This is a genomic window from Aeribacillus sp. FSL K6-1305, from assembly GCF_038050115.1.
Classification (GTDB): Bacteria; Bacillota; Bacilli; order Bacillales; family Aeribacillaceae; genus Aeribacillus; species Aeribacillus composti.
The window spans coordinates 1,456,200-1,513,870 of record NZ_JBBOQV010000002.1; the positions used below are offsets into that span (position 1 = coordinate 1,456,200).

A 57,671-nucleotide genomic window follows, 5' to 3' on the forward strand; every position below is an offset into this window, starting at 1 on the left:
ACCGCAGCCATGATGAGCTGAAATGGGAAGCCGCGGATTTATTATTTCATTTGCTTGTTCTGCTGCGCGAGCAAAAGCTTCCGCTCGATGAAGTATTGAAAGTTTTAAAAGAAAGACATGAAAAATAATCGCGAGTAAAAATAGGTTTTTCCTATTTATAAGATATGGTATACTATCCCTCGGCAAATAAAGTGAAATGGAGGGTTTGAGTGGGAAACCGTAAAGTAAAAAAAGACGAAGATTCAAAAATTGTTTCGTTTTTCCAAGACAGTGCAACGTTTTATCGCTGGGGATTAAAGGCTTATCAAAAAGGCGATTTGCAGTCGGCTTCAAAATTCGTCAAGCGGGCAGTAGATCTGGATCCGTATAACGAAGAAATGATTTGCAGGCTGGCCAGCATTTATACCGAATTAGGAAAGTTTCAAAAATCAAACGAACTATTAACATATATTATTGAACATATTCACCCTCATTCGGTAGAATGCTATTATTTTCTTGCAAATAATTATGCTCATCTCGGCTTGTTTCACGAAGCTTATAAACATGCAATGATATATAAGGAAAAGGCGCCGCAAGGCATATTTTCCGTAGAAAACAGCGATCTTCTTGAAATGATCGAAATGGAAGAAGAGGCTGAGCATTCGGATGATCTAATCGTGAAGCAAGAAAAAGCGCGCTCTTTGCTTGAGAATGGACAGTTTCAAGAATCTATTTCCATTTTAAAAGAGATTATAGCTGATTACCCAGAGTTTTGGTCCGCTTATAATAATTTGGCGCTTGCCTATTTTTACCTTGGGGAAGTGGAAAAAGCGAAGGACATGATTTCCCTCGTGCTCCGGAAAAATCCAGGGAATTTGCATGCTTTATGCAATTTGCTTGTATTTTTTTATTATGAAGGTGATGAAGCGAGCATAAGCATGCTAGTTGAAAAACTAAAAAGAGTTTATCCGCTTGTTTCAGAGCACCAATATAAACTGGGGGCGACGTTTGCACTCATCGGCTTTTATCCTCATGCATTCAAGAGGCTCCATGCCTTGTATCGAAAAGGATTTGAGGGGGATGACACGTTTTATTATTGGCTCGCATACTCTTCTTATTTTATAGGACACTATGACTTTGCTAAAAAAATATGGAAGAAGGTTCTGTATTTAAATCCGCGGAAGGAAGGCTCTGAACCGTGGAATATGAAAGGGCTAAACGAAATGGAAAATCAAGTCCCGGAGCGGCTGCTCTCTATCTATTTCGCAATGAAAATGGATGAACGAGCATATTTAGTAAATGAACAGGAGTTTGAAACTCGTCTTGAAAGAGAAGCTGTTCAATATGCTTTAAGCGTTTTAAATGGCAAAAGGCCGACAGGTTTTCATGCTGTTCATTTCGCTTTCCATGTGGCCGATAGTTTAATGGACAAAACGTTAGAAGGAAAAGAATTGGTTTTATTTTGGTTTCGGCTTTTCAAAAATGCCTTTAAGTTCGACATAAAATTTCGCAATGTCAACGCATGGTCAGCAGCTGTCTATTATTTATGGATGAAACAGATAGGAAAAAACATCACACAAGATGGTGCGGCAAATCATTTTAACATCAGCAAAGCTACGCTGTCTAAATACGTGCGCATCGCAAAAAAATTGAAAATGTGAGCAAATAAATAGCACGAGACATTTATTTTATATAGGATATGTTGTAGGGAATAATAATTTTGTATTATTTATTGGATCATATGATGAGGAGTGAGTCTCGTGTCTGAAGAAAAAATTTATGATTGTATCATTGCCGGAGCAGGACCTGCAGGATTGACAGCTGCTGTTTACACATCCCGCGCCAACCTTTCTACTTTAATGATAGAAAGAGGCGTGCCTGGAGGACAAATGGCCAATACGGAAGATGTTGAAAACTATCCTGGATTTGATCATATTTTAGGTCCAGAGCTATCAAATAAAATGTTTGAACATGCTAAAAAATTTGGTGCTGAATACGAATATGGAGATGTGAAGGAAATTGTCGATGAAGGCGAATATAAAATCGTCAAAACAGGCAACAAAGAATATAAAGCAAGAGCAGTGATTATCGCTACAGGGGCCGAATATAAAAAGCTCGGCGTGCCTGGAGAGAAAGAACTGGGCGGACGAGGCGTCTCTTATTGTGCTGTATGCGACGGAGCATTCTTTAAAGGAAAAGATTTGATTGTTGTCGGCGGCGGAGACTCTGCTGTCGAGGAAGGAGTTTATTTAACCCGCTTTGCGAACAGTGTGACAATCGTTCATCGCCGCGACCAATTGCGCGCCCAAAAAATATTGCAGCAGCGCGCCTTTGATAATGAAAAGATTGATTTTATTTGGAATCATACAGTAAAAGAAATTCATGAAGTCGACGGGAAGGTTGGCAAAGTCACGCTCGTAAATACGATAACAAATGAAGAAACAGAAAAAGAGATAGACGGTGTATTTGTATACATTGGCATGGTGCCGCTGTCCAAACCTTTTGAAAATCTCGGAATTACGAATGAAGCAGGATATATTGAAACAAATGAAAACATGGAAACGAAAATTCCCGGCATCTTTGCGGCAGGAGATATTCGGGAAAAATCTTTGCGGCAAATTGTAACTGCAACTGGTGACGGAAGCATTGCTGCCCAAAGTGCTCAACATTATATTGAAGAATTAAAAGAGAAATTAAAAAATGCCTAAAATTGTTAACAAAATCGTAACTATGATTTAATTGTGCTGTAACATCAATGAAATAAAATTCAGTTACTATAAAAGTAGTAATTGACCCCCTTTTATAATATATACTTTTGAGCATGGGCAACCCTTCCCATGCTCCTTTTTTTGTTGCACCTTTTCTTTTGAAACCTTTAAAAGAGAAAAAACGTATGATAAAGTAGGAAAGCATGCGCATTGAGACACTATAGCATTTAATTGTATAATAAAAGGAATAAATATTTTTTATGTACCGCAACCTAGGGGTGAACTTGCTTTGCAAAGGGTTACAAATTGTGTTCTTGTTCATGAAGGTCAGCTGCTCTTGCTTCAAAAACCGCGCCGGAATTGGTGGGTAGCCCCTGGAGGGAAAATGGAGCAAGGGGAATCGATAAAAGAATCTGTTGTAAGAGAATTTAGAGAAGAAACTGGAATTTATTTAATAAATCCAAAAATTAAAGGGATTTTCACGATCATTGTCAAAGATGGAGATAAGGTTGTTCAAGAATGGATGATGTTTACATTTTTCGCAACACAATTTAACGGGGAAAATGTTTTGGAAACTGAGGAAGGAAAGCTGAAATGGCACTCGATTGATGAAATTAAACAGTTGCCGATGGCTGCGGGCGACTACCACATTATTGAATATATGATTAAAGGGTCAGGAATCATGTATGGAACATTCATCTATACACCTGATTATGAGCTTTTGTCTTATCGGCTCGATCCACAATAAAGAAAACTTCAGCTGCAAGAAAATCGAAGCCAAGGTTCAGAGAAGAGGATATACATGCCAGTTTCAAAATTTCCGCTAAATAAATTTATGATTTGACTCTTCTCATCCTTGATCAAAAAGCTATCAGATCAAAAAATAAATCCCGATATTTCCTATTCAACATCTGTTACTGAATATTTTTCTTTTGAAAAAACGGGGGGCTTTGAATGATGAGTGAAACTTCAAATATTAAGATGGTTATTATTACGGGGATGTCCGGGGCAGGTAAGACGGTTGCGATTCAAAGCTTTGAAGATCTTGGATATTTTTGCGTCGATAATCTTCCACCTACTCTTTTGTCCAAGTTTTTAGAGCTTATGAAAGAATCGAGAACGAAAATGAACAAAGTAGCTGTAGTTATGGATTTGAGGGGAAGGGAATTTTTTGAATCTTTCCATCAGGCAATTGAAGAAATCAATGATATCCCGTGGATCGCACCGCAAATTTTGTTTCTTGATGCACATGATCAAGTATTAGTTAACCGGTATAAAGAGACGAGAAGAACCCATCCATTAGCTCCAAAAGGTCTTCCGCTTGAGGGGATCCGCCTTGAACGGGAAATGCTGGAGGAATTAAAGGGACGTGCGCAAATTGTATATGATACATCCAACTTAAAGCCAAGAGAATTAAGAGAAAAAATTTTAAAACAGTTCGCAGAAAATGGCGATCAAACCTTTACGTTGAACGTTTTATCATTTGGATTTAAATATGGTTTGCCGATCGACGCGGACTTAGTGTTTGACGTGAGATTTTTGCCCAACCCGTATTATATTGATCATATGCGCCCTAAGACGGGGCTTGACGAAGAAGTTTCATCATATGTTTTAAAATGGACAGAGACATCTAAATTTTTAGAGAAGCTGACAGATTTACTCTCATTTATGATCCCTCATTTTCAAAGAGAAGGAAAAAGTCAAGTGGTCATTGCAATCGGTTGCACTGGCGGACAGCATCGCTCGGTGACTCTGGCTGAATATTTAGGGGATTTTTTCCGCAAAAACTACAAAGTGCATGTATCCCATCGTGATATTGAAAGGAGAAACTATCGATAACTATGGATAAAAAGAAAATCGTCATTATTGGAGGAGGAACCGGATTATCTGTTCTGCTTCGAGGCTTAAAGCTGCTCCCTTTTGATATCACGGCCATTGTAACAGTTGCAGATGATGGCGGCAGCTCCGGTAGACTTCGTGATGAACTGAACATTCCCCCGCCGGGCGACATTCGCAACGTGTTAGCTGCTCTTTCCGATGTGGAACCGCTAATCGAGGAACTTTTCCAGCATCGTTTTAAAAAAGGGAACGATTTGATTGGCCATTCTCTCGGCAATTTAATACTTGCAGCGATGACCAATATCACCGGTGACTTTATGCACGCCATTCGGGAAATGAGTAAAGTATTAAATGTTCGCGGTACTGTTTTGCCTGCAGCGAACCAGAGCGTTGTATTAAATGCGGAGATGGAAGATGGATCTGTTGTGAAAGGGGAATCGAAAATCCCTTTTTCAGGAAAAAAAATTAAAAAGGTGTTTTTAACCCCGAAAAATGTAAAACCTCTTCAAGAAACGATCGATGTCATCAGACAGGCACATATGATCATTTTAGGGCCTGGAAGTCTTTATACAAGCATTTTACCGAATTTGCTCGTTCCGAAAATTGGCGAGGAGGTTTGCAAGTCCTCGGCCAAAAAAATATATATATGCAATGTCATGACTCAGCCAGGGGAGACGCTAAACTATACAGCGAGCGATCATGTGAAGGCTCTTTACGATCATTTAAACTGTCCGTTTATTGATGTGATCCTCGTGAACAACGGATCTATTCCCGAATACATACAAAAACGCTACGCGAAAGAATCAGCTTTTCCTGTCCAAGTCGATGCAGAGGCGCTAAAAGATATGGGACTTCGAGTAGTGCAGGACAACATGGTCTCCTTCGATCAACATGTTATTCGACATGATACGAATAAAGTGGCAAACATCTTAAAAAATTTGCTTCTGGAAGAAACGTAATCGGAAAGGGCGGTAATGGAAACATGTCGTTTGCTTCAGAGACGAAAAAAGAATTGACAACACTGGAAGTAAAACAATGTTGTTTAAAAGCAGAGTTGTCCGCGCTCATCCGAATGAACGGAACTGTGTCATTTTCCAACCGGGAATTGCTTTTGGATGTGCAGACTGAAAACGCAGCGATTGCAAGACGCATTTACATGCTGATCAAAAAAAAATATGACGTTCCGATCAAGCTGCTTGTACGAAAAAAGATGCGATTAAAAAAGAATAACGTCTATATTGTTAGAATGAATGAACAAGTAAAAGAGATTTTGGAGGATTTGCGAATTTTAGGCAAGGATTTTATGTATAACCATCAAATCTCTTTAGACCTTGTGAAAAAAAAGTGCTGTAAGCGGTCGTATATGCGCGGTGCGTTTTTAGCGGGCGGATCTGTCAACAACCCGGAAACTTCTTCATACCATTTGGAAATCTCGTCGTTATATAAGGAACATAACGATTCGCTATGCAGTTTGATGAATACGTTTTATTTAAATGCAAAAACACTGGAACGGAAAAAAGGATATATTACATACTTAAAGGAAGCTGAAAAAATTGGGGAATTTTTGACATTGATCGGTGCCCATCAAGCTCTACTGCGTTTTGAAGATGTCCGAATCGTTCGTGATATGAGAAATTCAGTGAACCGCCTTGTCAATTGCGAAACAGCAAATTTAAATAAAACCATTGGAGCTGCTTTACGGCAGGTAGAAAATATAAAATTCATTGATGAAAAGATCGGATTAAGCGCCTTACCTGAAAAGCTGAGGGAAATTGCAGAATTACGGGTTATGTATCAAGATGTGACATTGAAGGAACTAGGTGAAATGGTGTCCAGCGGGAAAATCAGCAAATCGGGAATCAACCACCGATTAAGAAAAATCGATGAAATCGCTGAAAAATTGCGGGCTGGCAAAACGATTTCATTTAAATAAATTTTTAAGAAGAGAGGGATAAATATGGTTGAGAAAAAAGTGGAAGTTCGGTTAAAAACCGGTTTGCAGGCACGACCGGCTGCATTGTTTGTTCAGGAAGCCAACAGGTTTTCTTCTGACATTTTTATCGAAAAAGACGGAAAGAAAGTAAACGCCAAAAGCATCATGGGGTTGATGAGCTTAGCTATTAACAGCGGCTCTGAGATCACATTGATCGCAGAAGGAAACGATGAGGAAGAAGCATTAGAAGCGCTTATCAACTACATTCAAAACGAAAATTAATGTGAACACACAAAAAAATTGCCGCAAAATTCATCAATGGATGGATATTGCCTCTCTTGTGGGAGAAAGCAGGAAACAACCGCTGTCAGCCACAAGAGGGCTTTATTTTTGCTAAAACTGATATGAAGACGAAATGGCTTCGGGTGCGTTAATAGAAAAGTTGTGATAAATCTTATGTTGGGAGAGAGCTTCGTGAAGGTTCTTAACTGGAACTTTTGGATTCAAAGCATTGCGAAAGAGCGGGGCGAATCCGAGCAATATATTTGGTGTAAATACTATTTTTTCATAAATCTGCGATCAACATTCAAGAAAAAGCAAACGTGCTTTGATATGGTTCGAATGACTTACAGCTGAATGGATAAAGAGAGATTCTAGCCCTTTATAACATAAAAAAATCGATTATAACACTTGTTTTGCCAGCAGGTGTCCAGAAAAAACTTCAGCAAAATACGGTTTACACAGGCTCTCCGAAAGCATATTTAATCCTTCATCCGGCTCGATCCGCATTTTGGGCTTAGATTAAAGCAATATCGGCAGTTAACGGCCTTTCGAAAACGTAAAGCTGACGATTCCGGCCAAAAAGTTGAATGAGGAGCTGCTGTCAAGATCATTCTTGACATTTGCTCCTCATTCAAATGTGTGAAGGTATGAAGCAGCGGTTTATTTTTATACTGTCTGCTTGATATGTTTAAATTTTTATTGTCTTCCTATTTGAGGCAGCTTTTATTTTGTTAAAACTTTGTCAATCAACCCATATTCTTTTGCACGTTCAGCTGACATGAAATTGTCGCGGTCCGTATCACGTTCAATTACTTCAAGAGGCTGACCAGTGTTTTCAGATAAAATTCTGTTCAATTTATCTCTTAAAGAGAGAATTCGTCTAGCTGCAATATCAATGTCAGTTGCCTGACCTTGCGCGCCTCCTAACGGTTGATGGATCATTACTTCACTATTCGGAAGGGCAAAACGTTTTCCTTTTGCACCTGCCGCCAATAAGAATGCTCCCATGGAAGCAGCCATTCCTATACACATCGTGGATACATCAGGTTTAATAAATTGCATCGTATCATAAATCGCCATGCCAGCAGTAATTGATCCGCCCGGGCTGTTAATGTAAAGGGAAATATCTTTTTCAGGATCCTCCGCTGCCAAGAAAAGAAGCTGAGCAACGATGGAGTTTGCAACATGATCATCAATTGGCGTACCAAGGATAATAATGCGGTCTTTTAACAATCTTGAATAAATATCGTAAGCACGTTCACCACGGTTTGTCTGTTCAATAACAGTCGGTATTAAATTCATTATGTTTCCTCCCTCGCATCAAAGTTAAAGTCATTTCTATTCCATCATACATAAAAGGTCAATAAAGGTCAAACAAAAAACTTTTATATATAATTATTTATAAGATCAATACATGTACCATCATACCCTCATTTTTCATTTTTCAAACAACGATGAAAAATGAATTTTTCAAAACAATTTTGACACGATGGATAACTTAAGCAAAATTTATTCTTGCATATACTGTTCGGTTCGATTATAATATAATTCGTGACATTTGAAAAATGCGCTCGTAGCTCAGTTGGATAGAGCGGTGGTTTCCGGTACCACGTCCGTCGGGGGTTCGAGTCCCTCCGAGCGCGTAAGCCTAGAGCAACAAGGGTTTGAGCGATTTAGAAGTCGTTCAACGGACGGGAACTACCGAAAAACGGACAACGTATTTTCGCAAGGTTTCCGTCCCACTGAATCAAAGAGACCGCGTGCCTCCAAAATGAAAAATTTTGGAGGTTTTTATTATGCGAAAAAGGCTAGAAAGGTAGTTTCAAGACATCTGATTGTAGATGTAATCTCGATTATATGACGGTTGCAGAAGGATTAAAATACGCTAAGATCATTTACAAAACGGAAGCTATCCAGGACGAACGAGTACCGATTATTGAAGTTCTTGAAAAAATTTTATAGATGTTGTCGGTTTTAGAGATCTTACTACTGACCAAATTAGACGTTACATTAATACGTCATCTGTAACCGTGGATATTCTTTTCGGTGCTATTAAATCGATTTTTAGAAAGCTACATAAATACGGTATTATTTTGAAGAAAGTCTCGTCAAAAAAATGCCAAAACTAATAAGGATAAACAACGAATCTTTGTGCTTACAGACACGCAAGTAAAGAGGCTATGAAACGTCAAAGATATAGGTATTTACGGGATTTCGTGACTATGGTGCTATTAAACTAATGGTAGAGTGAGAACAAAGGGCAAACTAAGTTGAATAGTCAGAAATTTCTGGTATTTTAGATGACGGTATTATTATGTTACTGGGGCCAAAAACAATAGCCGTAAAAGCCGGATTGTTCCAATGACTAAAGAAGTATGTAAACTACTTGATAGAAGAAATTCGAGGATACTTCGGTAACATTTCATATGTATTCGTTAATCAATATGGTGAAAAGTTAAAAAGAAGGAAACATCAGAAAAATATTCAAACTAAAAGACGAATATTGCGTAAGTCTTACACTGTTTAAGACATACATTTATCATAAACTATTTGAAAAAGGTGACGATATTAGTCGCACTCGATAAGAACTATGCCAAAAAGGGTGAAAAAAGATGTAAAATAATAATATCTTGAAGATTTATAGATCACGAAGGGTGTTGAAGAATGGAACGTATTTCAGTAGTTTCCATTTTAGACGTTATTGGTGAATTGTTTTCTGATGAAGTTTCGATTGCTGTTTCCAATACTAAGGAATATATCTATTACCGGCCGAGCAAACGGATTGATTTGAAAATCAGACCGGGAGACTTGGTGAGAAAAGGAACGATTGCGTATAAAGCTTTGCACACCAAACAAAAGGTTTCTGAGTTTATTAACCGCGATGTGTTTGGCGTTCCTTATCACGGGATGGCTGTACCGTTTTTTTGGGAAGGAAAGCTTGAGGGATGCGTCACTGCGATTTTTCCTGCTTTGACGGATGGAAAATCTGTTGTGACCGTCAAAACTGATGATGGATGGGTTCCTATTCCTTTTTCGAAAGTTGCGTATTTAGAAGCAAAAGATAAAAAGACCTATGTGTACACTGAAGGGTGCTCAGGAACACATAAATACTCTCTCCAGGAATTTGAATACTTGCTGCCAAAGGACTATTTTATTCGCTGTCATCGGGCTTTTATTGTGAATGTCAACCATATTAAGGAAATCTACCCTGATGCGCATTCAACTTTTTTGCTGTTGATGAATAACGGTGATAAAATTCCTGTCAGTCAGTCCTACTCTAGTTATTTTCGAAAATTGCTTGGATTTTAAAAAATCGTTCTGTTTTAGTATGGAAATTGAGTTGTTTATCTGAATTTTCGGTCACTTATCCCCAAAACCTTGCCCCGTTAACTTTTATCGGTAAAATAAATTTTAAATTCATTAAAGGGGAGATGATGGGGAAATGGACAATAAATTGGAAAGGATTGAAGATTTGCGTTTGCGCGATCGAATAGTCACAGCTGATGAAGCCGCATCATGGATCAAAGACGGGATGACTTTAGGGCTAAGCGGATTTACACGCGCGGGTGATGCGAAAGCGGTTCCATATGCGTTGGTAAAACGTGCAGAGCGAGAATCGTTTAAAGTAAATGTGTATACAGGAGCCTCTTTAGGTTCTGATATCGATAAAATGTTCACTGAAGCTGGCATTTTAGGCAAGAGGCTTCCTTTTCAGGCAGATCCTACGATGAGAAAAGGAATCAATCGGGGAGAATTTTTATTTGTCGATCAGCATTTGTCCCATACTGCTGAATTAGTGCGCTCAAATGTTATGGATCCAATCGATTTTGCAATTTTGGAAGCGGTTTCTATTACAAGAGATGGAATGGTTATTCCGACAACCTCCATTGGAAACTCGTTGACATTTGCCCAGCACGCAAAATCGATCATTATAGAGATTAATATGGCACAGCCTGTAGATTTAGTAGGAGTGCATGATTTGTATGAACCGGAGAAACAAGGGGAAAGAAAACCGATTCCGCTGACAAAATCGAATGATCGAATCGGTACGATCGGAATACCGATTGATATCGAGAAGGTAAAAGGAATTGTATTTACCAATCAGCTGGATTCACCGTCGACAATTGTGCCTCCGGATGAAGAAACAGTCATTATGGCGCAGCATTTGATAGAGTTTTTGCGTAAAGAAATTAAAGCCGGCCGGTTAACGGAACGTTTAGCCCCGCTGCAGTCAGGCATCGGTTCCGTCGCCAATGCGGTTCTTCATGGCTTGCTGGATTCAGAATTTGAGGATTTAGAGGTGTATTCTGAAGTATTGCAGGATGCAGTCTTTGATTTGATAGATGCGGGCAAAGTCCGTTTTGCCTCTTGTTGTTCGATTACCCTTTCAGAGCCGAAAATGAAGGAGGTTTTCTCGAATTTTAAGAAATACCGCGACCGTTTAGTGCTGAGACCGCAGGAAATTTCCAACCATCCTGAAATTATTCGCCGGCTCGGTTTGATTTCCATTAACACAGCATTGGAAGTGGACATCTACGGCAATGTCAATTCAACCCACGTACTTGGAACGAAAATGATGAACGGCATTGGCGGATCAGGTGATTTTGCAAGAAATGCCCGCCTGGCGATTTTTGTGACAAAATCAATAGCGAAAGACGGAAACATATCAAGCATTGTTCCTTTTGTCTCCCATGTTGACCATACGGAGCATGACGTCGATGTCATCGTCACCGAGCAAGGGTATGCGGATCTCCGGGGCTTGGCGCCAAGAGAGCGTGTGGAACTGATTATCGAACGCTGCGCCCATCCGATGTATCGCGACCAGCTTCGTGAATATTATCAGGAAGCTCTTGCAAGAGGAGGGCATACACCACATGTTTTAGAAAAAGCTCTTTCATGGCATATAAATTTTGCTAAAAACGGAACGATGCGTGAAGAGATTGCACATAGCGTTTAATCGGATGACAATTTATTCGTGCATTTTCTAGACATGCGAAGAGATCGGCACAGCTTGATCAAAGAAGGAATTTATCAACTAGAAATCAATTTTGTGGATATCACACAACAAATGTTTTCACCCCCCTTAGCGTTAAAAGCACTAAACGAATGGACTTATTAATTGATACTGTACTGAAAAATTTAATAAAACATAAATTCGAGTTGAAGGCAGAAAACGATTGTTTTTGCGAAAATCATCATACAGAACGGATAGTGAGCGCTTTGATCAACTGTTTTCTGAGAATAAGGACGGATTTGCAAGGGTTATTGATTACAGCGTCAACTGGTATCTAATGTTAATTGATCATTTTTCTGACGTAAATTGCTGTATCAGCCGATAAACTTGATACTGAAGTCGATATTCCGGAAGTCGTCAATCTCGTGTTTTTTCAAGAAAGGACGTTCGACATCAAAGTTTTGGCAAATAATTGGGTTCAGAACACGCTTATATAAAGACTTACTAGATTGGAGAAGTTAATACGCATTCACCTTTTTGGCAATTTTGGTAATTTTAAGTTTTTCCGCGAAAATCCAAAAGGAATGGAAGGAAATAGTTTAACGGAACGGTTGTTTAACATCGAAGTCGAAATCATTAAAGAACTTTAGCATTTGCAGTACCAAGAAGAAAAGTATATGGGTTAAAAACGGAGTTATGGAATAAAAGTTGAAAGAACCGTTTAAAAGTGCAGGAAGCATTATAGACTTGTTTAAAGACAACATGGATGATCGTGAGGAAAATGATCAGTATTCGATAAATTTAACAAAAAATTGTGAAGATATTGTCGGTGTTTAATGGAATACATCAATTATTTCTTTTACCTTCATTACAAAAGAGGCATCTTAGATGTTCAACAAGATCTTAGATGCCTCTCTAACGTGGAATTTTGGAGATTTGCCGGTCAATCTTCTAGATAAAATTGAGATGGAATAAGGGGAAAGTTATTTTTGCAGTATTCAACATAAACATCTGAAAAAAATTTCCCCATCTGGATTATAAAAGCGAAAACCTGGATCCGATTATATCTTCAAAGAGTGAATAAGATGCATCACTTGCTTCGTCTGGTTGTACAATAGCTGTTTTGCCTGATCCATACATTCCTCAATCGTAAATGGTTTAGTAATAATCGAAAAGCATCCGTGAAATTTGCTGCGGAGCACATCCAAATTGCCTGCAAGCGAGCCGGATATTAATATCGTTGGAACTCCGTATATTTGAGCGAGATCAGCGATATAGCCGGGCGCTTTTCCGTATAATGTTTGTTCATCGCTTTGTCCTTCTCCTGTAATGACAAGATCCGCCTGCTCTATTGCTTCCTTCAAGTTCGAAGCTTCTGCTACAAGCTCAGCACCGGATATAAGCTTTGCGCCTAGTACAAGGAATGCAAATCCCAAGCCTCCTGCTGCCCCTGCACCTTTCACGTTATTGAAGACTTTTCCTTGCTGCTTCTCAATAAGAGCAGCAAATCGGGCCAATGCTTCGTCGTAAATCGGTATTTGTTTGCTGCTGGCACCTTTTTGCGGTCCGTAAACTGCGCTGGCACCTTTTTCACCACATAACGGATTGTCCACATCACAAGCAACCTTTATTGTAATATGTTCCAATCTCGGATCCAAACGGTCGAAACTTACTTGATTGACCTCCAATAAATCTTTTCCGAAAATCCCCGCTTCTTTTCCTTCTTTATCCCAAGCTTTCATGCCAAGCGCCTGTAAAAAGCCAAGGCCCCCATCATTTGTAGCACTGCCGCCAAGCCCGATAATAAACGATTTACAGCCTTTATCCAATGCATCTTTCATCACTTCGCCAAGTCCGAAAGTAGTGGTCACATCCGGGTTTCGTTGTGAAGGAGGCACTTGGACAAGCCCAGCGATATTGGCAACTTCAATAGCAGCTGTATTGTTTTCGAGGATGGCATAATATGTTTTTATTTTTTTGCCCAAGGGGCCTGTACAGGTTACCTCAATGCGATCCCCGGCTGAAGAGGCTAACAATGCATCGACTGTTCCTTCTCCGCCGTCAGCCATTGGCTTTGTTCTTACTGTATCACCATAATGAAGGTCAAGTATTGCTTGTTTCATAATATTTGCTGCTTGAGAAGAGGTCAGACTCCCTTTAAAAGAATCAGGTGCTACGACAATATTCATTTTAGCTGCCTCCTTTGTTTGCCTGATATCCTTCCGAATTTTTAAAAACGATGGAATAAACGAGATAAATGGAATTAATTACACTCAGCATATTGATTTCTTCCAAAATAGGTGATTTAAAGGATTCTAGTTTGCAGCTGCTCACTTTGATGATTTGTTTCGCATTCTGTGCTAAATAGCCTTTTTCATTGCCTGTAATCGCAACGATAGGAATGCCTCTCTTCTTTAATACCTTTACTAGCTGAACGATAAATCTTGTTTCTCCAGAAAAAGAAATGACAACGGCTAAATCTCTGGGCGTAAGTGATTCTGCTTCGGAAATTTGATTTTCATGGTTGCTGTACGCAGTAGCATATTTGCCCAGACGAATAAATTTGAATTGTGCATTTCTTGCAATGAGATGCGAAAATGTTACCCCAAAAAAAGCAACTTTTTTTGAGTGATGAATTTCGTGAACAACTTGAATGATTTCCTTTGAGCGGAGAAATTGCTCTGTTTGCTTCAGAGAAGCAAGTAATTCGTCATAATATTCGTTTATTTGTTTTATATTAAATTTCGTTTTAAGGTTTTGATAGTCTACTTCAGTATCATTAAATTCAATAAATGATCTGGCATATTCTTTAAGCTCTTTAAACGTAATATTTTCAAAGCGCTGGCAAAATCGGGTGATCGTTGCAGGTGATGTATGGCACGCTTCAGCTAATTCATAAATGGACATTTTCGGGATTTTTTCCACATTCCTCAAAATATATTCGGCAATAATGATTTCTGATTTTGTTTGGTCTGTTGAAGATTCAATGAAGTTTAATAATTTAGCCATAAAGTTGTACATCGAATCACTCCGGATTTCATATTTATTGTACGTTCTATTATAAATGACCATGAAAAAAGTTTCATAAAATGAAATTTTTTCTGTCTTTGTTTTTTCGTTCGTTAAGATATCGGTAGAATCAGTTACATGAAAAATTACTACCAGGAGCTGAAACACAATGAAAAAATTCAATGTACTTATTGTTGGCGGGGGTAGTACTTGGACGCCAGGTCTTTTAAAAGCAATTTGCTCGCGTCAAGATACTTTCCCGATCAACCGATTGGTCATGTATGATATCAATTACGAACGCCAAAAAATAATTGGCGAATTTGCGAAAGTGCTCTTTAAAGAAGAGTACCCTGACATTCATTTTAGCTATACAACAGATAAAGAGGAAGCATTCACGGAAGATATCGATTTTGTTTTTGTGCAAATGCGTACTGGCGGCTATGAAATGCGTGAAAAAGACGAAAAGATCCCGTTGAAACTAGGGGTTATCGGTCAGGAAACATGCGGGCCGGGCGGTTTTGCTTACGGTATGAGATCGATCCGCGATATGATTCAATTGGTCAAGGATGTCAGAAGCAAAACGAAAGACGCATGGATTTTAAACTACACAAATCCTGCTGCTATTGTTGCGATTGCGTTACAGCAAATGTTTCCTGATGATAAAAGAATCCTCAATATTTGCGACCAGCCTGAAAACTTGCTTCGTTCGTACGGCCGTTTATTAAATATGAATGAACGTGATTTTGATCCTGTATACTTCGGATTAAATCACTTTGGCTGGTTTACTCATTTATATGATCCGCAAGGCAATGACAAATTGCCTGAGTTAAGGGAAATGATTTTGAAAAACGGCTTCCGTCCGGCTGACTACGAGCAAAGGGATAAATCATGGCTCGAAACGTATGCCATGGTACAGCAAATGGTGCGAGATTTTCCGGACTATTTGCCGAATACGTATTTACAGTATTATTTATATCCAGATAAAGTGCTGAAAAAATTGAATCCGGATTTTACGCGTGCAAATGAAGTACAAGCCGGAAGAGAGAAACGCGTATTTGAAGATTGTGTGCGCGTTGCTGAAACAGGAACCGCAAAAGATTCCAACGTAGTAGCAAATGATGCGCATGGCGAGTTTATCTTAATTGTTGCAGAATCCATTGCATACAACAAAGGCGACAATTTTATTGTCATTTTGAAAAATGATGGAATCATCAGCAATTTGCCGGATGATGCGATGGTTGAAGTGGCTGCAAGTATAACCTCAAACGGGCCTAGACCATACGCAGTTGGAGAAATTCCAACATTCTATAAAGGATTGATTGAAGGGCAATATGCGTATGAAAAACTTACAGTGGAAGCATATATGGAAGGCTCATACGCCAAAGCGCTGCAAGCTTTAACTTTAAATCGTACAGTTGTATCTGCAGCAAAAGCAAGAGAGGTATTGGATGCCTTAATCGAAGCCAATAAAGAATACTGGCCGGAATTGCGATAATAACTTGTCCGTGCAGGGAGCCATTATGACTCCCTGCTTGAAAAATAGCTGGAATGTATCCGTTTTCTATATCTTATCTAGAAGGGGAGCTATGAAATGAAGAAGGTATTTAACTTTGATTTCTTTCAGAGAATTGGCAAAACTTTTATGGTTATAATTTCTTTGCTTCCTGCAGCCGGTTTATTGTTGGGAATCGGTACAACGTTACAATCTCCATATTTAATCGAATATTTGCCTTTTTTAGATTCAGGATTTTGGAAAACGATTTCTGATTTAATGAAGGGTGCAGGAAAAGCGATATTTGGGAACTTAGGTGTTTTGTTCGCTATCGGTATAGCGGGGAGCTGGACCGGTGGAAAAGCGGCAGCCTCCTTATCAGCACTTGTTGGTTATTTAGTTATGCATACCGTTATCGGGATTGTCCTTGGAATCACGCCGGAAAACGTATCGGAACCAGGGCGTGTACTTGAGTTAGGGATCCCGACACTTTAAATCGGTGTTTTTGGCGGTATCATCATCGGGTTTGTAGCAGCAGTTCTTTATGAAAAATATCATGATTTCAAAATGCCGGAAATGCTGTCCTTTTTCGGCGGTTCACGATTTGTTCCTATTATAACAGCAGGTTATTCAATCATTATTGCACTGATTTTGGCCTTTGTTTGGCCACATGTACAAGACGGCATTTATGCACTTGGAGCTGCCTTATCTGGAGAAAATACGCCGCCGCTTTACATGTTCATTTATGGACTAGTAGAACGTGCCCTTATTCCGTTTGGATTGCATCATATTTTCTATATCCCAATTCGTTTTTCGGAAGTTGGCGGAACGTATACAACACTTGCTGGATCTGTCGTTTCCGGGGATACGGCAATGTATATGGCTCAGCTTGCGGATAAACAAGTAAATGATGCCGTTGAAATAACAGCAGGAAGATTTATGGCAGGGAAATTCCCGTTCGTCCTGTTTGGTCTGCCAGCGGTAGCGTTAGCAATGTATCACATGGCAAAACCGAAAAACAAAAAAGCTGTAGCAGGCTTATTATTGACTGCTGCGGGAACAGCATTTTTTACAGGAATTACAGAGCCGCTTGAATTCACGTTCTTGTTCGTAGCGCCATTATTATACGTTTTCCACACATTAATGGCAGGGCTGTCATTTATGCTGATGTATGTTTTAGATGTGAATGTTGGATATGCCGGCGGATCCGGAATCATTGATTTTATCTTATTTGGTATATTACCTGGTGTTGGAGAGCCATGGTGGTATGTCATTATCGTTGGTCTGGCAATGGCTGTTGTTTACTACGTTGTATTCAGATGGGCTATTAAAAAGTGGGATCTTCTTACACCAGGACGCGGAGATGAAGATTCGAACAGACTTTATACTAGAAAAGATTACGAAGAAAAAACAAATAGAAAAAGTGATGAATCTGTTGTCAATCAAAAAGCGTATGAAGTCTTAGCAGCACTTGGCGGAAAAGAAAATATCAATAGTCTTGATGCATGTATTACACGGTTAAGAGTAGGTGTAAAAAACAAAGGCGCTGTTAATAAAGAAAAACTGAAAGCTCTTGGTGCTTCAGGCGTATTGGAGGTAGGAAATGGAGTTCAAGCAATATTTGGCCCTACTTCAGACACGTTAAAAAATCAAATTTTAGATATCATGAATCAGGAAACAAACGAATATAAAGAAGAATCAACTATTAGTTTTGTAGCGCCATTATCAGGAAAGGTTGTTGCATTGGAAGAAGTGCCTGATGAAGTTTTCTCTCAAAAAATGATGGGCGACGGCATTGCTGTTCAACCAACAAGCGGAGATGTCTATTCTCCGGTTGACGGTGAAATCGTCGATGTATTCCCAACCAAGCATGCCATTACACTTCGTTCAGATGAAGGAGCAGAGCTGTTGATTCATTTGGGACTAGAAACAGTGAACTTAAAAGGAGAAGGCTTTGAAATAAAAGTTTCACCTAAAGACAAAATCAAAAAAGGAGATCTTATCGCACAATTCGCCATCGACCAAATTGGCGAAAAAGGGTACAACACCATTACTCCTATTATTTTACTGAACGGAGATCAGTTTAAAATCGACCATAGTAGTTATCCATCCAACGTAGTTGGAGGAAAAGACGTATTAATCAAGGTTCAGAAAGGATAAGATCGATCATCCATGGGATAACAGTACGATACTGTACAGAATTGCTTCCGAGTTCCATAAAGGATAGTATCGATTATCCATGAATTCGCAAGGAACCCAAGTCCATAAAGCTTAGATCAATCATTTTCAAAAGGCTATCGAGTGCATTCGATAGCCTTTTTTGCATAGTGATTGAAAAATGTGAAAAGGCACAGTACATCTGCTGCTGTGGCGTCATAGGCTTCGGAAATTGCAGCTGCAAAGAGCCGACAGCTAAATTGTAGTACGCCGCTTTGACGGGCAAGAATTTCAGAAAGAATCATTAAAGAGAGAAAAAAAGATTTTAAATTGGACGAGTAACAAAGCGGAAGGGTACAGGACCATCAGGTTGCGGTACTTTCTCTTTTTTAGCATAGGCAATTGGGAACTATTAATGAATGCCGATTCGGCTTCTACTGTATTCATTTGAAGTTTAAACCGATCATATGTAGATAAAAAATTTGGGGCAGCGTTCTTGGAGTTTTCATTTACATTTCAATACCATTTTAGATACTTACGAAACTCTCCAGTTTATGAATAGCATTTACTCGCAACAATCCCCATAAAGTCCCATTCAACTGTATTTCACTTCTTTTTTGTAAAGAAAACCACTTTTCAAAAGGAAATTGGATTAATTTGTGGAAGTAAGCTGTTGGCAATTAAATTGTTAGAAGAGGCCGTTTCGTGGAATTTGTAATAGGAGGGCTTACTTATGGATCATATAAAAAGCATTTTACAGGAAAATAGAATCCCATTTGACATCCTTTATCACGAAAATCCAATTCGCAAAGCGCAGGAAGGCGCGGACTTTTTTGGAATCGAAATAGGTCAGACTGCTCCAACATTGATACTTAAGTCTGACAAAGGCTATTTTGCAATAATCGTTTCAGGAGGACGCGGTCGTGTGAATCTGGAAAAAGTGTCAGAAATCTTGGGATGCAATCAATTAAAAATGGCACCCCCAAAAGAAGTTCAAAAGATCACGGGATACACTGTCGGCAGCGTTCCTTTAGTTGGTCTTTCTTTGCCTTGTATAATCGATAAAGAACTTTTTCGCTATCCGTTCATTTACGGAGGAACGGGAGAACCAACCTCAACACTGAAAATACCTCCTCATGCTTTGGAACAACTGAATCAAGTTGTTGCTTTCTTGAATTAAAGTGATGATGTTGTATGGACATGTTCCCATTACATTATGATCATGTTCGATAGTCTCTGCAAAATGGAGATGCTAAATTGATTTTAAGACAAACAAACCTGTCTATTTCTTTTGTGATAGGGAAGATGGCCAATTAGTGATTGGAGAAGTGAAAAAATCATCGCGATATATGAAAAGTGCCAAAATGCAACTTCTGTACTATTTAGACACACTTCGTCAAATGGGGATTGAAGCAAAAGGGGAGCTACTGTTTCCGGAAGAAAGGAAAAAAGAATCAGTAGAGTGGACGGAGGAAGCAAAACAGAAGCTTGAGCGGGCAATGGAAGATATTCGCCATATTGCACGCATGCCTGTACCACCTGCACCGGAGAAAATTCATTTTTGTGGGAAATGTGCATACCGTGAATATTGTTGGGCGGAGGAGGTAATATGAAAAAAACATTATACATCTTTCAAAGCGGTGAACTACGTCGGAAAAGATAATAGTTTATATTTTGAAACAGAGGAGAAAAAACGTTATATCCCAGTTTAGAATACAAATGATATTTATATTTTTGGAGAAGTTGATGTATCAAAAAAAATTTTTAGAGTTTGCTGCACAAAAAGAGATTATAGTCCATTATTTTAATCATCATGGTTACTTTGTTGGATCATTTTATCCCGCGAGCACTTAAATGCTGGGCACGTTGTTTTAAAACAAGCGGAGCACTATCTTGATGACGGTAAGCGGCTTGATTTGGCGCAGCGATTTATTGCAGGCTCTATCCAACAGATGAGCCGCGTATTAAAATATTATCGTTCTCGCTTAGAAGAAAAAGCTGTTTTTGATGAAGTGCTAGAAGATTTTCAAAAAGAGCTGCAAAAATTGCCAACTGCTCAGTCAGTTGAACAATTAATGGCATCAGAAGGACATACACGAGAAAAGTATTACAGTACTTTTGATACGATTATTCAACATCCCGATTTTATTTTTGAAAAACGAACAAAACGACCACCGCACAACCGATTAAATGCGTTAATCAGCTTCGGGAACTCTATAGTGTATACGATGTGTTTAAGCGAGATTTATAAAACGTATCTTGACCCCCGCATTGGGTATTTACATAGTACGAATTTTCGACGCTTTTCTTTAAATCTTGATATTGCCGAAATTTTTAAACCTATTATCGTTGATCGGTTGATTTTTTCCCTTGTAAATAAAAAAATGCTGACAAAAAAGCATTTTGAAAAACTGACCGATGGTATTTTGTTATCGGAGGAAGGACGGAAGGTTTTTATCAGTGAACTTGATAAAAAAATGCAAACAACCGTCCAACATCGCCATCTAGGAAAATCTGTGTCATACCGACGCTTGATTCGTTTGGAATTGTATAAATTGCAGAAGCATTTACTTGGTGAGAAGCCATATGAACCATATACAGCTAAATGGTAGGGGATTTTCATGTTTGTCATACTTGTGTATGATTTTAATGAGAAACGTGTAGCGAAGGCGCTAAAAATTGCTCGAAAGTATCTTCATTGGGTGCAAAATTCTGTTTTCGAGGGAGAAATTTCACAAGCGAATTATAAAAAACTAAAAGTAGAATTGGAAAATCTTATGAATCCAGATGAAGATTCCGTAATTTTTTATACATTTCGAACGCAGAAATATTGGTCGCGTGAGGAATTAGGATTAAAAAAAGGCGGCGACGAATTTATTTTGTAGAAAGAAGGACAAGCTATGCGATTAACGGTAACGATGAAGCCAAAAAATAATGTTGTGATACTGCCATTACATTATCAGTATTTATTACATGGTTTACTTTATAATTCTTTACAGGATAAAAGTTTCGCTTCATTTTTGCATGAAATTGGTTTCCAGAAAGGGAAGAGAACATATAAATTATTTACATTCAGTCGTCTTTTCGGGCAACATAAAATTCAATTAGATCCGAAAACGATTATATTCGATGACGATATTTCTTGGCATGTTTCTACTGTATTGCCTGAACTGACGCAGCAGTTAGGAGAATACTTTTTATTACAAAATGAAGTTCATCTAGGAAATCAATCGGTGGAGATACAAAGTATAAAAATGGAGGAAAGCGAAGTAAAGAGCTCTGAAATTGAAATTGAGATGCTTTCACCAGTAACAGTCTATAGCACATATGAAACGGTGGATGGTACCCAGAAGACACAGTTTTTTCATCCATATGATGAAGCATTTCCACATTTAGTGGAGCTTAATTTTCGCAATAAGTATGAAGCCTATTACGGAGATCCGCCACAAGAGAGATTGTTTATTGAACCTTTACATGTTACTAAGAGACATAAAGTCGTCACGACTTTTAAAAATTACTATATCACTGCATGGCAGGGAAGGTATCGTTTGCGGTCTTCTCCGAAGTATCTTACTTTCCTTTTGCAAACTGGAATAGGGGGACGAAATTCTCAAGGGTTTGGAATGTTCCGTGTTATTCGGGAATTGTAGTAACAGGGAAATATTTGTCGTCGACCCCCAATCGTGCAAAAATCCCTGGGGATCGACGACTCTTTTAAATCTTTATTGAGCCCACGCAAATCAAAGGATTGATAAAACTTACCTCCTTCGTTAAAATAAAAATAACCAATCAACCATTTAAAACCAAATACTTATGTAGCAACAATTTTTAGGGTTTTTATCTTAACTATGAGGAATTGAAACAAACGATCTTCAAGAGTTTGTTTTTGCTCTTCAAAGTTTTTATCTTAACTATGAGGAATTGAAACATTGTCGATTTGCATGTCCATAGGGTTTCCAATTTGGTTTTTATCTTAACTATGAGGAATTGAAACAATCGATTCCTGATCCATCCTCCCGTCCGTTCGTCAAGTTTTTATCTTAACTATGAGGAATTGAAACTCGTCATATCCAGAGAAAAGGGAATATAGATATCCTTGTTTTTATCTTAACTATGAGGAATTGAAACATTTTACATTGACAGTGTTCTGACTCCAGCGCAACATGTTGATTCTTCTGGATTTCAATGACCAAGATGATGATGAAATTTTGCTTGACATCCTGTAGGAAAGTACTAATAGTCGAAAAATGGGAGTACAATATCACTTGGCTTTAGACGCATCAAGACCATATTTTTTATTGTACGGATTAGAAACTTACGGTATACGGGGTCTTCCCTCATTACATTCACGTAGTGGGGGACAGGCCCCATAATCATTTCATCATAAATAAGTCTCAAGACTTAGTTGAATATACATTTGAGGTCCATTTTGGAAAATCACTTTTCTCTGTATTCTAAGGAAGAGAAAAGTAATTGAATTTGTTTATCCTTTAAATTCATTTAATCAATCCAGCTTGAATTTTTTGGATAATAGCTGTTTATGTGGCTAAAAATCTTCTCTAAAATAAGAACGCGAAAAGGCTGTGGATTTGGAGAGTCATTGCTTTTTTTGTATTTGTTTAGGCGAACTTCTTGCACTAGGGATTTGTTAATGAAGCTGTTTCATTGACATGTTAGTATGAAAATTCGCAATATGTGGAAGAAGACTATGTAAAATTCTAGTCAAAATATTTTGTATACAAGGGGAGGATCGGTGCTACTTTGTTGCTCCTTGCTGAACGGAGTGCTAAAGGATAAACAAATCAAGTGATAAAGCTGCGAAAAATTCTTGGGAAGGAAGGGAAAACATTGAAAAGATTTTTTGTGATTCTGTTGGGTATCATCGGATTTATTGGTTTATATATTATCTTTTTGAATCCAATCAATTTTAGTTGGTGGCCTTTAGGAAATCAAAGAATCCAGTCCGTTACATCAGAGGGAATTGAAATGATTGAAATTGATGCCTCAGGTGTTAGCACAACGATTATTCCGGAAAGTCGAGAAGATTTAAAAGCTGATTTAGATGGAAAGGGAAAGCTGACTGTTAAACAGCATGGAGACAAAGTAAAAGTAAGTGCCAAACAGAAATGGAAATGGTTGGGGTGGTTGTTTCATAACAAGGCAAGATTGAATATTTACATCCCTGAAGATTATGATCGAAACATGGCTATAAATCTTGGCTCCGGGAATTTGAATTTCTCTGGCCTTTCAAAAAATGAACCGATGAAACTAGATGAATTAATATTAGATATAGGCTCGGGAAACGTCAACCTGAAGAATGTATCGGTTAAACATTTTGAGCATGATAGTTCGTCGGGGAATGTCGATATAGACTCATTAACGACAGAAACAGGATCATTTGATATTAGTTCTGGAAACCTCAAAGTAAAGCATTATATCGGAGCTATTGAGGCTGAGCTATCATCTGGAAATTTAAATATACAAATGGATGAATTAACAGATTCAGTTGATATTGAAGTAAGTTCAGGAGTGGTGGATCTTAATCTTCCGACTGATGCTGACTTTACTTTAAACGGAAAGACAAACAGCGGCAATATAACATGTGATTTTCCGCTAACTAGCAAAAAAATAGATAATAAAAACATCAAAGGTACCCATGGGTCCGGTGAACATCCTATCGACGTAAGCGTATCAAGCGGCAACATTAAAATTTATTAAAATGATGTGAAAAAGCGTTCATTGATTAACTAGGGAAGCAAGAATGATGTCTATCTCTTTAATAAAATACTTAACAAGTGCCGCACTCTTAAATATTAAAAGTCAATAGAAAAAGGAAGCAGCCTAAACCTTCTATATTCGTGTTTTAGGCTGCTTTTTAAATAAAATTTATCTTTTTATCTTTGAATAGCTGAGCACCAATAATTTGATGATGTATAAAAGTTTGTGTAAAGCATTTTGCTAGACCAAAAGGAAATAGGGTATTCTCTGATTTGGACAAAAACACATTCCAGAGAAAGGAGAACCCTGCCTATGTCTAAAAGTATACCGAATTTTTTTGAATAACGACACAAAAACTGCAGAAAAATAAACGAAAAACAAAGAATTGATAAAAAATCCTGTTTACGCTAAAATTGAAATAACAAAATTTCCAGTATTATCAAAACTTTGTCATATCAACAACTTTTTGGGGTTTTTATCTTAACTATGAGGAATTAAAACTGTATCAGACCGCAAGAAAAGCTGAAGCAACTCTCCGTTTTTTATCTTATCCATAAGATTTGAAACAATAATCTCGATATCACACGATAAAAGAGTAAGAAAATCATGGACAAATAGATGGAAAGTTTTTTTGTACAGTAAATAATCCACCTGCAGGAGGGCTTCCTGGTAATCCGTATGGTTGTAGGTACGTTACGATACCCAGCATTTGATGATGAAGAATTAAGCGAAAAAGTTGAATGTAAACCGTTTAATAGCATTGTTGAAGTGAAAGAATTTTTCTAAATCAGTTTATTAGGGCGAAGAAGAAATATTTTTGGATAAAGAAGCGACTTTTAAAATAAAGCAGATTATAGTGATCACAATTTTTTATGTGAGATGGTCAAGAAAATGAAAGAGGATAGTAAAGAACCTGTTGATATTAATAAAAATAAACCTGTTGATGATCAAAAAGAAAAACAAAATGAAGATACAAGATCTGATCGTTTTTCATGGAAGATAGATGATGTTGAATTCCATTAATTTTTCAAAAATTGGCGCTCCTTTTAGGAGTGCTTTTTATTTTACCTGAGAGAGGGTGTAATGTATAAGAGAAAAACGCATACAAGATTACGACGAAGACACAAGGGTATCTGACTATTACGGCACCGATCATTCGTCCTAGCGTATTCCCTTATATGTGATCGGATAAAACGGTTCTGATGGAAGCCGAGTTTGCAGGAGGAAATCTTTTCGGACAAAACAATTCAGGCAAAGCCGGTTCCTGATGACGGCCATCCGAATGAACCAGTCACATTGCAAAATTTCAACCGGCATGCAAAAGGGATTTCACTACGGATGAAGAGTACAAGATTTAAATCTGGTCATCTCTTTTACTGTCACATTCGGATTCATTCAACATTGCCTATTCGTTTGGAAGTCCCTATATATAACGGTTGCCGAAAAATATTTATTTAGCTCAGTTGAAAAACTGGGCTTTTTATTTCCTAAATATGGAAACAAATCCACTCCCCCATATACCGCTCCTCTTAAAAAAACGACAATTATGTCATAATATATAACATAAATACGTAAATTTTTAGTTAAAATACACAAAATCACATTAAAAATTGTGAATATTCGCTAATGTTAAACAACTGAAAAGAATATATAATAAATACACATTACGTATTGTGTTATAAAAAATAACATAAAGGGGATTGATCGTATTATAAAGGGGTGAATGAATGAAGACGTTGTTCATAAAAAATGCCAAAAATATTATTACGATGGATGAAAATCGAACGGAATACCCAGGCGGCAGCATGTATGTTGTCGGTCAAGAGATTAAAGCGATTGGCTATGATTTACCTTGTGAGTCAGCGGATATTGTCATTGATGCGCGCGGAAAAATTGTTTATCCGGGGTTAATCAATACGCATCATCATTTGTATCAGACTTTCACCCGCAATATCCCTTGGGTGCAAAATGTTGAGCTGTTTGATTGGCTAATCGCTTTGTACGATATTTGGCGCCATCTAAGGCCGGAAGATGTGTATTTAAGTGCTGTTGTCGGATTAGGTGAGTTACTTAAAAGCGGTTGTACGGCATCAGCTGACCATTTTTACGTTTTTCCGAATGGAGTCAGCTGTGAATTAATTGATGAGGAAATACGGGCAGCACGTGAGATCGGAATTCGTTTTTACCCAACTAGAGGCTCTATGAGTTTAGGACGATCAAAAGGGGGATTGCCGCCAGATGAAATCGTTCAGCCGGAGGATGTTATTCTTCGAGATACCATGAGAATTATTGAAACCTATCATGATCCTAGTAAATTTTCGATGCTGCGGGTAGGTGTTGCACCTTGTTCACCATTTTCGGTTAGCAAAGACTTGCTGCGTGAATCAGCGGATTTAGCACGCAGTTATGGCGTTCGGATGCATACCCATTTGGCGGAAACGATCGATGAAGAGGATTTTTGCAGAGAAAAGTTTGGCATGCGTCCTTTCGAACTAATGGAAGAAACAGGTTGGGTCGGCGAAGACGTGTGGTATGCGCATGGAATCTGGTTTGATGACAAAGAAATTGCCAAGCTGGGTGCTTGTGGCTGCGGAGTTGCTCATTGTCCGAGCAGCAATATGAAAATGGCTTCCGGAACGATGCGAATTATGGACATGCTGCAGGCAGGGGTAAAAGTGGGATTTGGTGTTGATGGTTCAGCTTCTAATGATTCCTCCAATCTATTATTAGATTTAAAAATTATGAACCTGCTCCATAATCTTCAGCATGGAACGACAGCGCTAAGTGCTGAAGATTGTTTGTCGATTGCGACGAGAGGTTCAGCTAAAGTGCTTGGCTGGGAAGATGCCATTGGTTCATTGGAAGTCGGCAAGGCTGCTGATATGTTTATGATTGATACGAATCGATTAGAATTTGCTGGTGCGCTTTTCAACGATACGGCACTTCCGATTCTAGCGGGCACACCGACAGTCGATATGACTATCGTTGGCGGACAGATTGTTGTAGATAAAGGGCGTCTTGTCAATATCGATGAAGAATCATTTGCCATGCGGGCGCAAAAAGCTGCTGAAAGAATGCTGGAAACGGCTCTTGAGCATACAAAAGTCAATTATAAAAAACCAAGAATAAGAAACTCAGCTATTCTAACTTAGATAAGGGGGGATAAGCAGTGGAAGCAATTCGAAACGAGATTGTCGCATTTCATCATGTTAGTAAGATTTACAATACCGGCACAGTCGCTTTAAGCCAATTCCATTTTTCCATCACAGAAGGGGAATTTATAAGCTTCCTCGGCCCGTCTGGCTGCGGGAAATCAACGGCATTAAGAATGGTGGCAGGTTTAGGCGAAGCTACTGAGGGCAAGGTAGAGGTATTTGGGCAAAACCCGAAAGAAGTTATAAAAAATACAAATGATGTTGCTTTTGTATTCCAAGATGCCAATTTGCTTCCATGGAGAACGGTGCTGGAAAATGTGATGCTGCCTTTAGAATTAAGGGGTTCGGATAAAAAAAGCCGCAAAGAGGATGCGATCAAAGTATTGGAGATGGTTGGACTAAAGGATCATATAAAGTCATATCCTAGGCAGTTGTCAGGCGGAATGAGAATGAGGGTGTCTATAGCTCGAGCGTTGGCTGCAAAACCTAAATTGCTGTTAATGGATGAACCGTTTGCTGCATTAGACGAGATTACAAGACAGACCTTGCAGACGGAGCTGCTTGAAATATGGAAAAGGGAGAAAATGACAATTTTGTTCGTTACTCATAATGTATTTGAAGCTGTCTATCTTTCTACTAGAATTGCAGTGTTGTCAGCTCGGCCCGGACGATTATCATCTATCATCGATGTCGATCTTCCTTATCCGAGGGAGCGGACAGATGAACGGTTTACAGAATATGTCGATATTTCCTCGCAAAGTCTTGAGAATAGTTCAACCCGAAGGGAGTTGGTATAAATGTCTGTACAAACAGCAACCACTCAAACGAAGGAAATTGTCGCTCAATCAAATAATACTGGCAAACTGAAAATATGGAGCAAATCAAAATGGAAGATTATTGGTCCGATTGCTGCGCTTGTTGTTTTTCTTTCTTTATGGCAGTTTGTACCGATTATGGTTGGCGTGCAGCCGTTTATACTTCCAAAACCGACAGACGTCCTTCAAGCGGCGGTTGAAGATTGGGAGTTATTATGGCCAGCCATACAAATAACGGTGGCTGAATCTGTGATCGGATTTGTAATAAGCGCCATCATTGGAATTGGCTTTGCGGTTTTATTAGCAAGCTCAAAAATTTTAGAAATAAGCATTTACCCGTATGCGGTTATTTTACAAACGATACCGGTTGTAGCTGTTGCACCGATCGTTGTTATCTGGTTCGGCTCGGGCTTCAATTCGATTGTGATGATTTCATTTTTAATTGGATTTTTTCCGATCATTTCAAATACGTTAATGGGATTGAATTCAGTCGATAAAAATATGAGCGAATTATTTACTTTATATAATGCGTCAAAATGGCAAAAAATGTGGAAGCTCCGAATTCCGGCTGCTATGCCTTACATGATGACCGGCTTAAAAATATCCAGCACGCTATCGATCGTTGGAGCTATTACGGGTGAATATATAGCTGGAATTGGCGGAGGAAAAGGCGGTTTAGGGTATGCCATTACGGTAGCAGCCGTTCAATTAAAAACACCATATTTATTTGCTTGCGGAATTGCCGCTGCTATTTTTGGGATTGTCTTTTACTTACTCGTAAGTTTGTTTTCTCATTTCATGCTGAGATCATGGCACGAATCCGCGATGAAGGGAGAAAAATAAAAAATTTGATCCAAAATTAAGTTGACATAATCACTATTGCTTACAAGAGCTGAATTTAATTTGCTAATTTTTTTTGCATAAAAATGGTTTGCTGCGTTAGGGAACGAGCTTTATTGAGTTTCAAAAAAAGTGCAAAAAGGGGGAAAAAGAATTGAAAGCATGGCGCAAAGCGAGTTTTCTATTAATCGGGATTATATTCATGTTCTTCCTCACCGCCTGCGGCGGACAAGAGTCGAGCAGCTCAACAAACGAGGGAGACAGCGCTTCGAATGAAGAGAAAAAAGACTTAAAAGATGTAAAAATTGTATTAAATTGGTTTCCGAAGGCGCAGCATGGCGGTTTGTATGCAGCACAAGAAAACGGATTGTTTGAAAAAAACGGTTTAAAAGTCACGATCGAACCGGGCGGGCCGCAAGTCTCGTCTATTCAAATGGTTGCATCTGGAAGTGCTGACTTTGGGCTTGCACATGCTGACCAAATGGTTATTGCTAGAAATCAAGGAATTGAATTAGTCGCTGTAGCTGCTGCCATGCAAGGAAGCCCGCAGGCATTAATGTTCCATAAAGGAAAGGGAATTGACGATTTTGATGAATTAAATGGAAGAAAAGTATATATACAGCCTGGTATTACGTATTGGGACTTTTTGAAATCTAAATATAATTTAAGTAATGTACAAGAATTGGCTTATACAGGACAGCATTCGAATTTTATTAGCGATCCCAATTCTGTAAGCCAAGCCTTTGTGACTTCAGAGCCGTTTTTCTTAAAAAAAGATGGAGTAGATGTAGAAACGAAGCTCATATCTGATGCAGGTTATAATCCTTATAACGTTGTGTTATATGTTACAAAAGACTATTTAGAAAAAAATAAAGAAACTGTCAAAGCATTTGTGGATGCTTTTGTCGAAGGATGGTATTTATACAAAGATTCTTACGAAGAGATTAATAAAGTGATTCAGAAAGACAACGCTGATATGGAATTAGAATCATTAAAATTTGAAGCCGAAACACAAGTGGATTTTGTATATGGAGGAGATGCAGCAGAGCATGGAGTCGGATATATGACGGAAGAACGCTGGGCAACATTAATTAAACAATTGCACGATCTCGGTTTATTAGAAAAAACATTTGATGCAAAGGAAATTTTTACGACAGAATATTTGCCAAAACATGAATCGAAATAAAAATGAAAACAAAAGCTGGGCAGCTTATATTTGCTCAGTTTTTTGTTTTAGCCATAAGTTTTACTGCAAAAAAAAGAAATCGGCTTATATGCCGACTTCAAAAACTGATCTCATACATTAAAATTTAAAAGTCCTTTTATTCCTCGTTTTTCACTTGATTATATGCTTGATCAAGATTTTGCAGTCTTTTCAATATTTCTGCATTTTTGGTTAGCTGGTCGTAAATTAAAGTTGAGACGACAGATCGGTAGTAGCTGTTCATGGCATCAATCTTTGAAGATTTTTCTTTATTCATTTCAATGTACTGTTTAAAGTTTTCTTTAAAATAGGAAACAGAAAAAAGCTGTGTCATGTTCGTTCCTCCAAAATTTTAGATTCTTTTTTTAAATTCTTCATGTAAAATAGAACTAAAGGGGGGGAGTTCTGATGCATATAAAAATGGACTTAGTCCAAAACCAATCCTTGAGATTGGCGATGACGAAAGAGCTGAAGCAAGCCATTGGGCTTTTGCAATATTCTACAATCGATTTAGTATCTTACTTGAGGGAAATTACGCTTGAAAACCCCTTTGTGGAATTGGAAGAATCCCATCCAACGATATTTTATCATAATCAAAGAAAGCAGCAGAGGGCAAACAAGGAGGATGGCCGCTGGATCGAAAATATGCCGAAAAAAGGGATGGGGCTAAAAGATCATTTGCGAAATCAGCTCGTAGAATTTCGTTTTACCGAAAACGAACGGCGTGCTATTCATATTTTAATCGATGCAGTGGACTCAAATGGTTATATGTCAGAGGACTTATCCCGCCTATCGGAAAAGTTCCAAATTTCGATCGATCTTTTTGAAAAACAGCTGTCTGTGCTGCAATCATTAGATCCAATTGGCGTCGGGGCACGTTCGCTTCAGGAATGCTTGCTTTTGCAGGCTAAAGAAATCGAGGAAAAACCTAAAGGCTCCGAGTTCGTGTTAAAAGAGCATTTTCATCTGTTTGCCACAAAAGCTTGGAAGGATCTTTCCAAAAAGACAGGTCTGTCGCTGAATGCTCTTCAGCAAATTTTCGATTTTGTTCAAACATTGAATCCAAGACCTGGTCTGCAATTTGATGAGGAAACCCCGAATTATATCATCCCTGATTTAATGATTGAAGAGCGAAATGGAGATTGGATTGTATATTATAATGAAGATCTTTTGCCGCAAATTAAAATCAATCGGGACTACGAACCGATTGTACAAACAGAAAAAGAAGTAAAATCTTACGTACAGACTAAACTCCATCAAGGACGCTGGCTGTTAAAATCGCTTGAGCAGCGGAAGGAAACGCTTGTCAAAGTTATGCAGGAAATTATACGATTTCAGAAAGACTTTTTCTATTTGAAAAACAACATTTTGAAACCGTTAACATTAAAAGATATCGCTGATTCTCTTAACATTCACGAGTCGACTGTAAGCAGAGCGGTCAATGATAAATTTGTTCAAACTCCTTTCGGTTTATATGAGTTGAAATATTTTTTCACTAACAAAGTGGGAGAAGAAGATACATCAAGTGCGAATGTTAAACAGGTCATTCAGCAATTAATTGATCAAGAAAATAAGCAAAGACCGCTTTCAGATCAAAAAATTGCCAACCTGTTGAAAGAGAATTATAATATGAATGTTTCGAGAAGAACAGTGGCCAAATACCGCGATCAGCTCAATATCCCTTCGTCCAATTTGCGAAAAAGATATAATTAGAAAGGAATTGGATTCGTGAATCAAGTGGTTCTTTATACGAAGCAAACATGTCCATTATGTGATGAAGCAAAGGAATTGCTGTATAAGCTGCAAGCTGAAATACCCTTTGATCTGAAAGAAAAAGATATTTATCAAGATGACCGGTTGCTGGAAAAATATCAACTAATGATTCCAGTGATTGAAGTGAATGGAAAGATTGTTATTTTTGGGAAAATTGAAGAAAATTCTTTAAGAAAACGTTTGCTGGAACTTGTTTCTGTTGATTAACATTTGCGCTCCTGCTAAAATAATATATGTAGCAAGGGGTGAATTTTTTTGCTATAATTGGGACATAATTTGTCTTATAGGGACAAAAAAAGTCCCGGAAAGAAAGAGCTGAAGGGTCTTGAAAATGCAATCATTAATTGAAGCTCAAAAAAAATTATTGCCTGATCTTCTCCAAACTATGCAAAAGCGCTATCAAATTTTGCAGTCCATTCGACTGATGCAGCCTGTAGGAAGACGAAGCTTGTCAAACAATTTAGGCATCAGTGAAAGAATTCTGCGTGGAGAAGTGCAATTTTTAAAAGAACAAAATTTAATTCATATTCACCCCTCGGGAATGACCTTAACGAAAGAAGGGGATGATCTTCTTTCATCATTGGAAGAAATGATGAAAGATGTTTTAGGTTTAACTTTTTTGGAAACTACATTAAAAGAGAAGCTTCATTTAGATGAAGTGATTGTTGTTTCAGGTGACAGCGACCATTCGCCCCTCGTGAAAAAAGAAATGGGAAGAGCTTGTGCACAATGCATTATGAATCATTTGCAGGATGACGAGGTTGTTGCTGTGGCAGGCGGCACAACGCTGGCAGCTGTTGCTGAAATGATGATTCCGTTAGGTCATCGCCGAAATGTTTTATTTGTCCCTGCAAGAGGCGGACTAGGGGAAAATGTTGAAAACCAGGCGAATACGATTTGCGCCAAAATAGCTGAACGTGCACATGGGAAATACAGGCTGCTCCATGTTCCTGACCAGCTAAGCAAGGAAGCATATGAATCCATTATCGAAGAACCGGAAATAAAAGACCTTTTAAAAATTATACGTTCAGCGAAAATGCTTGTTCATGGCATCGGGGATGCTCAAACAATGGCGGAGCGAAGAAAGACTCCGAAGGAAGATTTCGAAAAAATTAAAAAAGGAAAAGCAGTAGGCGAAGCTTTCGGTTATTACTTCAACCAAAAAGGTGAAGTCGTCCATAAAGTTCAAACGGTTGGAATGCAGCTGGAGGACTTAAAAAACATACGAAATGTGATCGCGGTTGCTGGAGGAGCCTCTAAAGCAAAAGCGATCAAAGCGTATATGAATCAATCATTAGCCACGATTTTAGTAACTGACGAAGTGGCAGCTAAAGAGTTATTAAGGGAACTGTAAAGCTCCCTCAATATAAACATCATTCCTAAAATTGAAGGAGGACTTAAAGATGGCAGTGAAAATTGGTATTAATGGTTTTGGTCGTATTGGACGCAATGTATTCCGCGCAGCATTAAAAAATCCTGAAGTAGAAGTAGTAGCAGTAAATGATTTAACAGATGCAAACATGCTTGCACATCTTTTACAATACGATTCCGTTCATGGAAAACTCGATGTGGAAGTCGGGGTAAACGGAAATAACTTGGTCGTGGATGGAAAAGAAATTCAAGTATTATCCGAGCGCGATCCAGCTCAATTAGGCTGGGGAGACCTTGGCGTTGACATTGTAGTAGAATCTACTGGTCGCTTCACAAACCGTCAAGATGCAGCAAAACACCTTGAAGCAGGTGCGAAAAAAGTAATCATTTCTGCGCCGGCTAAAGAAGAAGATATCACAATTGTTATGGGCGTAAACGAAGACAAATATGATCCAAGCAATCATCATGTCATTTCCAACGCTTCATGTACAACAAACTGCTTAGCTCCGTTTGCAAAAGTTTTACATGAAAAATTTGGCATTGTTCGAGGCATGATGACAACTGTGCATGCTTATACAAATGACCAACAAATTTTAGACTTGCCTCACAAAGATTACCGCCGCGCTCGCGCTGCAGCAGAATCTATCATACCGACAACAACTGGTGCAGCTAAAGCAGTTGCGCTCGTATTGCCTGAATTAAAAGGAAAACTTAACGGTATGGCAATGCGTGTTCCGACACCAAATGTGTCCATCGTTGACTTAGTGGCTGAGCTTGAAAAAGACGTAACAGTGGAAGAAGTAAATGCTGCGCTTAAAGAAGCAGCTGAAGGAGAATTGAAAGGTATTTTAGCGTACAGCGAGGAGCCGCTTGTATCCAGAGACTATAATGGTGATACTCATTCTTCTACGATTGATGCGCTTTCTACTATGGTGCTTGAAAACCGCATGGTGAAAGTTGTTTCTTGGTACGATAACGAAACAGGATACTCAAACCGCGTGGTAGATTTGGCGGCTTACATTGCAAAACAAGGTTTATAATCTTTAAATACGGACTTGTAGCTTGCCTGTTTAAAAAGCTATAATGAAAAGCGGGAAGGGGAAGGGGACGTTTACATTCCCCTTTCCCTTTCAACATGTAGGAAGAATTTTTTCCTGATCGTTATTGTGAAGGAGGAGCTTGAGCCATGAACAAAAAAACGATAAAAGATGTCGATGTGAAAGGGAAAACGGTATTTTGCCGAGTTGACTTTAATGTACCGATGCAGGATGGCAAAATAACCGATGATACACGCATTCGAGCTGCACTCCCAACGATCCAATACTTGGCGGATCAAGGAGCGAAAGTATTGCTTGCCAGCCACCTTGGCAGACCAAAAGGACAGGTTGTGGAAGAGCTTCGATTGACGCCTGTAGCGCAGCGTTTAGAAGAACTGTTAGGCAAAAAGGTGGTCAAAGTAGATGAAGCTTACGGTGCGGCTGTAAAAGCGGAAGTAGACAAGTTAAACAATGGCGACATTCTCGTTCTGGAAAATGTACGCTTTTATCCTGGCGAAGAAAAGAATGATCCTGAGCTTGCTAAAGCTTTTGCTGAATTGGCGGATCTATATGTTAACGATGCCTTTGGCGCCGCTCACCGCGCACATGCATCCACCGCAGGCATTGCGGAATATTTACCATCTGTTGCAGGATTTTTAATGGAAAAAGAAATCAATGTTTTATCTAAAGCGCTTGATAATCCTGACCGCCCATTTACAGCGATTATCGGGGGTGCAAAAGTAAAAGATAAAATCGGAGTTATCGAAAATTTATTGGAACGTGTAGATAATTTGATTATCGGCGGAGGACTTGCTTATACGTTTGTAAAAGCGCTGGGTCACGAAATCGGCAAGTCTTTGCTTGAAGAAGATAAAATAGAACTGGCAAAATCGTTTATGGAACGTGCCAAAGAAAAGGGCGTTCGCTTTTATATGCCTGTAGATGTTGTGGTAGCAGATGATTTTTCAAATGATGCCAATACAAAAGTAGTGGATATTGACAGCATTCCGGCTGATTGGGAAGCACTTGACATTGGACCTAAAACGGCTGAAATTTATGCGGATGTCATTCAACAATCAAAGCTTGTTGTTTGGAACGGCCCGATGGGCGTTTTTGAAATGGATGCTTTTGCAAAGGGAACAAAAGCTGTAGCGGAAAGCTTGGCGAAAGCAGAACATACTTATACGGTCATCGGCGGCGGTGATTCAGCAGCAGCAGTAGAAAAATTCGGCCTTGCGGATAAAATGAACCACATCTCAACCGGAGGCGGAGCATCTTTAGAGTTCATGGAAGGAAAGAAACTTCCGGGAGTTCAAATATTGGAAGACAAATAACCACAACCATTTCCGTAAAAAGGAAGGTGTAAAGATGAGAAAGCCGATTATTGCAGGGAATTGGAAAATGCATAAGACGTTGGAAGAAGCAAAAAGCTTTGTAAAGGAAGTTAAATCACTCGTTCCCCCACAGGATAAAGTTGATTCCGTTATATGTGCACCTGCCTTATTTTTAGGTCAGCTTGTGGAATTGGCTGAAGGCTCTGAACTAAAAATTGGCGCTCAAAATATGCATTTTGAAGAAAGCGGAGCTTATACAGGGGAAATCAGCCCTGTTGCATTGGCGGATATCGGTGTTGATTATGTGATCATTGGACACTCCGAACGCCGGGAAATGTTTGCCGAAACAGACGAAACCGTGAACAAAAAAGTATTGGCTGCTTTCAAACACAAATTAACTCCGATCGTATGTGTAGGCGAATCATTAGCTGAACGGGAAGCTGGAAAAACGAATGAAATTGTTGGCGACCAAGTCAAAAAAGCGTTGGCTGGAGTCGATGCGTCGGCTGTGAAAAACATCGTGATTGCTTATGAGCCGATTTGGGCGATTGGCACAGGAAAATCGTCTTCTCCTGAGGATGCCAATGAAGTATGTGCCCATATTCGGGGTGTAATTGCCGATATTTATTCCGATGATGTTGCAAACGAAGTTCGCATTCAATATGGCGGCAGTGTTAAACCGGAAAATATTAAAGATTTTCTAAACCAGCCGGAAATTGACGGAGCATTAGTCGGAGGCGCAAGCCTAGAACCACGCTCTTTCTTGCAGCTATTGGAGGCAGGCCAAAATGAGTAAAAAGCCAGTAGCGTTAATTATATTAGACGGTTTTGCTCTGCGTGACGAAGTGAAAGGAAATGCTGTGGCTCAAGCGAACAAGCCGAATTTTGATCGATTTTGGAATACATACCCGCATGCAACGTTAAAAGCATGTGGAGAAGCTGTCGGCTTGCCGGAAGGTCAAATGGGAAATTCTGAAGTTGGACATTTAAACATCGGTGCAGGCAGAATTGTATACCAAAGTTTGACACGCGTTAACATAGCGATTCGTGAAGGCGAATTTTTTGAAAATGAAACATTTCTTTCAGCTATGAACCACGTGAAAGAAAAAGGAACGAACCTTCACATTTTCGGCTTATTATCGGATGGCGGTGTTCACAGCCACATTAACCACTTATTCGCCTTGTTAAAATTGGCGAAAGATCAGCAAGTGAAAAATGTGTTCATTCATGGATTTTTGGACGGACGCGATGTTGGTCCGCAAACGGCGAAGCAATATATTGATGAGCTGAATGAAAAAATCAATGAATACGGAGTAGGACAGATCGCAACGATTTCAGGCCGCTATTACTCGATGGACAGAGATAAAAGATGGGATCGAGTAGAAAAAGCATACAGAGCGATGGTGTATGGCGAAGGACCAGCTTATAAAAACGCATACGAATGTATTGAAGATTCTTATGCACACGGGATTTATGATGAGTTTGTCATCCCTTCTGTTATGACAAAAGAAGACGGCAGTCCTGTTGCAACCATTCAAGATGATGACGCGGTCATTTTCTATAATTTCCGTCCGGATCGCGCTATTCAAATTTCGAATACATTCACAAATGAAGATTTCCGTTCCTTTGATAGGGGACCGAAACATCCAAAACGTTTATTCTTCGTTTGTTTGACGCATTTTAGCGAAACGGTGAAAGGATATGTTGCCTTCAAGCCGGTTAACTTGGACAACACAATTGGCGAAGTCATTTCCCAAGCCGGATTGAGGCAGCTGCGCATAGCAGAAACAGAAAAATATCCGCATGTTACGTTCTTTATGAGCGGAGGCCGGGAAGAGAAGTTTCCTGGCGAAGAACGGATTTTAATTGATTCACCGAAGGTAGCCACGTATGATTTAAAACCGGAAATGAGCGCATATGAAGTAACTGAGGCGCTTTTAAAAGAAATTGAGGCTGACAAGCATGATGCGATCATATTGAATTTTGCCAATCCGGACATGGTCGGCCACTCCGGCAAACTTGAGCCAACGATAAAGGCAGTCGAAGCGGTTGATGAATGTCTCGGAAAAGTGGTGGATTTGATTCTCGAAAAAGGCGGAACAGCTATTATAACTGCTGACCACGGAAATGCGGACGAAGTCGTCACACTTGACGGAAAACCGCAAACCGCACATACGACAAATCCAGTGCCGGTTATTATAACGAAAAAAGGAATCGAATTAAGAGAAGACGGAATTTTAGGCGATTTAGCACCAACGATGCTCGAGCTGCTCGGGCTGGAAAAACCGAAAGAAATGACAGGGAAAAGTCTTATTAAATCATAAATAAAGGAGATGAAGCAATATGCCAGCTATTACTGATGTTTATGCACGTGAAGTGCTTGATTCAAGAGGAAATCCGACAGTTGAAGTAGAGGTGTATACAGAATCAGGTGCATTTGGACGGGCGCTTGTACCTAGCGGTGCATCCACAGGTGAGTATGAGGCTGTTGAATTGCGTGACGGTGATAAAGAACGCTACCTTGGAAAAGGGGTTTTAACAGCAGTTAAAAACGTGAACGAAATTATTGCCCCAGAACTGTTAGGCTTTGATGTGACGGAACAAAATGCCATCGATCAATTATTAATTGAACTTGACGGAACAGAAAATAAAGGAAAGCTGGGAGCAAACGCAATTTTAGGTGTTTCTATGGCCGTTGCTCGTGCTGCAGCTGATTATTTAGGTGTTCCGCTGTATCAATATCTCGGCGGCTTCAATGCGAAAACTCTTCCTGTGCCGATGATGAACATTTTAAACGGCGGCGCTCATGCAGACAACAATGTTGATATTCAAGAATTCATGATTATGCCGGTCGGCGCGGAAAGCTTCCGGGAAGCACTGCGGATGGGAGCGGAAATTTTCCATTCATTAAAATCTGTATTAAAAGGAAAAGGATATAATACAGCTGTTGGTGATGAAGGCGGATTCGCTCCAAATTTACAATCAAATGAAGAAGCTTTGCAAACTATTATCGAAGCAATTGAAAAAGCCGGCTACAAACCTGGCGAACAAGTTAAGCTTGCGATGGATGTTGCTTCTTCTGAACTGTTTAATAAAGAAGACGGCAAGTACCACCTAGAAGGAGAAGGCGTTGTAAAAACGTCGGAAGAAATGGTGCAATGGTATGAAGAGCTTGTCTCCAAATATCCGATCATTTCGATTGAAGACGGACTTGATGAGAACGACTGGGAAGGCCATAAACTGTTAACAGAACGTTTAGGCGGAAAAGTTCAGCTTGTCGGAGACGATTTATTTGTAACAAATACAAAAAAATTAGCGGAAGGCATTGAAAAAGGAGTCGGCAACTCTATTCTGATTAAAGTTAACCAAATCGGAACGTTAACAGAAACGTTTGATGCGATCGAAATGGCAAAACGCGCCGGCTATACAGCGGTCATCTCCCATCGCTCAGGCGAGACGGAAGACAGCACCATTGCAGACATTGCTGTGGCAACAAACGCAGGCCAAATTAAAACAGGCGCACCTTCCCGCACGGACCGCGTTGCGAAATACAATCAATTGCTTCGCATCGAAGATCAACTTGGCGATACTGCAATTTACCAAGGAATTAAATCTTTCTATAACTTGAAAAAATAACACTATCTATGAAAAGGTCTAACCGAGTTATTTGGTTAGACCTTTTTAATTAAGCTCAAAGCACACTAAATCATAGCCTAGACGATGTGTAAATATTTTCTTATTGCCAATAAACAACATATAATAAAAACATAGACAGCGTAAAAACACAGTCCCGGTTGGTAGTCCGGGCGCACTCCGAAAGAGTGTCAGTATCCTTCCCCTCCTTGGGATGTCCATCGCTGTCGTTACTTTTTACAAGGAGGGACCTTTCATGAAGTTGACGGTTTTTTACGATGGACAATTCTGGATCGGTGTGGTTGAGCAAAAGGAAGGTGAAGCTATAAAAGCGGTTCGCTACGTATTTGGTTCAGAGCCAAAAGATGATGAAGTTTTGGCATTTGTGAATGGTCCGATGCTATCGTTACTGCACAAGTGCCGCACAACAACCGCCGTGCCGCTTGAAATGAAAAAGCGCAAAAATCCGAAGCGACTGCAACGTGAAGCTGCAAAGGAAATGAAAACAAGGCCGCTTTCCACATATGCACAAACAGCCCTTCAGCTAGAATTGGAGCATCGTAAAAAAGAGAGAAAAGTTTTGCGCAAGGAGCTGCGCGAAGCTCTCATCAAGCGAAAAAGAGAGTTAAAGCGTTTAAAAGCGAAGGCAAAACATCGTGGAAGGTAATACAGAGTTGGATGTCTTGCTTCAAGACATCCGCTTTCGTATTTTCTGAATGGATACGCTATTGTGTAATGAGCCAATTTATGATACATTAAAACTATTGTAATGTGCGTTTTTTTAGGAGGTGGAGTGGACATGCATACTCTGCTTGTCATACTATTAGCAATTGTATCTATTGCGCTGATCGCTGTGGTGATACTGCAGTCTGGAAAAAGTGCTGGATTATCTGGAGCCATTTCCGGCGGTGCTGAACAGCTTTTTGGGAAGCAAAAAGCGCGTGGAATAGATTTAATCTTACATCGTATTACAATCGTTCTTTCTGTGTTATTTTTTGTTTTAGCAATTGCTGTTTCATGGTTTGGATTATAATAGCTAGAAAGGTCTGTCAAACAGGCCTTTTTTCTATGGGAAAATAAAGCTGTTGAATGAATAATGTTTTTGGTATATAATGGAATTTAAACTTTTTTCATACTACAATTCGTTGTAAAAAATAAAGAATTTAAAAAGAGAAGGAGATTTTAAAATGAAAGTTTTACCGCCAAAACCTTTTACGTTTGAAGGTGGGAATCGTGCTGTACTGCTGCTTCACGGCTTTACTGGAAATTCAGCAGATGTGCGGATACTTGGGCGTTTTTTGCAAGATAAAGGGTATACTTGTCATGCCCCTCAATATAAAGGCCATGGGGTTCCTCCGGAAGAATTGGTTCATACCGGTCCCGATGACTGGTGGCAAGATGTGATGGGCGGCTACGAACATCTGAAAGACTTAGGTTTTAAAGAAATTGCAGTTGCCGGTTTGTCTCTTGGAGGAGTTTTTTCTTTAAAACTGGGATACACTGTACCTGTAAAAGGAATTATTCCAATGTGCGCCCCGATGTATATTAAAAGCGAAGAAACGATGTATAAAGGGATTTTAAAATATGCCCGCAAATATAAACAATTTGAAGGAAAGCCGGAAGAACAGATTGAGGCGGAAATGGAAGAGTTTCAAAAAACACCAATGAAAACGTTGAAAGCTCTGCAGCGTTTGATTTCTGATGTGAGAGAAAATGTCGATATGATTTATGCCCCGACATTTGTGGTTCAGGCGCGGCACGATGAAATGATCAATCCGGATAGTGCAAATATTATTTATAACGAAGTAAGCTCAAATATAAAAAAAATCAAATGGTATGAAGAATCGTCGCATGTTATTACGCTTGACAAGCAGCGAGATGAACTGCATCAGGACGTCTATGAATTTTTAGAGAGCCTTGATTGGCAGGAGTAAAAGGAGGTTATCGTATTGGCAGAACCCGATATGCAATTAGTTGAAAGGCTTCTTTCTTTTATGAAGGAAGAGGCTTATAAACCTTTGACTGTGGAGGAATTAGAAGAAGCTTTTCAGCTAGAGGACGCAGACGAATTTAAAAAGCTGATTATTACTTTAAATAAGATGGAAGAAAAAGGCCTCATTGTGCGGACGAGAGCAAATCGATACGGTGTTCCAGAAAAAATGAATTTGATCCGCGGAACACTGGTCGGACATGCCCGCGGATTTGCTTTCGTTGAACCGGATGAACCAGGTTTTGATGACGTGTTCATTCCGCCCGGCGAGCTGAATCATGCGATGCATGGAGACAAAGTTCTTGTGCGGCTAAGCCCGAAAACAAGCGGGGCGAGACAGGAAGGCACGGTCATACGCATTTTGGAAAGAGGAATAACGGAAATTGTCGGAACATATACGGAAAGCAAAAACTTCGGATTTGTCATACCTGACGACAAAAAGATTGTCAACGACATTTTTATTCCGAAAAATGCATCAAATGGGGCGGTTGAAGGTCATAAAGTAATTGTCCGACTCACGTCATATCCTGAAGGACGAATGAGTGCAGAAGGAGAAGTCGTACAAATTTTAGGCCATAAAAATGATCCTGGCGTCGATATTTTATCAATCATTCATAAGCATCAGCTGCCATTGAGCTTTCCGGATGATGTATTAAAGCAAGCAAACGAAACACCTGATGAGATTAAGAGCGAGGAAATCAAGAACAGACGAGACCTTCGCAACGAATTAATCATTACTATTGATGGTGAAGATGCAAAAGATTTGGATGATGCCGTAACAGTAACAAAGTTAAATAACGGCTGCTATAAGCTTGGCGTGCATATCGCAGATGTCAGTTATTATGTAAAAGAAGGAACTCCGATTGACAGAGAGGCATTTGCACGCGGGACAAGTGTATATTTAGTTGATCGCGTCATTCCGATGATACCGCATCGTTTATCAAACGGAATTTGTTCACTGAATCCGAAGGTGGATCGTCTGACATTATCGTGCGAAATGATTGTGGATGAATATGGGAACGTAGTTCAGCATGATATTTTTCAAAGTATTATTCGCTCCGCTGAGCGGATGACTTATTCAAATGTCAATAAAATTTTGATTGAAAAGGATGAACAGCTTCGGGAAAAATATCAAGAAATTGTCCCCATGCTGGAGGATATGGCTGAGCTTGCGGCGATTTTACGGAAAAAAAGAATGCTGCGCGGAGCTATCGATTTTGATTTTAAGGAAGCGAAAGTTTTGGTGGATGAGAAAGGCAAACCGTATGATGTCATTATTCGGGAACGATCTGTAGCGGAACGGTTAATTGAAGAATTTATGCTGCTTGCAAATGAAACAGTAGCAGAACATTTTCACTGGTTAAATGTACCGTTTATATATCGAATTCACGAAAAACCGAATGAGGAAAAACTAAGACGTTTCTTGGAATTTATTACAAATTTCGGTTATGTCGTGAAGGGAACAGGAAACAATATTCATCCGCGCGCTTTGCAGCAAATTTTAGATGAAGTACGGGGAAAACCTGAAGAAATGGTGATTTCAACTGTCATGCTTCGGTCTATGAAGCAAGCGAAATATCATCCGGAAAGCGTCGGGCATTTCGGATTGTCGACCGAATTTTACACCCATTTTACTTCCCCGATTCGCCGTTATCCCGATTTGATAGTTCATCGACTCATTCGAAAATATTTGCTTGAAGGGAAAATAGACGAAAAGACACAGATGAAATGGGCATCAATTTTGCCGGAAATTGCAGAACATTCTTCCAATATGGAACGGCGGGCTGTTGATGCGGAGCGTGAAACGGATGATTTGAAAAAAGCAGAATTTATGCTGGATAAGATTGGGGAAGAATTTGATGGAATCATCAGTTCTGTCACAAACTTCGGCATGTTTGTCGAGCTCCCGAATACTGTTGAAGGTCTCGTTCATGTAAGCTATATGACGGATGATTACTACCATTATGATGAACGTCATTATGCGATGATCGGCGAAAGAACGGGAAATGTTTACCGCATCGGCGATGAAATTACCGTCCGCGTTGTGAATGTTGATAAAGAGGAACGATCCATCGATTTTGAAATTGTCGGCATGAGAAAAAAACGAAAAAAATCAACACGGCCTGAAACGGTGAAGGTGATTAAGAGCAAACATCAGGAAGAAGAGGAAGAATGGTCAACGAGACCGCCGAAATCAAAAAAGAAAAAGTTTTATAAAAACGTATCGAAAAAGAAGCGGAAGAAGAAAAAGCGTTAAAGCGAGGCCAGATGTCTAAAAAAACAAACTCATTGAAACAGCAAAATTTCATTTAGAAAGAATCTTGATTGAGGCGAAAATGTTCATTTGCTATAATAATCTTTACCCCTAATTTTCACGAAAGGGTGACAGAGAATGTCAAAGGGAGAAGGGAAACTGATTGCCCAAAATAAAAAGGCGCACCACGACTATTTTATTGAAGAAACGTATGAAGCTGGGATCGTCCTGCAGGGAACAGAAATTAAATCGATTCGCGCCGGCCGCGCCAATTTAAAAGATGCGTTCGCAAGAGTGGAAAAAGGGGAAGTTTTTCTTCATAACATGCATATCAGCCCGTATGAGCAGGGAAATCGATACAACCATGAGCCGTTAAGAACGAGAAAGCTTCTTTTGCATCGAAGAGAAATCAATAAGCTGATCGGGGCCACAAAAGAACAGGGCTATTCATTAGTTCCGCTGAAGCTTTACATTAAAAATGGATTTGCGAAAGTGCTTATCGGGCTAGGAAAAGGGAAAAAGAAATACGATAAGCGGGAGGATTTAAAACGAAAAGAAGCGAAAAGAGAAATTGAACGGGCATTTCAACAAAAACAAAAAGGGATCTATTAATGATAACAATAAATGACAATTGAAAAATATATTGTTTTTGTTATAATAATATATGTCGTTGCCAGTTGAATATATTTCTCAAGCACTAGCTCGAATAAAACGGGGACGTTTTGGATTCGACAGGGATAGATCGAGCTTAAGCTGCGAGCCGGAGGGATCGTCTCCGTCATCAACGTCGCCTAAAGATAACTGGCAAACAAAACAACTACGCTTTAGCTGCTTAATGCTAAAGGCTCCTTTCTTCCATCGCCCATGTGGAGGAAAAGGGGTTCAACTTAAGTGGGCTACGCCCGATTCCGCCGTCTGAGGAAGAGGGAAGAGACGAATCAGACTAGCTGTCCGGATGCCTGCCGACAGGCTAAGGAACAGTGAAATGTTAAATATGTCGGATACGCTCGTAGATGCTTAAGTGGCGATATCTCTGGACGTGGGTTCGATTAGGAAATAGTCGCCTTGTGTGGCAACACACAAGTGAAAATCCGGCTTAATCGGTGAAACCTAAGTCGTTTCTGCGATATGGCAACACCGAGCGGTATGTGGAGCAATCCAACAGCCGTGTATCGACTCATAGGCTGCCTTCAAGGTAGTACTAGGATGCGAAATTCTGCCGTACGGCAAATCTAAATTTCGCATAACACGCCGGAGGACCTGTTTAGGTTCAAGATATAGTCAGTGCCATTGCGAAAGCATGGATCAGCACGTCCCACCGTCTCCATTATAGAAAGACGTTTCCCGTGATTTTTATAAAATTAACAATGAAATAAAAGAAATCGGCAAACATGCCGGTTTCTTTTATTTACATGCTTTACTAAAGGAAAGGGTTTCAGTTCAAAGCTGAGGTCCTTTTTTCTTATTATTGTGCAGCTTTCAATACTTTTTGAGCGAGAAAATAGGCTGTTGTAGCAATAAGCAATGATATAAGCAATGGTATGGAAGAAGGCTCGCCGAACACTACCTCTTGACTAAGACTGCCCGTTTTGGCAGAAAAATCTGGCGTGTAAAAAGCAGTTAAAACAGTACCCGATAGTATTTGAAATACCGTATAGAGCAATAGAAAACGAATGATAAAAACAAAATATTTTTTCAAAAATGATCCCGCATTTTTTGTATTTAAGTATACCATCATTTTCTTTTTTGCCACATCCTTGTTAATTGAATTTATCAATAGAGCTCTTATTGAAAAAAAGCGCACATGCTGTGAAAAGCAAGTGCGCTTTTTGATTAAAAGACAATCGTTTTGTTTCCGTGAACAATGATGCGGTCTTCCAAATGCAATTGTACAGCGCGGGCGAGAACGTCGCGTTCAATCGTTCTTCCGACTCTTTTTAAATCTTCAACATTGTACCGATGGCTGACCTCTTTAACCCCTTGTTCAATAATTGGTCCTTCGTCCAAATCTTCCGTCACATAATGGGAAGTGGCTCCAATAATTTTGACTCCGCGTTCATATGCGCGCTCATACGGTCTTGCACCGACAAATGCAGGCAAGAACGAATGATGAATATTAATAATTCGATGCCGGTAATGCTTGATGAAATCTGGAGATAAAATTTGCATATAACGGGCGAGAACGACGAAATCAATATTATATTTCTTCAACAGTTCAAGCTGCTGCATTTCCGCTTCCGGCTTATTGTCTTTATTGACCGGTATGTAATAATACGGAATTCCAAGCGATTCAACTGGTTCACGCAAATCTGGATGGTTGCTGATTACCAAAGGTATTTCGCAAAAAAAATCGCCTGATTGATAACGCCAAAGAAGATCGAGAAGGCAATGATCTTGTTTCGATACGAAAATCGCCATTCGCTTTAATTGGTTCATATATGAAAATTGCCATTTCATTTGCAATTCTTTTCCGATCGGCTCAAAGTCTTTTTCAAGCTCGCCTTTTTTACGTCCTATATCCGGTAATTCAAATTCAACGCGCATAAAAAAAGTGCCGCCTGAAGGATCTGTTGAATATTGATCTGATTGGACGATATTGGCGCCGTGTTCATATAAAACTTTAGAAATTTTTGCAACAATTCCTGGCTGGTCGTTGCATGTAATAAGAAGACGTGCGCGATCTTTATATTGATGTAAAAAAGATTCAAGATTCGTTTGTTTCGTATGTAACATAAACCTTTCCTCCAACCCAAATGTGATCTGTACAAAGGATACTAATAGTTTGCTTTCTTGTCAATTTGAACAAGGAAAAAAATATTTATAAGTATTCAATGTAAGAAAATCTTACAACAAAAATTAAAAAATACGAAAAAAAATTGTATAATAAAGTTAATGGCTGAAAATGTTATAAATTTTAACGTAATAACGTTATTAAAGGAGGTATAACAATGTCAGAATCATATAAGGATAAAAAAGTCATTACGATCGGTATCGTTAGTGAACTAACAGGACTATCACCAAGAAAAATACGATATTATGAAGAACGAAAATTAATTTTTCCCGAAAGAACGAAACAAGGAACGAGAAAATATTCCTTTTCAGATATTGAAACATTAATGGAAATTGCAGATAAAATCGAAGACGGCGTTCAAACGTTTGAAATTAGAAAAGAAATGCTGAAAAAAGAAAGAGATAAAATGCTCGAAGATAAGAAAAAAATGATTCAAGGCCAGCTGAATGCACACTTCAAAATAAGAAAACAATAGTTCAGGGCGGTTAAAACCGCTTTTTTTTATGATTTAATAAAGTTCTTCATTTTTATAAAAAATTATCAGAGTTTTTTTGCTTTTAACAAAATATTAGAGGTATATTTAAAATAGATGATTATTTAAAAAGGAGGAAGAAGAAAATGGACTATCGTATAGAAAGAGATACGCTGGGAGAAGTAAAAGTTCCCAAAGACCGCTACTGGGGTGCACAGACGGAACGGAGCAGAAACAATTTTAAAATCGGTACTGAGACGATGCCGATTGAAGTCATTCGTGCATTTGCCATTTTAAAAAGAGGTGCAGCGATCGTTAATGAAAAATTAGGAAAGCTGCCAAAAGAGAAAAAAGATGCGATCGTTCGTGTTTGCGATGAAATTATAGAAGGGAAGCTTGATGAGCATTTCCCGCTCGTAGTATGGCAAACCGGAAGCGGAACGCAGTCGAACATGAATGTCAATGAAGTGATTTCGTTTAAAGGAAATGAATACTTGAAAGAAAATGGGTTTGAATCATTAAAAATTCATCCAAATGATGATGTGAATATGGGACAAAGCTCAAACGACACATTCCCTACAGCAATGCATATTGCTGGTGTCATAGTGATAAAAAACAAGCTGTTGCCGGCAATTGATTTGTTGACAGAGACGCTTGATAAGAAATCCAAGCAGTTTGAGAATCTTGTGAAAATTGGCCGCACCCACTTGCAGGATGCAACACCGCTCACGCTTGGACAGGAAATCAGCGGATGGGTACATATGCTGAGAAAAAGCAGAAAAATGATTGTCGAAGCAATGGATAACTTGAGAGATTTGGCGATCGGCGGAACAGCAGTCGGAACAGGAATTAATACGGATCCTCAGTTTGGACAGCTTGTAGCAGATGAAATAAGCAAGCAAACGAATGAATCATTCCGTTCCTCTGAAAACAAATTCCATGCGCTAACTAGCCATGATGAAATCGTTCATGCACACGGAGCGCTAAAAGCCTTGGCAGCTGATCTTATGAAAATTGCAAATGATGTTAGATGGCTGGCAAGCGGTCCAAGATGCGGAATTGGCGAGATCACGATACCAGCAAATGAGCCCGGAAGCTCCATTATGCCGGGAAAAGTGAATCCGACGCAAAGCGAAGCATTAACGATGGTAGCAGTCCAAGTCATGGGAAATGATGCAGCGATCGGTTTTGCCGCAAGCCAAGGAAATTTTGAATTAAATGTTTTCAAACCGGTTATTATTTATAACTTTTTACAATCGATCCGGCTTTTATCGGATAGTATAATTTCCTTCAACGACCGCTGTGCTGTGGGAATTGAAGCAAACAAAGAAGTGATTGATAAATATGTACAAGACTCGCTCATGCTCGTAACTGCTTTAAATCCTCATATTGGATACGAAAATGCAGCGAAAATTGCAAAGCTTGCATATGAAAAACGATTGACTTTAAAGGAGGCAGCTGTTCAACTGAACCTTCTGTCAGCCGAAGAATTTGACCGCATTGTCCAGCCGGAGAAAATGGTGTAACAGAAAACATTGAATTTTTGCTGGGAGATGAAAATATATACCGATACTCACTACTTGATACGATCCCTCTTGTCTAGATAGAAAGAAAAAAACCTATACTGTCTATGAACTGCACCCCTTAAAGTAGATGTTGAAAAATCCCTATTTGGTCAACACTGCTTTAAGAGGTGATTTTTTATGGCAAGAAAAGGACAAAAGTTCATAAACTATTCAGTTGAGTTTAAACTCTTAGCAGTTAAAAAATATCTTCGAAGACAGTGCTTCTTTCTTCAGCGTACAGACCTACTGAGTTATATGGGGAGGAATTGTCAGATGATTTCTTTAACAGTGATTCCTTCTACAACTATTCTGTAAGCCGCTGAATAAGGGGGAATTTTTAATACTGTCTATTTGATCTTTGATCGGGATATGTTCAATTTGTGCGTCCGGTTTTCTTATTTATATTCAATGCTGCCAGGTGCAAAAACCATTATCCTCCACATAAAAATTTCATGAATCCTACACAAAATATTCACCTTTGCAATGTTGCAATATGTATGTATTAAATTTATTCTTTATTTAATAGTTCTCAATTAATTTTTATTGAGGAAAGGAGATTTATTGTGAAAAAAATCATTATATTGCTTGCCGCCGTTTTCCTTCTTGCAGCTTGCGGTCAAAATGAAACGAAACAAGAGAACAGCGGAGAAAGTGCCGAAGTTCATCCGCTCGAAGTCAATTTGAAAGTGCCAGACCATGCGAATATTCATGAAAAAGTTTCGTTGACTGCTGAAGTGAGCTACGGAGGAGAAGCGGTTGAAGATGCTGATGAAGTAAAATTTGAAATATGGAAAGAAGGAGAAAAAGAAGAAAGTAAAATGATAGAAGCAAAACATGAAAAAGACGGCCAATATACGATTGAACACACATTTGATGAAAATGGAGTTTTTTTTGTTCAATCACACGTTACGGCGAAAAATCAGCATAATATGCCCAAAAAACAAATTGTGATTGGTGAACTACATAAAGGTGGAGCTTCAACGGGAGAAAACGAAGAAACCGCAAATCATACTCATGAACATTCTCAAGGATCTGTAGACATCCAATTGGAGCTGCCGACAAATGTAAAGGCGAATGCGGAAACATTGATTCAAACAAAAATTCAAGCAGAAAACGCTCCGTTGCTAAACGCAAACGTCCGTTATGAAATTTGGAAGGACGGTTCTGATAAGCATGATTGGGTAGATGCTGCAGGAGACGAGAAAGGTACTTATGAAGCGAAATATACATTTTCTTCCTCAGGAACTTATCAAATCCAAGTTCATGTCAACAATGATGAAGGACTACATGAGCATGTCACGAAGAAGGTAACGGTTCAAAAATAAAGATCGGAATGGATATTGTTTATGGTAGAAAAGAATTGAGAAAGAATCGCTGAAAAAGTGTATATGTATGGACAAAAATAAGAGCGGGGAAAGAAATCAATTAAGTCGTGGCGAACTAATTGAACGGCAGGAACCAGATATGTTCGAAGCACGTAACGTCGATACGTATGAATAGATTAATTAAAAACATGAAAAGCCGCCCTTCCCTTAAAAAGAGAATGTATGGCAAAAGAATTTTAAACGAAATAATTGATTGGCATTGAATACGAAAAAGAATTCCTTTTTATAAATGAATGAAGATTCGTCCAGTATAACTTGTTCGAACATAAGTTAAATAACAAATGCAAAGTAGTCTTATAAACCAAAATAAAGCGAAAATTTAGTTAAACGAAACAAAAGTGCATAAAAGCTGAACAACCTTACTCCAATGAATTTTGAAGTAAGGTTGCTTTGGCTTTATTCATATTGCTTATTTTCAAGGTAAGAAAAAATTATCTTTTCGACCATCTCAATTTTATTGAGTTAACAATTTTTCTAAGTCGTCCAGCATATGGTTTGCAGCAAGCACACCGCCGGCTGTGTTCCAAATAGCGTCGTCAACTTTGTAAGCTTTTCCGTTTTTAACAGCATTTAAGTTTTTCCAAAGTGGATCGTTTGTCCATTCTTTTTCTGCTTGCAAAGCTTCTTTGTCTCCTTGCGGTGCATAGGTGAAATAGAAGATGATGTCACCGTCCATTTCCGGAATTTGTTCTTTTCCGACTTCAACTGCCAAATCTCCTAATTTATTTGCATCTGTAAACAATTTTTCTTGCTGAGCAGGACGTTTAAATCCAATTTGATCGAAAATCACACCAGAAAATGAATCTTTCCAATATATTCTCGTTACACCAGCCATGAAACGAACAACTGAAACTTCTTGATTCACTTGATCTCCTAATTTTTGTTTTACTTCTTCTACATGATTATTAAAATCATCTAATACTTTTTGTCCTTCTTCTTCACGATCGATGGCTTTTGCATATAGCTTAAAGTTTTCCTGCCAGTCGCCTCTTAATGTTTCCGAAAAAACTGTTGGCGCTATTTGATTGAGCTTGTCGTAGATTGCTTCTTGGCGAAGCTTATTGCCTATAATCAAGTCAGGCTGAAGAGCTGCAATTTTTTCAACATTGACTTCACTTTCTGTACCAACGACTTCAACGTCTTTCATTTCATCTTTAATATGATCGTACCAAGGATCGCCAAGCCAAGATTGAACGGCTCCGACTGGTTTTAATCCCATTGCTAAAAGCGCTTCGGTTCCTTCATTCGTTAATACGACGACACGTTCAGGTTTTTTTGGAATTTCAGCTGTTCCCATTGCATGCTCAACTTTGTATGATTGACTTTCAGTTGAGCTTTCTTTCTTTTCTTTTGAAGCTTCTTTACTGTCCCCGTTGCCGCAAGCAGCAATTACTGCCAGCATGAGTATGGCAACGATGGAAAATAATAATTTTGATATTTTTTTCATTATGTAACCCCCTAAAATGTAGTTGAAAATGATTTTCAATTCCTTAATAATAGTAATCAGTGAGAAATAAAAAGTCAATAATTAATTGAAAATGATTTTCACATTCAAAATGATTTGGTACAATTGGTTCAGAAGTTCGACTTGTTAGGAGAGACGTGAAGTTGTCATTATCTAGTAATCGTAAAGCAATCTTACTTTTTCTTTCCTTTTTGCTTCTATTATTCTGCATGTGTGCAAGTATTGTATATGGATATACGGATACAAGCTGGAAGATGGCTTGGGATGCTTTTTTTCATTTTAATGGTTCCAATGAACATATTATTATACAAAATGTTCGACTTCCTCGATCCGTCATAGCGAGTGTAGTCGGCGCTTGTCTTGCTTTATCCGGTGCATTGATGCAAGCTATTACGAAAAATCCTCTTGCATCGCCAAGCGTTTTTGGCATCAATGCCGGTGCAGGATTTTTTATTGTTCTAGCTTTTTCCTTATTTTCTGTAAACAGCTTACAAGCGTTTACTTGGATTGCTTTTGCAGGCGCAGCTTTTGCTGCCATGCTTGTGTACATGATCAGCTCATTGGGTAGTGATGGATTGACGCCTGTAAAGCTTACTTTGGCAGGAGCGGCCGTTGCGGCACTTTTTTCTTCCCTTACGCAAGGTTTGTTAGTTTTAAATGAAGCAGCGTTGGATCAAGTATTATTTTGGCTTGCAGGATCTGTGCAAGGCCGCAAAATGGAGGTAATGACAGCTGTTCTTCCATATATTTTGATTGGATTAGTTATTTGTACATTTATCGCCTCTAAATTAAACGTCTTAGTAATGGGAGAAGAAGTGGCGAAAAGTTTAGGACTAAAAGTAGGAACAGTGAAGTTTTTTGCAGCCTGTGCTGTCATATTTTTTGCGGGCGGTGCAGTTGCGGCGGCTGGTCCTATTGCATTCATCGGCGTAGTCGTGCCCCATATTGCAAAGTATGTGGCCGGAAATGATTACAGATGGATTTTGCCGTTCTGTGCAGTATTTGGTGGGATTTTGCTAGTTGCAGCAGATATTGGCGCCCGTTTCATTGTCATGCCTGAAGAAGTCCCTGTAGGGGTCATGACGGCGATAATTGGAACCCCATTTTTTGTTTATATTGCAAGGAAGGGGGTTCGTGCATCATGAAAAAATATGTTTCGCTTCGGATCGGAAATGTCATTTCATTTTTAATTGATAAAAAAGCCTTTTTCCTTTCGTTCGTTTTCTTTCTTGCGGCGTTTTTCGTAATCCTTGTCAGTGCAAGTGTAGGCGAAGTGATGATCAGCCCTGCCCAAGTTTTTCAAACAATTTTTGGAATAGGGGATGGAACGAACGAGCTTGTTATTAAACAATTTAGGCTTCCGAGAATTCTTATTTCCCTTTTGGTCGGCATGTGTTTGGCTGTTGCGGGCGGAATTTTGCAAAATTTAGTTCGAAACCCTTTAGCATCCCCTGACATTATCGGAATTACCGGCGGTGCTTCGGCAGCGGTTGTACTATTTTTAATGCTGTTTTCCGATAAGAATCATTCTTTAACTGTAAGCATTCATTGGATGCCTTTGGCAGCTTTCATAGGAGCAGCCGTTACAGGCATTTGTGTTTATTTATTGTCGTGGAAAAACGGTGTGACTGCCATCAGGCTTGTGTTGGTCGGCATTGGAATCTCCTTTTTAACTAAAGCATTAACGACTTTGTTAATGATAAAAGGGCCTATTTACCAAGCATCCCAAGCAAATATTTGGATAACCGGCTCAGTTTATGCAGCAAACTGGTCTCAAGTAAAGATTTTGTTTCCAGCAACTATCATTCTTCTCTTGATAACGGTTGTTACTGTACGAACGATCAATATTCAAAGTTTTGGCGATGAGATCGCAATCGGTATGGGAAACCGGGTACAATTAACCCGCTTTTTCCTCTTATTTCTAGGAACCGCTTTGACTGCTGTTGCTGTCGCTTTTGGAGGAGGGATAGGGTTTGTAGGTCTTATTGCTCCTCACATTGCAAGAAAGCTTGTCGGTTCAAGCTTTGGTTTGATGCTGCCGATTTCAGCCTTTGTCGGGGCACTCATTGTTATGCTTTCTGATTTATTGGGAAAAACAATCTTTTTGCCGCATGAAATTCCAGCTGGTGTGTTTACTTCAGCAATCGGGGCTCCTTATTTTATTTACTTGTTAATGAAGCACAGAAATATTTAGGAGGTGATGGCATGCATAGATTGTATACTCATGAGTTAACTTTTGCTTATGGACAGAATATGATTATTGAAGATCTTAATCTTACTATTCCAACGGGAGAAATTACTGTATTAATTGGAAGCAACGGTTGCGGAAAGTCGACCTTATTAAAATCTTTGGCAAGAATTTTAAAGCCAGCAGGCGGTTCAGTACTCTTGGAAGGAAAGGACATTGCCGAGCTACCGACAAAGGAAGTGGCAAAAAAACTGGCTATACTTCCGCAAGGGCCTGAAGCCCCAGAAGGATTAACTGTTTTGCAGCTTGTTAAACAAGGACGGTATCCTTATCAAAATTGGCTGAACCAATGGTCCAAGGAAGATGAAGAATTAGTTTTTCGAGCGCTTGAAGCAACTAGAATGAGTGAATTGGCAGAACGAACAGTGGACTCTTTATCAGGAGGACAAAAACAGCGTGCATGGATCGCCATGACTTTGGCGCAAAATACAGATATTATTCTTTTCGACGAGCCAACAACTTATTTAGATATAACACATCAAATTGAAATACTCGATTTATTATTTGAATTGAATATGAAAGAGAAAAGAACGATCATCATGGTTCTTCACGATTTAAATTTAGCCTGCCGTTATGCTCATCATATCGTCGTATTAAAGGATAAAAACATTTATAAACAAGGAAAACCGGAAGATGTAATGAATGTACAACTGGTCAAAGATGTTTTTGAAATGGATTGCAAAATTATTCGCGATCCGATTTTTGGAACACCGCTATGTATTCCGTTCGGAAAAGGGAGAAATATTAATAAAGTAGGGATGCAGGCATGGGAAAGTTGACGTTCGATGAAATAAAGGTGCTGTCAAAATTTCGATATTCAGAAGCAAAACGTGCAACCGATTCATCAATTGACATGGAGGAACTGCTAAAACCGGAAAAACTGCAGCTGTTTTTAAAAAATATTCAGCCTAAATTTAATGCACCTCTTTATGTAGCCGGGTCAATGTTTATTAAAAGATATGCTTTTTTAGCCGCTTTAGCTCTTTATACCATGACAATGTTTGATAAAGCTTTAAAAGTGGATATAAAAAATCTTGTCCTGATCACTGATGACGAAGATCCGCTTTGGCTGCCGGGCTTTTATTTCAAATCGAACGAAGTCACAATTGCTCCCCAAGAAAGAAAAAAATGGCGGGATGAAATGTTAACCTTATTATTTAAAGAAAACATCACCCGTCTTTTACAGGTTGTCTCAACAGAGGCAAAAATTTCAAAATGGATTCTTTGGGAAAATGTTGCGATCTATATATTTTGGATGTATGAAACATTGCTCAATGAAAAGCAGCATGAAGATAAACATGAAAAAATAAAAGAAGATTTTATTTATTGCGTGAAGGAAGCAAAAGGTGAATTGTTTGGGGATTTTAATCGGAACCCTTTAAAAAAATTTTTTGGTCCTAAGACATATTCTGATCAATATGATGATTATATTCGAAAAAGAAAAACATGCTGCCTGTTTTATTTGACAGACGATGAAGGGAAAAAGTGCAGAACATGCCCGAATGTTAGTGAATGTACAATAAAAAAGTAATTGGAGAGATTAAAAATGGATAACCAGTTTCAAGCTCAGATTGATGCGCTTGTTGAAAAGTATACCGAACTCTTGCTTGGAAAATCGTCTCCTGAATTAAAAGAAAAAGTGAAAATTTGGGTGTTGTATACGTACATGGCAAAATCGATGCCGCCGCTAGTGAAACATTGGAATGAAAAATTTCCAGAAGCAAAAGAACAAATGAAAGCTATTATTAATGAAATAAAAGAATTAAATGAACAGCATAGAAATAATAAAAAACGTTGATCTAAATTTGAAGTTGTCCTCCTTATAAGCAGCAGGGGGATTTTTTATGCGGACAGAATAGTATCATTCAAAATAACTTTAAGGTTTCATAGCATTGACGTTGGACGAAACAATGGAATGCTGATAAAGGTTAAAAATTTTTTGTGCTAAAGCAAAATGCTTCTTACTTTAAAAACAGCAGATAAATAGTGATCATATAGAACGGAATGAGCATTCGATCGCCTATTCAGTAATCGATTGGGAATAACATTTCAACCCGTAAAGAAATAAAACCTTACTCCGCTTGTTTACCGGAATAAGGCTGCTTTAACTCTTTATTTGCTGTCTGCTCGAATGGGGTCAGACACTTTTAAGTTCATTTTTATTGAATGTTTTGATTGTAAGGAGATTGCTGCTGCAAATAATTAGCATATTGCTGATAGCTTTGTTGTATTTTTTGGTTGTCGCACGCCTCAAGGGAATACCATCCATTTTTAAACATGACATTAAATAACTGCCGCTGGCATTTTTGCGTTTCGTCGCAAATCATTTGAATATTTTCGTATAAAACGGTGTGGCTAAGCTCATTCAAAGCTGTACTATAACCTTGTGTCATATATTTTTCAGTTGCAAGCAAGTCATTTATAAAGTCGCGGTCGTTCATTTGCGGGCTTTTTTGAACTGTTGTTTCCGGATTGCTGATTTTCGTGTTGTTTGATTGCTGGGCTTGCATAATAAATCTCCTTTCTACTGCATTTGTGGATTGCCATTTAATTGATTTAATATCTGCTGATAGTGGCGATGATGCATTTCTCCTACCTTTTCCAACTCAGCTTTAATTTCAGGAATTTGGCATTGTGAAGCAAAAAAATGTGCTTTTTTCATCGCAATTAAATTCCATGACATCATATCTGTTAAATATAGTTGATCTTTTACAGAAATAATTTGCGGCGGTTCGTTATAAACTTGATTTTGCTGCATATTTTGCATATTGGTTGGCATTTGATTCATCATAAAAGCCCCCTTTTTCAAAAATGTACAAATTTAATATCCCACAATTTTTAAAGAGTTATGCAAAAATTTTTTAACAGGAATATTGAACAAAAATTTTAAATATTTTATACTTTAGTAAAACAGAAAAAAATGAATGAATGTTCATTCAAATGAAAGGGGATTTGAAATTGTGCGTCAAATAAAAAAAGCTGCAGTACTCGGATCAGGAGTGATGGGATCCCAAATTGCAGCACATTTAGCGAATGTCGGGATTCATGTATTACTCCTGGATATTGTACCGACAGAACTAACGGCAGAAGAAAAACAGCAAGGATTGACGCTGAAAGATCCAATCGTTCGAAACCGTTATGCTCAAAAGGCCGTGCAAAGACTGCAGAAGCAGACTCCTGCTCCATTGACTGCAAAAGAAAATATAGAGCGAATTGAGATCGGGAATTTTGATGATGACATTGAGAAAATTGCTGAAGCTGATTGGGTGATTGAAGCAGTTGTGGAAAGGCTCGATATTAAACAGAAAGTTTTTGAAAAAGTGGACAAATGGCGGCGGCCAGGCAGCATTATCAGCACAAACACATCTGGAGTTTCCGTTCATTCGATGTCAGAAAACCGCTCAGAAGATTTCCGCAAACATTTTTTAGGCACTCACTTTTTTAACCCGCCACGCTATTTGAAGCTGCTCGAAATTATTCCAACAAAAGATACTGACGAACAAGTTGTAGCATTTATGAAGAGATTTGGTGAAGATGTTCTTGGCAAAGGGGTTGTTTGCGCAAAGGATACACCGAATTTCATTGCCAACCGCATTGGAACATATGGTTTTCTTGTAACCGTACGTGAAATGCTGAAAGGGAATTATTCTGTCGGAGAAGTTGATTCCGTGACAGGACCTTTGATCGGCAGACCAAAAAGCGCCACATTCCACACACTTGATGTAGTCGGTTTAGACACGTTTTTTCATGTCGTAAACAACGTATATGAAAGAGTGGATGGCGAAGAAAAAGAAATTTTTCGTGTCCCGGATTTTATGAAGAAAATGCATGAAAACGGCTGGATTGGATCAAAAGCCGGGCAAGGATTCTACAAAAAAACAGGCAAAGAAATTTTAGAATTAAATGTAAATACGATGGAATATGAAAATAGAAAAAAACTTCGTGCCGATTCTATCGAAATAGCGAGACGTGAAAAAGGCACCGGGGAGAAGTTAAAAGCCGTTGTTTATTCGAACGACCGTGCAGGCACTCTTATTTGGAAAATTCTTATTCCAACGCTTCTTTATTCCGCAGAACAGCTGGACAGCATTGCCGAAACGATCGTTGACATTGACCAAGCGATGAAGTGGGGATTTGGCTGGGAGCTTGGACCGTTTGAAATGTGGGATGCAATCGGGATAAAACGATCTGTTGAAACCATTGAACAGCAGGGCGGAACAGTGCCAGCATGGGTCAAGCAAATGCTGAAGGATGGAAATGAAACGTTT

General features: G+C 38.9%; 54 protein-coding genes, 1 tRNA gene, 1 other RNA gene, 2 pseudogenes and 1 CRISPR repeat array (2 of these 59 cut by a window edge). Of the genes and pseudogenes, 49 read left to right on the forward strand and 9 right to left on the reverse strand.

From position 1 onward, the window contains the following. The 8 genes from hisIE to NST97_RS16835 form a co-directional block, all read left to right on the forward strand. On the forward strand, positions 1–128 hold the 3' portion of the coding sequence (gene hisIE, locus NST97_RS16800) for a bifunctional phosphoribosyl-AMP cyclohydrolase/phosphoribosyl-ATP diphosphatase HisIE (RefSeq protein ID WP_066249071.1). It extends 490 nt beyond the left edge of the window; the window shows 128 of its 618 coding nt (coding positions 491–618); its start codon lies off the left edge, out of view; the stop codon is at positions 126–128. Between the two features lie 81 nt (positions 129–209). Then, complete coding sequence (locus NST97_RS16805) at positions 210–1,640, forward strand: tetratricopeptide repeat protein (RefSeq protein ID WP_327873133.1); 1,431 nt, start codon at positions 210–212, stop codon at positions 1,638–1,640. A 99-nt stretch (positions 1,641–1,739) separates the two neighbouring features. Next, positions 1,740–2,687: a thioredoxin-disulfide reductase gene (gene trxB, locus NST97_RS16810; protein ID WP_063389165.1), complete on the forward strand. Its 948-nt coding sequence runs from the start codon at positions 1,740–1,742 to the stop codon at positions 2,685–2,687. A gap of 289 nt (positions 2,688–2,976) precedes the next feature. Next, positions 2,977–3,435: an 8-oxo-dGTP diphosphatase gene (locus NST97_RS16815; protein ID WP_063389164.1), complete on the forward strand. Its 459-nt coding sequence runs from the start codon at positions 2,977–2,979 to the stop codon at positions 3,433–3,435. A 206-nt stretch (positions 3,436–3,641) separates the two neighbouring features. Beyond that, positions 3,642–4,526 carry an RNase adapter RapZ gene (gene rapZ, locus NST97_RS16820; RefSeq protein ID WP_186439301.1) on the forward strand — a complete coding sequence of 295 codons (885 nt, stop codon included), beginning with the start codon at positions 3,642–3,644 and terminating at the stop codon, positions 4,524–4,526. A gap of 2 nt (positions 4,527–4,528) precedes the next feature. Further along, on the forward strand, positions 4,529–5,485 hold the full coding sequence (locus tag NST97_RS16825) for a gluconeogenesis factor YvcK family protein (protein ID WP_339194370.1): 957 nt from the start codon (positions 4,529–4,531) through the stop codon (positions 5,483–5,485). A gap of 23 nt (positions 5,486–5,508) precedes the next feature. Continuing rightward, positions 5,509–6,459 carry a DNA-binding protein WhiA gene (whiA, locus tag NST97_RS16830; RefSeq protein WP_063389162.1) on the forward strand — a complete coding sequence of 317 codons (951 nt, stop codon included), beginning with the start codon at positions 5,509–5,511 and terminating at the stop codon, positions 6,457–6,459. 24 nt (positions 6,460–6,483) lie between these two features. Next, positions 6,484–6,741 carry an HPr family phosphocarrier protein gene (locus NST97_RS16835; RefSeq protein ID WP_063389161.1) on the forward strand — a complete coding sequence of 86 codons (258 nt, stop codon included), beginning with the start codon at positions 6,484–6,486 and terminating at the stop codon, positions 6,739–6,741. Positions 6,742–7,464: 723 nt separating this feature from the next. Here the strand turns inward: NST97_RS16835 and clpP are convergent. Then, on the reverse strand, positions 7,465–8,043 hold the full coding sequence (gene clpP / locus NST97_RS16840; RefSeq protein WP_063389160.1) for an ATP-dependent Clp endopeptidase proteolytic subunit ClpP: 579 nt from the start codon (positions 8,041–8,043) through the stop codon (positions 7,465–7,467). 265 nt (positions 8,044–8,308) lie between these two features. Between clpP and NST97_RS16845 the strand changes: the two genes are divergently transcribed. From NST97_RS16845 to NST97_RS16860, 4 genes are all read left to right on the forward strand, one after another. After that, positions 8,309–8,384, forward strand: a tRNA-Arg gene (locus NST97_RS16845). A 1,021-nt stretch (positions 8,385–9,405) separates the two neighbouring features. Continuing rightward, a complete protein-coding gene (locus NST97_RS16850; RefSeq protein WP_066249117.1) occupies positions 9,406–10,050 on the forward strand; it encodes a LytTR family DNA-binding domain-containing protein in 645 nt (214 codons plus the stop codon). Between the two features lie 133 nt (positions 10,051–10,183). Continuing rightward, entirely contained in the window at positions 10,184–11,698 is a 1,515-nt protein-coding gene (locus tag NST97_RS16855) for an acetyl-CoA hydrolase/transferase family protein (RefSeq protein WP_341343499.1), read from the forward strand. A 705-nt stretch (positions 11,699–12,403) separates the two neighbouring features. Further along, positions 12,404–12,532 (forward strand): hypothetical protein, encoded by a 129-nt coding sequence (locus tag NST97_RS16860; protein ID WP_261308757.1) that lies wholly within the window; start codon positions 12,404–12,406, stop codon positions 12,530–12,532. Positions 12,533–12,756: 224 nt separating this feature from the next. Here NST97_RS16860 and NST97_RS16865 read toward each other — a convergent pair whose 3' ends face one another. Together NST97_RS16865 and NST97_RS16870 are read right to left on the reverse strand one after the other, a co-directional pair. Beyond that, positions 12,757–13,884 (reverse strand): glycerate kinase, encoded by a 1,128-nt coding sequence (locus NST97_RS16865; protein ID WP_066249283.1) that lies wholly within the window; start codon positions 13,882–13,884, stop codon positions 12,757–12,759. Between the two features lies 1 nt (position 13,885). Continuing rightward, complete coding sequence (locus NST97_RS16870) at positions 13,886–14,716, reverse strand: MurR/RpiR family transcriptional regulator (RefSeq protein WP_341343500.1); 831 nt, start codon at positions 14,714–14,716, stop codon at positions 13,886–13,888. Positions 14,717–14,873: 157 nt separating this feature from the next. Between NST97_RS16870 and NST97_RS16875 the strand changes: the two genes are divergently transcribed. The 14 genes and pseudogenes from NST97_RS16875 (at position 14,874) to NST97_RS16940 (ending at position 30,067) form a co-directional block, all read left to right on the forward strand. Continuing rightward, positions 14,874–16,199 (forward strand): 6-phospho-alpha-glucosidase, encoded by a 1,326-nt coding sequence (locus NST97_RS16875; protein ID WP_063388732.1) that lies wholly within the window; start codon positions 14,874–14,876, stop codon positions 16,197–16,199. Between the two features lie 96 nt (positions 16,200–16,295). Next, positions 16,296–18,356: pseudogene (ptsG, locus tag NST97_RS19380) on the forward strand (glucose-specific PTS transporter subunit IIBC). Positions 18,357–19,086: 730 nt separating this feature from the next. Next, positions 19,087–19,533: an aminoacyl-tRNA deacylase gene (locus NST97_RS16890; RefSeq protein ID WP_341343501.1), complete on the forward strand. Its 447-nt coding sequence runs from the start codon at positions 19,087–19,089 to the stop codon at positions 19,531–19,533. A gap of 118 nt (positions 19,534–19,651) precedes the next feature. Next, positions 19,652–19,966 (forward strand): annotated as a pseudogene (cas4, locus tag NST97_RS16895) (CRISPR-associated protein Cas4); the annotation flags it as partial. A gap of 106 nt (positions 19,967–20,072) precedes the next feature. Further along, entirely contained in the window at positions 20,073–20,207 is a 135-nt protein-coding gene (locus tag NST97_RS19385) for a CRISPR-associated endonuclease Cas1 (RefSeq protein ID WP_429646593.1), read from the forward strand. After that, entirely contained in the window at positions 20,186–20,965 is a 780-nt protein-coding gene (cas1b, locus tag NST97_RS16900) for a type I-B CRISPR-associated endonuclease Cas1b (RefSeq protein WP_445684619.1), read from the forward strand. The genes NST97_RS19385 and cas1b overlap by 22 nt, the downstream gene beginning before the upstream one ends. Before the next feature lie 9 nt (positions 20,966–20,974). Further along, positions 20,975–21,238, forward strand: a complete 264-nt coding sequence (gene cas2 / locus NST97_RS16905; protein WP_341343502.1) for a CRISPR-associated endonuclease Cas2 — start codon at positions 20,975–20,977, stop codon at positions 21,236–21,238. Positions 21,239–21,253: 15 nt separating this feature from the next. Continuing rightward, positions 21,254–22,003, forward strand: a complete 750-nt coding sequence (cas6, locus tag NST97_RS16910) for a CRISPR-associated endoribonuclease Cas6 (protein ID WP_063386985.1) — start codon at positions 21,254–21,256, stop codon at positions 22,001–22,003. A 183-nt stretch (positions 22,004–22,186) separates the two neighbouring features. Beyond that, positions 22,187–22,481: a CRISPR direct-repeat array (repeat unit 30 nt; unit sequence GTTTTTATCTTAACTATGAGGAATTGAAAC). A gap of 735 nt (positions 22,482–23,216) precedes the next feature. Next, entirely contained in the window at positions 23,217–24,071 is an 855-nt protein-coding gene (gene liaG / locus NST97_RS16915) for a LiaG family protein (protein WP_445684620.1), read from the forward strand. A gap of 891 nt (positions 24,072–24,962) precedes the next feature. Beyond that, complete coding sequence (locus NST97_RS16920; RefSeq protein WP_339194454.1) at positions 24,963–25,094, forward strand: hypothetical protein; 132 nt, start codon at positions 24,963–24,965, stop codon at positions 25,092–25,094. A 704-nt stretch (positions 25,095–25,798) separates the two neighbouring features. After that, entirely contained in the window at positions 25,799–27,223 is a 1,425-nt protein-coding gene (locus tag NST97_RS16925) for an 8-oxoguanine deaminase (protein ID WP_339194456.1), read from the forward strand. Positions 27,224–27,240: 17 nt separating this feature from the next. After that, on the forward strand, positions 27,241–28,023 hold the full coding sequence (locus tag NST97_RS16930; RefSeq protein WP_066249138.1) for an ABC transporter ATP-binding protein: 783 nt from the start codon (positions 27,241–27,243) through the stop codon (positions 28,021–28,023). Next, positions 28,024–28,884, forward strand: a complete 861-nt coding sequence (locus NST97_RS16935) for an ABC transporter permease (protein ID WP_063386965.1) — start codon at positions 28,024–28,026, stop codon at positions 28,882–28,884. It abuts the gene before it with no gap. Between the two features lie 151 nt (positions 28,885–29,035). Next, positions 29,036–30,067 (forward strand): ABC transporter substrate-binding protein, encoded by a 1,032-nt coding sequence (locus tag NST97_RS16940; RefSeq protein WP_327862679.1) that lies wholly within the window; start codon positions 29,036–29,038, stop codon positions 30,065–30,067. A 136-nt stretch (positions 30,068–30,203) separates the two neighbouring features. Here NST97_RS16940 and yvfG read toward each other — a convergent pair whose 3' ends face one another. Further along, positions 30,204–30,419: a protein YvfG gene (gene yvfG / locus NST97_RS16945; protein WP_063386963.1), complete on the reverse strand. Its 216-nt coding sequence runs from the start codon at positions 30,417–30,419 to the stop codon at positions 30,204–30,206. 74 nt (positions 30,420–30,493) lie between these two features. On the opposite strand from yvfG, the gene rpoN reads away from it, so the two are divergent. The 14 genes from rpoN to ssrA all read left to right on the forward strand — a co-directional run bounded on the left by rpoN (position 30,494) and on the right by ssrA (position 44,529). Further along, the gene (gene rpoN, locus NST97_RS16950; protein ID WP_341343504.1) at positions 30,494–31,798 is read left to right on the forward strand and encodes an RNA polymerase factor sigma-54; all 1,305 of its coding nucleotides are present in this window, start codon (positions 30,494–30,496) and stop codon (positions 31,796–31,798) included. A gap of 15 nt (positions 31,799–31,813) precedes the next feature. After that, positions 31,814–32,065: a glutaredoxin family protein gene (locus tag NST97_RS16955; RefSeq protein WP_063386962.1), complete on the forward strand. Its 252-nt coding sequence runs from the start codon at positions 31,814–31,816 to the stop codon at positions 32,063–32,065. A gap of 124 nt (positions 32,066–32,189) precedes the next feature. Further along, complete coding sequence (locus NST97_RS16960; RefSeq protein ID WP_063386961.1) at positions 32,190–33,212, forward strand: sugar-binding transcriptional regulator; 1,023 nt, start codon at positions 32,190–32,192, stop codon at positions 33,210–33,212. Between the two features lie 49 nt (positions 33,213–33,261). Then, positions 33,262–34,269 (forward strand): type I glyceraldehyde-3-phosphate dehydrogenase, encoded by a 1,008-nt coding sequence (gap, locus tag NST97_RS16965; RefSeq protein ID WP_063386960.1) that lies wholly within the window; start codon positions 33,262–33,264, stop codon positions 34,267–34,269. 146 nt (positions 34,270–34,415) lie between these two features. Then, the gene (locus tag NST97_RS16970) at positions 34,416–35,600 is read left to right on the forward strand and encodes a phosphoglycerate kinase (protein ID WP_094245232.1); all 1,185 of its coding nucleotides are present in this window, start codon (positions 34,416–34,418) and stop codon (positions 35,598–35,600) included. Between the two features lie 34 nt (positions 35,601–35,634). Further along, the gene (gene tpiA / locus NST97_RS16975; protein ID WP_341343505.1) at positions 35,635–36,396 is read left to right on the forward strand and encodes a triose-phosphate isomerase; all 762 of its coding nucleotides are present in this window, start codon (positions 35,635–35,637) and stop codon (positions 36,394–36,396) included. Continuing rightward, positions 36,389–37,924 (forward strand): 2,3-bisphosphoglycerate-independent phosphoglycerate mutase, encoded by a 1,536-nt coding sequence (gpmI, locus tag NST97_RS16980; RefSeq protein WP_130156823.1) that lies wholly within the window; start codon positions 36,389–36,391, stop codon positions 37,922–37,924. The genes tpiA and gpmI overlap by 8 nt, the downstream gene beginning before the upstream one ends. Positions 37,925–37,943: 19 nt before the next feature. Next, positions 37,944–39,236 (forward strand): phosphopyruvate hydratase, encoded by a 1,293-nt coding sequence (gene eno, locus NST97_RS16985; RefSeq protein ID WP_130156821.1) that lies wholly within the window; start codon positions 37,944–37,946, stop codon positions 39,234–39,236. Positions 39,237–39,489: 253 nt separating this feature from the next. After that, complete coding sequence (locus tag NST97_RS16990; protein WP_066249163.1) at positions 39,490–39,900, forward strand: YjdF family protein; 411 nt, start codon at positions 39,490–39,492, stop codon at positions 39,898–39,900. Positions 39,901–40,032: 132 nt separating this feature from the next. After that, a complete protein-coding gene (gene secG / locus NST97_RS16995) occupies positions 40,033–40,266 on the forward strand; it encodes a preprotein translocase subunit SecG (RefSeq protein ID WP_063386955.1) in 234 nt (77 codons plus the stop codon). 154 nt (positions 40,267–40,420) lie between these two features. Next, positions 40,421–41,167, forward strand: coding sequence for an alpha/beta hydrolase (locus tag NST97_RS17000; protein WP_066249166.1), 747 nt, complete (start codon positions 40,421–40,423; stop codon positions 41,165–41,167). 30 nt (positions 41,168–41,197) lie between these two features. Beyond that, complete coding sequence (gene rnr, locus NST97_RS17005; RefSeq protein WP_341343573.1) at positions 41,198–43,480, forward strand: ribonuclease R; 2,283 nt, start codon at positions 41,198–41,200, stop codon at positions 43,478–43,480. A gap of 135 nt (positions 43,481–43,615) precedes the next feature. Beyond that, positions 43,616–44,089: an SsrA-binding protein SmpB gene (gene smpB, locus NST97_RS17010; protein ID WP_063386953.1), complete on the forward strand. Its 474-nt coding sequence runs from the start codon at positions 43,616–43,618 to the stop codon at positions 44,087–44,089. A 109-nt stretch (positions 44,090–44,198) separates the two neighbouring features. After that, positions 44,199–44,529: a transfer-messenger RNA gene (gene ssrA, locus NST97_RS17015) on the forward strand. A 413-nt stretch (positions 44,530–44,942) separates the two neighbouring features. Here ssrA and NST97_RS17020 read toward each other — a convergent pair. Then, a complete protein-coding gene (locus tag NST97_RS17020) occupies positions 44,943–45,215 on the reverse strand; it encodes a hypothetical protein (protein WP_311066979.1) in 273 nt (90 codons plus the stop codon). A gap of 95 nt (positions 45,216–45,310) precedes the next feature. Further along, positions 45,311–46,210, reverse strand: a complete 900-nt coding sequence (purU, locus tag NST97_RS17025; protein ID WP_341343506.1) for a formyltetrahydrofolate deformylase — start codon at positions 46,208–46,210, stop codon at positions 45,311–45,313. A 215-nt stretch (positions 46,211–46,425) separates the two neighbouring features. Between purU and NST97_RS17030 the strand changes: the two genes are divergently transcribed. From NST97_RS17030 to NST97_RS17040, 3 genes are all read left to right on the forward strand, one after another. Further along, the gene (locus NST97_RS17030) at positions 46,426–46,743 is read left to right on the forward strand and encodes a MerR family transcriptional regulator (protein WP_063386951.1); all 318 of its coding nucleotides are present in this window, start codon (positions 46,426–46,428) and stop codon (positions 46,741–46,743) included. A 143-nt stretch (positions 46,744–46,886) separates the two neighbouring features. Continuing rightward, entirely contained in the window at positions 46,887–48,266 is a 1,380-nt protein-coding gene (gene fumC / locus NST97_RS17035) for a class II fumarate hydratase (RefSeq protein WP_341343507.1), read from the forward strand. Positions 48,267–48,868: 602 nt separating this feature from the next. Further along, a complete protein-coding gene (locus NST97_RS17040) occupies positions 48,869–49,630 on the forward strand; it encodes a FixH family protein (protein WP_130156801.1) in 762 nt (253 codons plus the stop codon). A 514-nt stretch (positions 49,631–50,144) separates the two neighbouring features. On the opposite strand, the gene NST97_RS17045 is transcribed toward NST97_RS17040, so the two are convergent. Next, positions 50,145–51,137 (reverse strand): ABC transporter substrate-binding protein, encoded by a 993-nt coding sequence (locus NST97_RS17045; RefSeq protein ID WP_066249177.1) that lies wholly within the window; start codon positions 51,135–51,137, stop codon positions 50,145–50,147. 161 nt (positions 51,138–51,298) lie between these two features. Between NST97_RS17045 and NST97_RS17050 the strand changes: the two genes are divergently transcribed. Genes NST97_RS17050 through NST97_RS17070 form a run of 5 tightly spaced genes read left to right on the forward strand, consistent with a single transcriptional unit; the run spans position 51,299 to position 55,201 of the window. Then, positions 51,299–52,300 carry a FecCD family ABC transporter permease gene (locus tag NST97_RS17050; protein ID WP_235600414.1) on the forward strand — a complete coding sequence of 334 codons (1,002 nt, stop codon included), beginning with the start codon at positions 51,299–51,301 and terminating at the stop codon, positions 52,298–52,300. Then, positions 52,297–53,349, forward strand: a complete 1,053-nt coding sequence (locus NST97_RS17055; RefSeq protein ID WP_339194470.1) for a FecCD family ABC transporter permease — start codon at positions 52,297–52,299, stop codon at positions 53,347–53,349. Before NST97_RS17050 ends, NST97_RS17055 begins: the two co-directional genes overlap by 4 nt. 11 nt (positions 53,350–53,360) lie before the next feature. Further along, positions 53,361–54,182 carry an ABC transporter ATP-binding protein gene (locus NST97_RS17060; RefSeq protein WP_063386944.1) on the forward strand — a complete coding sequence of 274 codons (822 nt, stop codon included), beginning with the start codon at positions 53,361–53,363 and terminating at the stop codon, positions 54,180–54,182. Further along, a complete protein-coding gene (locus NST97_RS17065; protein WP_082829501.1) occupies positions 54,170–54,934 on the forward strand; it encodes an IucA/IucC family C-terminal-domain containing protein in 765 nt (254 codons plus the stop codon). Before NST97_RS17060 ends, NST97_RS17065 begins: the two co-directional genes overlap by 13 nt. A gap of 15 nt (positions 54,935–54,949) precedes the next feature. After that, complete coding sequence (locus tag NST97_RS17070) at positions 54,950–55,201, forward strand: DUF2573 family protein (protein ID WP_063386943.1); 252 nt, start codon at positions 54,950–54,952, stop codon at positions 55,199–55,201. Positions 55,202–55,562: 361 nt separating this feature from the next. On the opposite strand, the gene NST97_RS17075 is transcribed toward NST97_RS17070, so the two are convergent. Continuing rightward, a complete protein-coding gene (locus NST97_RS17075; protein ID WP_063386942.1) occupies positions 55,563–55,913 on the reverse strand; it encodes a spore coat protein in 351 nt (116 codons plus the stop codon). A gap of 14 nt (positions 55,914–55,927) precedes the next feature. Continuing rightward, the gene (locus NST97_RS17080) at positions 55,928–56,191 is read right to left on the reverse strand and encodes a hypothetical protein (protein ID WP_198318588.1); all 264 of its coding nucleotides are present in this window, start codon (positions 56,189–56,191) and stop codon (positions 55,928–55,930) included. Positions 56,192–56,363: 172 nt separating this feature from the next. Between NST97_RS17080 and NST97_RS17085 the strand changes: the two genes are divergently transcribed. Continuing rightward, a protein-coding gene (locus tag NST97_RS17085; protein WP_205419943.1) for a 3-hydroxyacyl-CoA dehydrogenase/enoyl-CoA hydratase family protein crosses the window boundary here: on the forward strand, positions 56,364–57,671 show its 5' portion. 1,074 nt of this gene lie beyond the right edge of the window; only the first 1,308 of its 2,382 coding nucleotides appear in the window; the start codon lies at positions 56,364–56,366; its stop codon lies off the right edge, out of view.

Excerpts from the sequence above, each read along its gene's own strand:
- rnr (WP_341343573.1), top strand. The coding sequence starts at position 41,198 with ATGCAATTAGTTGAAAGGCTTCTTTCTTTTATGAAGGAAGAGGCTTAT.
- NST97_RS16870 (WP_341343500.1), bottom strand. The coding sequence starts at position 14,716 with ATGTACAACTTTATGGCTAAATTATTAAACTTCATTGAATCTTCAACA.
- rapZ (WP_186439301.1), top strand. The coding sequence starts at position 3,642 with ATGATGAGTGAAACTTCAAATATTAAGATGGTTATTATTACGGGGATG.
- purU (WP_341343506.1), bottom strand. The coding sequence starts at position 46,210 with ATGTTACATACGAAACAAACGAATCTTGAATCTTTTTTACATCAATAT.
- NST97_RS17000 (WP_066249166.1), top strand. The coding sequence starts at position 40,421 with ATGAAAGTTTTACCGCCAAAACCTTTTACGTTTGAAGGTGGGAATCGT.
- NST97_RS16890 (WP_341343501.1), top strand. The coding sequence starts at position 19,087 with ATGGATCATATAAAAAGCATTTTACAGGAAAATAGAATCCCATTTGAC.
- NST97_RS16925 (WP_339194456.1), top strand. The coding sequence starts at position 25,799 with ATGAAGACGTTGTTCATAAAAAATGCCAAAAATATTATTACGATGGAT.
- cas2 (WP_341343502.1), top strand. The coding sequence starts at position 20,975 with ATGTTTGTCATACTTGTGTATGATTTTAATGAGAAACGTGTAGCGAAG.
- NST97_RS16970 (WP_094245232.1), top strand. The coding sequence starts at position 34,416 with ATGAACAAAAAAACGATAAAAGATGTCGATGTGAAAGGGAAAACGGTA.
- NST97_RS19385 (WP_429646593.1), top strand. The coding sequence starts at position 20,073 with ATGATATTTATATTTTTGGAGAAGTTGATGTATCAAAAAAAATTTTTA.
- NST97_RS17060 (WP_063386944.1), top strand. The coding sequence starts at position 53,361 with ATGCATAGATTGTATACTCATGAGTTAACTTTTGCTTATGGACAGAAT.
- NST97_RS17065 (WP_082829501.1), top strand. The coding sequence starts at position 54,170 with ATGGGAAAGTTGACGTTCGATGAAATAAAGGTGCTGTCAAAATTTCGA.
- NST97_RS16835 (WP_063389161.1), top strand. The coding sequence starts at position 6,484 with ATGGTTGAGAAAAAAGTGGAAGTTCGGTTAAAAACCGGTTTGCAGGCA.
- NST97_RS16850 (WP_066249117.1), top strand. The coding sequence starts at position 9,406 with ATGGAACGTATTTCAGTAGTTTCCATTTTAGACGTTATTGGTGAATTG.
- NST97_RS17075 (WP_063386942.1), bottom strand. The coding sequence starts at position 55,913 with ATGCAAGCCCAGCAATCAAACAACACGAAAATCAGCAATCCGGAAACA.
- yvfG (WP_063386963.1), bottom strand. The coding sequence starts at position 30,419 with ATGACACAGCTTTTTTCTGTTTCCTATTTTAAAGAAAACTTTAAACAG.
- gap (WP_063386960.1), top strand. The coding sequence starts at position 33,262 with ATGGCAGTGAAAATTGGTATTAATGGTTTTGGTCGTATTGGACGCAAT.
- NST97_RS16865 (WP_066249283.1), bottom strand. The coding sequence starts at position 13,884 with ATGAATATTGTCGTAGCACCTGATTCTTTTAAAGGGAGTCTGACCTCT.
- cas6 (WP_063386985.1), top strand. The coding sequence starts at position 21,254 with ATGCGATTAACGGTAACGATGAAGCCAAAAAATAATGTTGTGATACTG.
- NST97_RS16990 (WP_066249163.1), top strand. The coding sequence starts at position 39,490 with ATGAAGTTGACGGTTTTTTACGATGGACAATTCTGGATCGGTGTGGTT.
- rpoN (WP_341343504.1), top strand. The coding sequence starts at position 30,494 with ATGCATATAAAAATGGACTTAGTCCAAAACCAATCCTTGAGATTGGCG.
- NST97_RS17055 (WP_339194470.1), top strand. The coding sequence starts at position 52,297 with ATGAAAAAATATGTTTCGCTTCGGATCGGAAATGTCATTTCATTTTTA.
- gpmI (WP_130156823.1), top strand. The coding sequence starts at position 36,389 with ATGAGTAAAAAGCCAGTAGCGTTAATTATATTAGACGGTTTTGCTCTG.
- NST97_RS16875 (WP_063388732.1), top strand. The coding sequence starts at position 14,874 with ATGAAAAAATTCAATGTACTTATTGTTGGCGGGGGTAGTACTTGGACG.
- NST97_RS17030 (WP_063386951.1), top strand. The coding sequence starts at position 46,426 with ATGTCAGAATCATATAAGGATAAAAAAGTCATTACGATCGGTATCGTT.
- NST97_RS17045 (WP_066249177.1), bottom strand. The coding sequence starts at position 51,137 with ATGAAAAAAATATCAAAATTATTATTTTCCATCGTTGCCATACTCATG.
- secG (WP_063386955.1), top strand. The coding sequence starts at position 40,033 with ATGCATACTCTGCTTGTCATACTATTAGCAATTGTATCTATTGCGCTG.
- NST97_RS16920 (WP_339194454.1), top strand. The coding sequence starts at position 24,963 with ATGAAAGAGGATAGTAAAGAACCTGTTGATATTAATAAAAATAAACCT.
- NST97_RS17070 (WP_063386943.1), top strand. The coding sequence starts at position 54,950 with ATGGATAACCAGTTTCAAGCTCAGATTGATGCGCTTGTTGAAAAGTAT.
- whiA (WP_063389162.1), top strand. The coding sequence starts at position 5,509 with ATGTCGTTTGCTTCAGAGACGAAAAAAGAATTGACAACACTGGAAGTA.
- NST97_RS17020 (WP_311066979.1), bottom strand. The coding sequence starts at position 45,215 with ATGATGGTATACTTAAATACAAAAAATGCGGGATCATTTTTGAAAAAA.
- clpP (WP_063389160.1), bottom strand. The coding sequence starts at position 8,043 with ATGAATTTAATACCGACTGTTATTGAACAGACAAACCGTGGTGAACGT.
- smpB (WP_063386953.1), top strand. The coding sequence starts at position 43,616 with ATGTCAAAGGGAGAAGGGAAACTGATTGCCCAAAATAAAAAGGCGCAC.
- NST97_RS16855 (WP_341343499.1), top strand. The coding sequence starts at position 10,184 with ATGGACAATAAATTGGAAAGGATTGAAGATTTGCGTTTGCGCGATCGA.
- tpiA (WP_341343505.1), top strand. The coding sequence starts at position 35,635 with ATGAGAAAGCCGATTATTGCAGGGAATTGGAAAATGCATAAGACGTTG.
- NST97_RS16825 (WP_339194370.1), top strand. The coding sequence starts at position 4,529 with ATGGATAAAAAGAAAATCGTCATTATTGGAGGAGGAACCGGATTATCT.
- NST97_RS16960 (WP_063386961.1), top strand. The coding sequence starts at position 32,190 with ATGCAATCATTAATTGAAGCTCAAAAAAAATTATTGCCTGATCTTCTC.
- fumC (WP_341343507.1), top strand. The coding sequence starts at position 46,887 with ATGGACTATCGTATAGAAAGAGATACGCTGGGAGAAGTAAAAGTTCCC.
- eno (WP_130156821.1), top strand. The coding sequence starts at position 37,944 with ATGCCAGCTATTACTGATGTTTATGCACGTGAAGTGCTTGATTCAAGA.
- NST97_RS16935 (WP_063386965.1), top strand. The coding sequence starts at position 28,024 with ATGTCTGTACAAACAGCAACCACTCAAACGAAGGAAATTGTCGCTCAA.
- NST97_RS17080 (WP_198318588.1), bottom strand. The coding sequence starts at position 56,191 with ATGAATCAAATGCCAACCAATATGCAAAATATGCAGCAAAATCAAGTT.